This window comes from Clostridium sp. KLE 1755, assembly GCF_000466465.2.
GTDB classification, from domain to species: Bacteria; Bacillota; Clostridia; order Lachnospirales; family Lachnospiraceae; genus Eisenbergiella; species Eisenbergiella porci.
This window is the reverse complement of sequence record NZ_KE992782.1, coordinates 1-57671: the sequence shown is the minus strand read 5'-3', so window position 1 is coordinate 57671 and position 57671 is coordinate 1. Positions and strand designations below refer to the sequence as shown.

Below are 57671 nucleotides of genomic sequence, written 5' to 3'. Positions count from 1 at the left end.
ATCAGTAGCGTAAGAAGGTTTGCGGCTGGTTGTATTTTACAGGCACTATAGGTTTTCATCGCAATCTTTCGATCACTTTTTTACTATTTATGTGTATAATCTATCACTTTAGTCGAATAATGTCAATTCACACAGAATATCCAAAATAATCCATGCAGAATATCTTGTAACAGTTCAGCCTTTGGCAAAACTGCTACCAAAACTCCCCTAAAGGTAAACCACAAATTATGAGAATTGATAATACAATTACTACTAAAAAATCGCTTGCTCCAATTATCGCTCATTCTTTAACCTCCATAAATTGCTGATTTAACAGCCTAATATTGGGCAAAGCTGGCTTATGTCGTTTATCGAAAAAGTCTGACCGTACTCATTCCCGGACTTCTTTCTGTCAACCAATGCGGTCTTAATTCCAAGTTGAGATGGAGCGATAATATCCTCTTCACAGGAATCACCGACATAGAGCACTTCCTACGGAGAATAGCCGCACTCGTTCAGGATTGTTAGATAGAATTTCGGATTTGGTTTATATACCATTAAGCCCTCCGAAGTGTAGATTTTTCCGAAAACAAGCCCGTTATAATCAAAATTTTGAAGAAGTGGTTCTGTGTCAGTATTTGAGGCAATGATAACCTCATATTCTTTTGATAATCTGTTAATCGCTTCGGGCACCTCTGGATAAACAGTGCGGTTATAAAGGCTCTCCAACATAATTTTGACATCTTCCTTATAATCCCCTGCTATTCCATAAACTGAATACAACTCTGCCAAGTCTTTCATAAAAATTTCTATCTCGGTCAAAAAGAGAGTTTGGCGCATCCTTTTTTTGTGCAGTTGCTTCCATTCAGCATAGAATGCTTCAGGTTCAATTTCAGAATGTTTTCTCGATAGAATGCTTTTCACAGCATTAATCGATCCCATTCCCGTAGAAATCAGCGTTCCATAAACATCAAATAAAACAGCCTTCATTTTCATGTCCTCATCTATTTTCATCAAATCCCGATAGATTTAACCCACACTAATTTATGGTCATTTTCTTTCGCTATTTTCCAGACCGCCGCCAATAAGGAAACAGCCCAATAAGATTAACGTTTTGATTATACCACTCATACCTTCTATTTCACATCATAAAATATAGGGCATATCAATCGCCACACCCCACAATATCCATAACCGCCGTATGTGCAAGATCTAATACCGTCCCTTTATCGTCCTTAAATAATCCGCTGAATAGGGCTTGTCTTTCTCGTCCCGGTACGCCATCAATTCATTCTGCCACGCAATCACTGTGCCGGAGACAGACAGCTATATCGGGCTTATGCACACGCTTTTCGCTTTATAAGATATGAACGGGCTGAAAATCGGAGAGATTGACGGGAAATCTGCCTGCGACTTGACAAGTCCGACTATTCCACTTATACGTCCATATTCGATATGTTCCACGCATGGCAGGATCAAGCCGCCAAACTGGAACAGGGCGAGATTACCAAAGAGGAAAACGACCAGTGGCGGTACAAGTACCCGGAACTGGACACATCAGGGCATTGGGCGAAAGTTCCCTCACAGGCGGTCAGTGATATGCTTATGGAAAAATTACAGAAAGTCGAGAAAGAAGAAAAGGAAAAATAGAAAAAGAAGAAAGCATAAAAAAGACCTTGCCGATATTCAGTTTCCATATCTGAAAATCAGCAAGGTCTTCTTATACCATTTGATGAAATTATTCAGTGCGTGATGTCGTGAATGTTGCCAAATCGTTGCCAACTCTTAAACAAATTTACTTGAAATCCGCATAAACACCAGGCTTTTATAACCCATTTCATCATTCGAATTCAATCGTCGCCGGCGGCTTCCCCGTACAATCATAAAGCACCCGGTTCACATTCTTCACCTCATTCACAATCCTGCTGCTCACCCTCCCAATCAGCTCCCAGGGAAGCTCGGCGAATTCCGCGGTCATGAAATCGGTAGTGGTCACGGCGCGCAGAGCGACTGCATAATCATAAGTGCGCTCATCCCCCATAACCCCAACGGAGCGCATATTGGTAAGCGCTGCGAAGTACTGGTCCGGCTTATTGGGAATATCAGCCTTTGCAATCTCTTCCCGGTAAATCGCATCCGCATCCTGCAGCATCCGAACCTTATCCTCCGTCACCTCTCCGATAATCCGGATAGCAAGTCCCGGGCCGGGGAAGGGCTGACGGCTGATCAGCTTTTCAGGAATGCCAAGCTCACGGCCGGCCGCACGCACCTCATCCTTAAAGAGCAGACGGAGCGGCTCCACGATTTCCTTGAAATCCACATAATCCGGCAGGCCGCCCACATTATGGTGGCTCTTGATCACGGCGGATTTGCCCAGGCCGCTTTCAATCACATCCGGATAAATGGTTCCCTGTACCAGGAAATCCACAGCGCCGATTTTCTGCGCCTCTTCTTCAAACACGCGGATGAATTCCTCGCCGATTATCTTTCTTTTATCTTCCGGCTCCACAGCGCCGGCAAGCTTTTCATAAAAACGCTTCTGCGCGTTCACACGGATAAAATTCAAATCATAAGGGCCATTGGGTCCGAATACCTCTTCCACCTCGTCCCCTTCATTTTTGCGAAGCAGGCCGTGATCCACAAAAACACAGGTAAGCTGTTTCCCCACAGCTTTTGACAGCAACACGGCAGCCACGGAGGAATCCACGCCGCCGGAAAGTGCGCACAGCACCTTGCCGTTTCCGATCCTTTCACGCAGCGCCTGAATGCTTGTCTCCACAAAGGAGTCCATCTTCCAGTCTCCCGCGCAGCCACAGATATCAAACAGGAAATTCGCCAGCATTTTCTTTCCTTCCTGGGTATGCATTACCTCAGGATGGAACTGCACACAATACAGGCCTTTTTCCACGTTCTCAGCTGCTGCCACAGGGCAGACCGGCGTGAAGGCCTTTATTTCAAATCCGGGGGCTGGCTGGGATATATAATCTGTATGGCTCATCCAGCAGACGGAAGTCCCGGAAACGTTGGTGAACATTTTTCCAGTGGTGTCAAAATGTACCTCCGTCTTGCCATATTCCCGCACAGGCGCTGTGGAAACCTTGCCGCCAAGCAGGTGGTTCATCAGCTGCGCGCCGTAGCAGATGCCCAGCACCGGAATTCCCAGTTCAAAAATACCTTTATCACAGGAAGGAGAATCGTCGCCATATACACTGTTGGGGCCGCCCGTAAAAATAATGCCTTTGGGATTCATTTTCCGGATTTCCTCAAGACTCATCGTATGGGGGTGAACCTCGCAGTACACATTGCATTCCCTGACTCTTCTGGCAATCAGCTGATTGTACTGCCCGCCGAAGTCCAGGACAATAACCATTTCTCTTTCCATTTTTTCCTCCATTCTGCCGCAGGGCGGCACGACCGCATATTACGGGTAAAATCACAGGCAACTTTTTTCAGTAAATATTGTATCCATTAAAAATACATTTCATTATAAAATAATCCCTGCCTGTTTGTCAAAACCTTTTCTTTCCGAATTTGTCCGTATTTTTCCGGTTTTATTGCTGATTTTCCACAATCCGGCCATGGAAGAGTCTGCTTTGGGCCCCTGTATCCTGCTGCATCTGGCATTTTCCACCTAGCATTTCTCACCTGGCATTTCCACCTGTAGTATTCCTACTGCTCCCGCTGCCTGTGCATCGCCATTTCCCATTTATGTCCTCTGTACCTGCATGTGTAGCAGATCGCACGGAAAATCCAGTCCACCACCATAGCCGCCCAGACGCCCAGAAGTCCCAGATTGAACTCATAAGTAAACAGGTAGGAGGCGCCTACGCGGAACACCCACATAGAGAGGATAGCGACTGCCATGGTCCAGATGACATCCCCAGCAGAACGCAATGTATTTGGCAGAGTAAAGGACGGCACCCAGAAAAGAATTACCATAATATTATGGAAGCGCACCACCTCTATGGCCATCTTTGCAGCTTCAGGCCCCAGGTTGTACATTTTAATCAGCAGCGGCATTCCGAAAAACATCAGAACTGAAATCACAGCAGTGATGCCGATGGCTATCTTCATCAGTTTTTTCGTATAATATCTTGCCTGTTTGTATTCGCCCGCACCCACGCACACGGCGGAAACCGAAACCAGCGCAAGGTTGATTGCGCCGCCTGCAAGGATATTCCAGGAGGCCAGTGTATTTGACACGGCATTTGCCGCGATGGCTGAGGTCCCCATTGTGGCCACAACGCTCAGCACCAGAATTTTGCCCAGCTGAAACATGCTGTTTTCCATACCGTTGGGTATTGCAATGTAGAGTATCTTCTTAATTAAATCCCCGTTAAAACGGAATCTGACCTGTCCGCAGAAATTGATCTCCCGCTTCGGATTAAACATCATGCAGAAAATTACGATAGCCCCCACGAAACGGGACACCGTGGTGGGAATCGCAGCTCCCGCAACACCCCATTTCAGTCCGAAAATACATATCGCATTGCCGGTGATGTTGATCGCGTTGATAAGCAGGGAAATCCACATGGTAACCTTGGCGTTATTCATGGAGCGGAATATTGCCGCGCAGGAATTATAAATCGCCAGCCCGGAAAAAGAAAGCGCCGTAATAATAAGGTAGGTTTTGGCAGACTGCATAACCTCCGGCTCGATTTTGCCGAACATCAGGCGCAGCAGCTTGTCATGAAAACCGATAAAAATAATGGATATGGCCAGCGCCAGCGTGGTGGCGAACATGATGATCTGCCAGGCCGCCTTGCTCGCCTCTTCCGGATGCTTCTGCCCCAGAAAATGTCCGGCCACCACCGCGCCGCCTGTAGCAAGCGCTGAAAAAACATTAATCAGCAGGATGTTCACCGTATCCACCAGGGATACCCCTGATACGGCCGCCTCCCCGACAACGGATATCATGATGGTGTCCGCCATGCCGACAGCTATTGCCAGCGTCTGTTCGATGACCAGGGGGATGATCAGTTTTTTCAGGTCCTTGTTTGAATATAACATTTGAGTTTTCCTGCCCTTATATTTTTCTTTTGTACTCTGCATAATTTTTAGCTTTTCAGTTTCTTTACAATCAGCTTATCTTTACACAGTAATTACTTATTTATTTTATTCCGTTTTGTGACTGATGTAAATACTTTTCTCTGGTCGCAAGACCGCCCCTGATGTGGCGCTCCGACTTATTTACATCTAATACTTTCCTGGCTTCCTTGGCTAATACAGGATTAATCTGAGACAGGCGTTCCGTAACATCCTTATGTACGGTTGACTTGCTGATGCCGAACTGTTTTGCAGTCTGTCGTACAGTGGCATTGTAGTCAATAATATAGTTGGCAATATCGATTGCTCGCTCCTCGATATAATCTTTCACGGAATTCCCCCGGAAAACTTGTTTTTACAATGTATGCGGGGATAGAAACCTGTATGTCAACTTTTCCGGGGATAAAATCAAAACTGTTTTCCGTTCACTGTCTGTCCCATTCTTCGAATGCACCTTCCCACGTTTTCTTCCCGAAGGGCCGCACAGTATCTCCTGTGCGTTCTGCGTATTCCGAAGCATATTTCAGGAAAAAATATAAATGTTCTCTTCTTGAACGAAGCTCCTTTATGCTGATTTTGCTCCAAACCGGAACCCTTTCAAACTGCTTCGTCCCACCCCCGCCAGACTCTCTTCACTCTAAAAACCCCCTGCATCCGCCGCCGGATAAATTCCGGCGTCCCGCAGATGCAGAGGGTTTTCTTTTTATTATGTCATCCTAAACTGCCTCTATTTTCCATTACCCTTCATAAATAACGAAAACCTGCAGTTAATGGAGCAGTCTTGCAATAGCCCCTTCCACGATGCCCCACAGCGAGAAGTCCTGGCCGCCGTAAACGAGCATCCAGTTGTTGATGGTATTTCCGAAGAAATAGGAACCGAAGCCTACCAGGAATACCATAATAATGCCGCTGAGAGCCGCGCCTACAATACAGCCCCTGATACCGCCGGTGGCGTTGCCGATGATGGACGCGCAGCCGATTTCAAAGAAGCAGGTAAAGGTCAGCGGAATGATAACCGTAGGGAACATTCCTGCGGTGAGGATGATTGTAATTGTTGATGTAATCATGGCTACGATGAAGCCGATAATCAGCGCATTGGGTGCACAGTTGAAAATAACAGGGCAGTCCAGCGCCGGGATAGCTCCCGGAACCACCTTTTCTGCAATTCCCTTGAAGGCGGGAACGATTTCCGCAATCAGCATACGGACGCCGAGAAGCATGATGGTAACGCCCACGCCGAAGTAAATCGCCTTTGTGAAAATAAAGGTGAATATACCGGTCTTTCCGCCTGCATAGCCCCAGACTTCACCGGGAACCAGGCCGTTTGCTTTCAAAATAAAGAACATTGCAATGTATGTAATACAGATAACGATAGATCCTGTAATGGATACCTCACGCAGGAAGCCAAGACTCTTGGGGAACTTGATATCCTCCGTGGATTTCTCCTTGTTGCCGATGACCTTGCCCAGATAACCGGAAATCAGGGAAAGCACGGTGGTGGGGTGTCCGATGGTGAAGCTGTCGTCCCCGGTCACTTCCTTAACCAGCGGACGCATCAGGTTCGGGGATATTACCATATAAGCTGCCGTAAAAATGGTGGCCAGACCGATCAGCTTGCCGCCTGTCAGCCCTGCGTCAACACCCGCAGCAATAAATACATAGGGGAACCAATACAGCATATGTCCTGTCAGGAATACGGATTTCCATTTTGTAAAGCGGGCAAACAACAGGTTAAATGCGAATGCAATCAGCATTACGATACCGATCTGTGTGCCGTACACGGACATATCAATGTCTGGCTTGCCGTTGGCTGCAGGCATCATGGTATTAAAAGCCGCCGCCAGGCCGTCAATGGAATTGCCTGTGATAATCCCGGTGCCCTGGGACAGAACGAAGAAGCCGATTGCGGTCATCATCGTGCCGCGGACCACCTCGCTGAACTGCTTCTTTTGCAGCAAAAGACCAATCATAGCGATTAATGCCAGGAAAATAGCACCCTGACCGAAGATCTCATTAATGATAAAATTCAATACAACCATAAATCCCTCTCCCTCCTATGAAACACTATTTTTCCAAACTTTCAAAGTATTCCAGCGTTTTCTGCGTTACTTCCTTCTTATTTACGAAGCTGCCGATCGTCACTACCGGAACCTTACTGCGTTCCTGGACACGTCCGGCAAGCTCCTCCGATGTAAAAATCACGTCGCAGGGCGTTGAAGTGCATGTGCCGACATCTCCGCAGAATACCTCCGCATCCAGCTTATTTTCCTTCAGGATTTCTTCAATTTTCATTTTCAGGAAAAGGGAAGAACCGCATCCGAAGCCGCACACTGTCTGAATTCTTACTGTGCCCATCCATTTTACCTCCTTCTCTTTAATCTCTGCCTGATTCAGGCAGGCATTTCCTTTCCGGCCATTATCCGGACCACCTCTTCCACACTGTCCGCTTTGGCAATCATATCGATCCGCTCCTCCGCAAGCAGTGTTTCAGCGACCCTGGACAGAGTGTCCAGATGTGAGGTACTGTCCGTACATCCCAGGCACAGGAGCACGGACACCGGGTCATTGGGTGAGCCAAACTCAACCGGAGTATCCAGTGTAATCAACGCCATGTCGCTTTTTACCACATCTTCACACGGTGCTGCATGGGCCAGCGCAAAGCCGGGCATTATCACGATATAAGGCCCCAGCTCCTTTACAGACTGAATCATCTTTTCCACATAAGCGGGCCTGATGCTTCCTTCCTCCACCAGAACCGCCCCTGCCTTACGCACAGCCTCCTCCCAGTCAGCCGCTTTTTCTTTGATTCGTATATGACTCTCATTGAGTATTTTATCCAAAGACACGACCTCCTTTTATCATTTTTTGTGCATTTAGCATAACATTTCTCAGGGTCAATGCCTAGTTCATTTTCTTTCACATTCTTTGGAAACAACCTTGCCTTTCCTCTCCCCTTCCCCGCCCTTATAATGAAATTATATTGGAATTTTATGTTTGGATACCTGAAATTTATATACTCCCTGGCCCGGCCGAAAGGCGGAGCCGTAAAACAGACAGCGCGGCAGACTGTGAGAAGAGGCAGGGGAATACATAAATTTCAGGTGTACAGGCATACAATACGGAAAGGGGGATAATGCATGAACAGGCAGACAAGCAAGCTGCTTACCATACTTCTTAATTCGCCCGGCCAGTATTTTCATTATGAAGAGCTGGCGGCGCGTTTTCATGTCAGTACCCGCTCGATCCGTAATTATGTCCAATCCATCCTAGAATTTCTGGAGGATCAGAACCTGCAGCCCGTTCTGTCGGTTTCCGAAGGGGGAATTGCATTTACCGGAGGAGCCGAGGAAAGCAGCCTCCTGCTGCAGGCCGCTGTGGATAATGATTTTTACCTGTACCGGCTCTCTCCGGAGGAACGCAGCCATATCATCCTGCTGACTTTGCTTATCAGTGATGATTTCTGCAATATTTTTGAGCTGTCGGAAAAATTCAATGTCAGCCGCACCACCATCTTAAAAGATATGGAGCAGGTGAAGGTTTTTCTGTCCCGCTACAACATCAGCTTCGATCCGGCCATGAACAGAGGTTATCTGCTCCGGCCCACGGAACGGCAGCGCAGGGACATGATCATGCGGATAATCCAGTCGGCCATGGGCGCGGTTTTTTCCCTGCACAGGGAAGTGAATATATATGAACGCTTCCTATATGATGAGTGGGATCTGGAAAACTATTTTCCGTTCCTCAAACAGCTCCTTCTGGATGTGGAGCAGCAGTATGAGCTGGATGTATCCGATGCGTGTTTCGAAGAGCTGCTGCTCATGCTCTCCATCATTACCGTCCGTCTGGAAAGAGGCGCCTGCATCAGGGAAAGCACGCTGGAGGAAAAAACCTTTCAGAATCTTCTTGTTTACGAGCTTGCCGGGAATATCCTGGAGGTGCTGGGCCGTCGTTATCACCTGGCCGTGAGCGAGGCTGAGATCCAGTATCTGGCCTCCAAGCTGTATTATTGCCGTTTTTACAGCCGGGCGCCCATAGAAAACGCCCAGGACGTAAAGCTGCACATGGCGCTGACCAGCTTCCTTATGAAAATAAGCGGTGAAATGGATATCCCGCTGTATGAGGACAATAAAATCGTCAACCAGCTGGAAAGCCATCTGCGCGATATTGACAAGGCGCATGCCGAGGGCGTTCCCCTGGAAAATGATTATACGGAGCAGATGATTTCGGAATATCCGGAATATTTTCAGCTGATCTGCCATCATCTTCCCACGCTGGAGGCCACCACCGGTTATACCTACACCAGGGACGACATCGCGGTAATCCTCATCTACCTTGTAGTAGCCGTGGAACGGCATTTTAAAAATGACATCCTGCCCAAGGTGATCGTGGTATGCCACACGGGCATCGGCACAGCCAATTTTCTTGCAGAGCGGCTGAGCACCAATTTCAATATCAGAATCATGGCGGTTACCTCCAACCACAAGCTGCCGGATATCATGAAAAACTACGATTTTGATCTGATAATATCCACCATCACGCTGTCGGAGCCGGAGGAGCTGTGGGTCAAGGTTTCCCCCATGCTGGAGGACGAGGACATCCTGCGGCTGCAGAAGCTTTTCATGGATATTAAAAAGGATAAAAAAAGAATGAACGTACAGCCCCGGCCCCGTGAAAGCATGCCCGGCATCCGTTCCGTGCTCCGGGAGGAAAACATCCTGCTGGATACGCCCTGCGGCGACTGGAAGTCGGTAATACAGAGAGCCGCCGGCCCGCTCCTGATGAGCGGCAGCATCGATACCAGTTATATCGATGCCATGATACAGTCCTTTGAAACCAACGGTTCCTATTTTGTTTACTGCCCCGGCGTGGCGCTGGCTCATGCAGGCCCCGGGGACGGCGTGCATTTCTTCGGCCTGTCCCTGATCCGGCTGAAAAAACCGGTTCCCTTTGGCCACCGCCTGCACGATCCGGTCAGCTGGTGCATCTGCCTTGCCATCCAGGAAAAGGACGAAAGAATCCAGTACGTCCTGCGGCTGATGGATCTGCTGAGCAATCCCCGCATCCTCCGGGAAATGGACGGCATCCGGGACAGAAAGGAGCTGCTTGCATATCTTCTTGAAAAAGAAAGGGAGGAATCATATGAACAGTAAAAGCTTTGACTATCTTACACATGTGGAAGAGATTCTGGAACGGGTAAAAAATACCCAGTGGGAATCCATGGATGCCTGCGCAGGGAAGATGGCGGAGGCCATTGCCGGCGGCCATTCCGTCTTTGCCTTCGGCGCATCCCACGCCGGCATCCTGGCCCAGGAGCTGTTCTACCGTACCGGCGGGCTGGCGGTCCTCAACGCAATCCTGCCTTCGGAATTCATGCTTAACACCCGGCCCGTTACCCAGACAAGCACCATGGAAAAGTTGGACGGCTACCCAACTGCCATCCTGAAGCATACCCCCATTCATGAAGGCGATGTGCTTCTGCTCCATTCCGTTTCCGGACGGAACACGGCCGCCATCGAAATGGCAATAGAGGCCCGGAAAATGGGGGTAACCACCATTGCAATCACCAATATGGAATATACAAGCCAGGTGAGCAGCCGCCATAAAAGCGGTAAAAAGCTGTACGAGGTCTGCGACATTGTTATTGACAACTGCGGTGATTTTGAAGACTCCAGCATGCTGCTGCCCGGCATGAACCAGAAAATCGGCCCCACCTCCAGCGCGGTAGGCTGCACCATCGTCAATATGATCGTGATCCGCACCGTGGAGCACCTGCAGGAAATGGGCATTGAGCCGCCGATTTTCCACAGCGCCAACGTGGACGGCGGAGAAGAATTCAATAATGTTCTGTTTGAAAAGTATAAGGATCAGATTCATTATATGTAACCGTAACGGGCGCACAAAAATCCGGCGGAGGTTCTTCACCTTCCGCCGGATTTTTATGGCCACATGCCCGATTACTCCGCCTCTGTTTCTCCGGGCCCGTTCTTTCCAACCCTGTTTTCTCTCCCTATAATCCGCCGCATCGTCCGGATAAGGTCTTCCATCTGAAAAGGCTTCGCCAGATGGGCGTTCATCCCGCTTTCCAGGGATTTCTTCACATCCTCCTCAAAGGCATTGGCGCTCATCGCCACAATGGGAACCGTCCTGGCATCCGTTCTTCCGGATGCCCTTATCAGCTTCGCCGCCTCCAGACCGTCCATTACAGGCATTCGGATATCCATGAGGATCAAATCATAATATCCCTCGCTGCTCTCACAGAAACGATCTACGCCCTCCTGTCCGTTCAACGCTGTCTCTACCTGACATTTCTGCATTTCCAGGATCGTCCTTGCGATTTCCAGATTCAGCTCATTATCCTCCACAAGAAGGATTCTGGCTCCCTCTAACCCTGCCAGCGCCCCCTCGGTAAGCTTATCGTCTTCCTCCGCTGGCCTCCTGCCGACTGTCTGAAGCAGGGTAAAGGAAAAGTCGCTTCCTTTGTTTTCCTCGCTTTCCAATGCTATGTGGCCGCCCATCATCCGCACCAGACGGTCGCTGATGGCAAGCCCCAGCCCGGTTCCTCCATATTTCCGGGAGGTATCGTCGCTGGCCTGCTCAAAGGAACGGAAAATCCGCTGTCTGTTTTCACTGCTCACGCCAATTCCGTCATCCCTCACGGAAAAAGTGGTTTTTACCATTCCTTCCCCTGCCGGCTTCTGCACGGCCTTCAGCCTGATATGCCCTCCCCGGGGCGTAAATTTCACCGCATTTCCCAGAAGGTTAATCAGCACCTGGTTCAGGTGCAGGCTGTCGCCCGTCACCCATTCCTCTGAAATCACAAATTCCCGGGTAAATTCAATATTTTTTTCCATGGTCTGCGGTTCGATCAGATTATATACGCCCTCCAGCAGCTGCTTCATGCTGAAAATACCATTTTCCAGCTTCATCTTTCCGCTTTCTATCTTGGACATATCCAAAATGTCATTAATCAGGCTGAGCAGATACTGGGAAGAGCTGTCAATCTTGTGCAGGCAGTCCTCCACTTTCTGCGAATCCTGCTTTTCCTGTATGGCAATCCCTGTCATGCCGATAATCGCATTCATGGGAGTACGGATTTCATGAGACATCCGGGAAAGGAAATCGCTCTTCGCCCGACTTGCCAGATCATACCGCTCACGGTTGATATTGCTCTCGATGATTTTGGCTATTTCCAGAAGCTCTCCCCTTTCCGCCTCGCGCAGGTTCAGCTGTTCCGCATCCGCCGCATAGGTGATACAGCCCGTATATTTACCGCTGTCATACAACGGTACTGTCAGGCAGCTTGTGCGGGGAGGGATTACAAAGAAATCATTCTCCTTCTTACGTTCCGCGCTTCCTGCAAAAATACGGAAGCCACCGTTCAGGCTTGCGGCATACTCCTCATATTCCTCCTCTGTAAAATACTTTGCCCCGCCGCCTATCCTGTATTCCGGCCTGCTGTGCCACTGATAGGCCATATGTACCGTATAGAACTGCGCGTCCGCCTCAGATATCAAAATATCAGAAAGACCGTAATGGGTTCCCAGCTTCACCAGCAGGACGGACAGAATTCCTCTCACATCGCTGCTTTTGTCAAAAAAGTTAAAGACAAGAGGAACCATGGGAATCCCCCTCTGATAGGAAACACTGACTATTTCATCAATCTCAGGCTTCCTGCAGAGACTTTCAAGCTGTTCCCCGGACAGATCCTCATAGAATACCGATACACCGCTGCGGCTGTTTTTCGCATAGGCCAGCGCCCAGGCGGCCCTGTCCATAAGTGCTGACAGCTCTTCCTTTTTCCTGCGTACCGCCCCGCCGGAGGATATCTGGAGACAGAATCCCGCATCCGGATAAATACCGGCAATCCTCTCCCGCAAAGCCTGCAGGAAATCAGCCGCTTCAGCCTTTCTTGCGCCCTCCATCCAGATGAGTATCTCGTCGCCGCCCTCACGGACCGCCATCATCCTGATTCTGCCGTCTTCCGTAAATGTTTCCTTTATTTTTAATATGGAGCTTCCAATCTGTTCCAGGATGGCATCCCCGAATACAATGCCGTATCTTTCATCAAGCTCACGGAATCTGTCCATATCAAGCAGAAGCAGACAGCCTGCGGTATTCTCCTCCCACTGGGCCGAAATCATCTTTTCGCCTACGCTGCGGCGGTAGAGTCCGGTAACCGGATCTCTCCTGACCGTATCCAGCTCCATCAGCTCCTGTATCTTCTTTTCATGGATATTTTTTATGCTGCCGATGATTTTGGAACGTTCTCCATTGGCGTCACAGATAACCTTTCCGGTCATTTCCATCCAGGAATAATCCGTCGCCTCTTCACTCATCCTAGCTTCAAATACCAGATCGATCTCATTTTCGCTTTCCCGCAGCGCCTCCCTTACCATTTCCCGGTCGTCCTCATGAAGGCAGCATGTTTTCAGCTGTTCCAACGCATCCGAATCATAATGGCATTCCGTTACACCCTCCATTCCTTCTTTGTCGCCTACATTGTATACATTCATACAATCGCCGCGCACATCATAGGAATACAGGATATCCGTACTGCTCTGCAGCGCGATCCGGTAACGTTCCTTTTCCTCCATCAGGCTGTATTCCGCTTCCTGCTGCCTTACCATCAGCTCCTGAACCACATCAAACAGCTCATCAACCTCCGCAATATCGCTCATCTGGTAGCCGGTAAGCCGTTTCCCGCCGCTGTTTCTGATACACTTCACCAGTCCTCTGATAGGCTTTGTAAGATGGGAAACCATTATATAGATACTGACCATGCCGAACACAAGACCCACCAGTATCGCAATCAAAAGATTCCATACAATCTTATTCCCAATTCCGAACAGCTCCCGCTCTCCCTCCACGCCTGCCACCACCCAGACCTCGTCTGAAAACGGCGTATTGGTGTTGTAAAGATGAAGCCTGCTGACACCCGCATAGGCCTCCTTTCCACGTACGGAAAGACGGTACAGGGAATTATATCTGGTTGTTTCCGTCTCAAGCCTTTCCATTGTCAAAACCGCCGCCCCGGTCACCACCATAGGATCCAGGCTTCCGTCCTCCGCCAGCCCGGCCAGCATATAGCTGCCCTGGTTCTGGCTGTTCAGCTCTCTTACGGGAAGCATTTCCGCCAGATAATTCTCAGAAATTTCCACCCCCATCACACCGTAAACCGTTCCCTGGTACACCAAAGGAATCGAATAGGCAATCATATGATAGCTGTCGCTTTTCGTATTTCCCTCCAGGGTAAAGGGCCTGCTCCAGTAGGCCAGATTCCTGTAATCCGTATCAGGGTACAGCTTTGCCGCTTCATAAGGCTTGAAGAAAAAATCGTCACAGCTCAATTCCCCGCTTTTACCCAGATGGAAGCTGGTGGTCCAAAGCGTATCCAGGGGAATACCCTTTGCATGGGAAAAGCTGCTTGCCCCTCTTTCCAGCAGGACATCCGCATAATCAGCCGGATTTCCCGTAGGATCGGAATCCCTGAAATAAATGCCGTCGCAGGTACTTTCCTGCGTACCCACGCTGTCGTTTGCCAGAATGAGAAAGGATCCGGTAACCGTATTTTTTCTCATCATATAAAGCATGGTGTCCAGCATATTTTCCAGGAAATCCTTCTGGGCCTCTTCATTATTCAGGAAATCATGCACCGTTATTCTTCTTGTCGTAAGCTGCTGCTCCAGCGCATTCTTCGCCTTAGCTTCCTCCTCCTTCATCTCCGACCAACGCTGTACCATATCGTTTTCCAGAAGGATTTTCCGGTTTTCCACTGTCTGGTTCAGAATACCCACAGAATATTCTTTTAAAAGAAAGGGTGTGCCGCTGAAAAAGAAAGTTCCATAGGATATCATGGCCTGAACCATCATAACCAGTATCAGCGGTACCACAAACAAGCTGAAAATCGTTCTTTTTTTCATTCTCATTTACTTTCTACTGCTTCCTGCAGCTTACTCTGCAAACCTGCAAACCATTCTTCAAAAGCCTCATCAGAGATAAACTCCGATACTGCCTCGTCAGGATCAGCCCCCGCTGCCAGCTTCTCCTCCACAACAGCCCGGTCAGCAACGGCTTTGTCGGAAAGGTTATATTCCAGAACCTTTCTCGCCGCTGTGCCGCCCTGGAAGGCCTTGTTGGTATACATGGTGCTGCTCTTAACCGTATCAAAAGCAGCCACAAGCGTATCATATGTCTTCTCCGGTACCTCAAGTCCGCGTTCTTCAATAATTTTATCCAGCTCAGCCTTATCATTGGCCGCTTTTTTTACCGGAAGATAGCCGGAGGAACAGCCGAATTCAATGTTGTTCTCCGCCTGGGTAAACCACTTCAGGAATTCAGTACAGGCATATTCCTTCTTCTCATCCGTTTTGGTCACTACCATGCCCGCGCCCTGCTGCACCGCATAATTCTCACCGCCTTCGAATACGGGCGCCGGAAGGATTATGTATTCTATGGGGTAGGTTTCATCCTCCAGCTCCACCGCATCCGGGAAATACATGGCGGAGGTAGTGGAACCCGTATAGGAAATCAGCTCGCCTATTTTCACATCATCGGAACGGAACCTGCCGTAAGCGCTGAAGTATCCCTTCACATAGGGTATGTACCAGGTATCCCAGATACGCTTCATCACAGCTTTATCCACCTGAAGCGTCACCTGCTGGTTTTCCACCTTGAAAATCTCAGTCCCCAGCTGCATGGAACCGATAATAAACAGATTCGCCATCGCGTCCCTGCCGTAAAAAGCCTTGCCGTCATTGGGTATGTCCGGTGTCAGGCTGTCCGTCCAGTCATAATATTTCCCTGCCGTTTCCGCCAGCCCTTCCATGGTCGAAAGGGAGGACAGCTCCACGCCGGCGGCCTGTGAGAATTTATCCCAGTCCGTTTTATCCAGCATGAAGATTTCGCTGGATTTGGCCGTAGGAAAAATAAACAGCTGGCCGGCTTCCCCAATCCTGCCCTCTTCCACATAGGAGTCCACGTATTCACTCAGCTCCTCCTTACTAATATAGGGAGAAATATCGGCCAGATAGCCCATCTGCTGGATTTCATAGGCTGTATCCGCGTAACAGGAGAACATATCCGGCGCTTCCTCACTGCCCACTTCCTTCTTCAGCGCGGACATCACCACCTCTTCCAGCTGGTTCACGTCGCCCTTGCTGGCGCTTTTCACAAAAATGCCCTTTTCCAGTCCTACCGTATCGTTGAATTCCTTCACCAGCGCATCAAAAGCGGTCTGCTGCGCGCCGTTATAATAATGCCATGCCGTAACCGTAACCGGGTTATCCGGATCCAGCTTTCCATTCGCCTTCCCGCATCCGGCCAGCAGGGCCATCCCTGCCGCCGCCAGACAAAGCATTACCGGCAGCATCCTCTTTATTCCTCCTGCATGCCGCAGGCCTGCCTTTGAAACAATATTAGCCGGTAATTTGAATGGAGCTTTCAGACTTTCCCTTCCGAATATATTCATAGCGCCTTTTCCTCCCCATAAAATGTAATAAATACCTGTATCGTTTTATTATACATGATTCCTGTATACTTTGCACCCTTTCCCCGCTATTTTTCCGGATGAAAAAATGCTATACTATAACCGTCCGGACAACTGAATGGTTACGCTATACCATAGCCGTCCCGGCAGCAGCCTTGCGCACTGCCCGGATGCTTAAGGCTATTGATTACACGCCTGTCAGGCAGAAAGGTCGAAAATAATGAGTAAAAAGAAGGATAACGGCGTTCCGGGTCTGTGCAGAACCCGGTGGAGCCGCAGCATAAATCCTGCCGATACATGGAAGGAATATCCCCGTCCCGCTATAGTACGGGCATCTTATATTAATCTGAACGGGATGTGGGATTACTGTTTTACCCCTTCCCCCAACATTCCCGCCCGGTTTGAGGGACAGCTTCCCGTTCCCTTTTCCCCGGAAGCTCCGCTGTCCGGTGTGGGACGGAGGCTTTCACCGGATGAATTCCTGTGGTACCGCCGCAGCTTTACCCTCCGCAAACAACAGAAGGATCAAATGGTACTGCTCCATTTCGGCGCTGTGGATCAGGAATGCGCCGTATTTGTTAATGGGAAACCAGCGGGGGAGCACACGGGCGGATACCTTCCCTTCACACTGGATATAACGGATATTGCCGAAGAAGCCTCCAACGAGCTTCTGGTGCGCGTGCGGGATTACAGTGATACCTCCTGTTACAGCAGAGGAAAGCAGAAGCTTAATAAGGGAGGTATGTTTTATACTGCCCAGAGCGGCATCTGGCAGACCGTATGGCTTGAGCTTGTCCCCGATCCCTATATTTCGGCGGTCCATTTTACGCCGGATTATGACGGTTCCTGCTGCCGCGTAAGGATTACTGCCGGCGGCCGCAGAAAGGGAGGGCCAATCCGCTGTACGGTCCGGCCGGAAACGGAGGAGGACAGACAATACCGGGACGATCCGGCGCGTCCCGCAGCCGGCAAACAGTCCTCCGGCGCAGTGTGCGTCCATACCTTTTCCCCGGACCGGGAGGCAGTCCTGCCCCTGCCTGGTTTCCATGCCTGGACCCCGGAGGATCCCTTCCTTTACCATGCAACCCTGGAAATGGAGGACGACAGGGTGGAATGTTATTTTGCCATGCGCAAATGCGATATCCAGACCGGCAGCGACGGCCTGCGCCGTATTTTCCTGAATAACAGCCCCTATATGCAGACCGGCGTCCTGGATCAGGGCTACTGGCCTGACGGCCTGTACACCGCCCCCTGCGACGAAGCATTTATTTATGACATCAGGGCCATGAAGGATCTTGGCTTCAATATGCTCCGAAAGCATATCAAAATAGAGCCTCAGCGCTGGTACTATCACTGCGACAGGCTGGGAATGCTGGTATGGCAGGATATGGTATGCGGCGGCAGCTCCTATCGCCACTGGTTCGTCACATACCTGGCCACCCTTTTCAATGCCATGCACATTACCATAAAGGACGGAAGGCACAGCCGCTTCCTTCTTTCGCGCAGGGATGCGAAGGGGAGAAAGCAATTCCTACGTGAAACAAAGGAAACGATAGAAGCCCTCCGGGTCCATCCCTCCATAGTATGCTGGGTTCCCTTCAATGAGGGGTGGGGGCAGTTCGACGCCCTGAAGATCGCGGATTTTGTCCGCAGCCTGGATTCCACAAGGCTGATAGACCATGCCAGCGGCTGGTTTGACCAGAAGGGCGGCGACCTGTGCAGCCTGCACTATTATTTCTTTACCCTGAAATTCCGCCCGGAGCCTGTCCGCGCCCTGGCTCTTACCGAATTCGGCGGCTATTCCTGGCAGGTCCCGGGACACAGCTACAGCGAAAAGCTCTACGGCTACGGTAAATATGACAGCCGCCAGACCCTTACGGAAGGCTATCGCCGCCTTCTGTCCTCCACCATCCTCCCCGCGGTAAAGCAAGGCATTTCCGCTACCATCTATACCCAGCTGTCCGACGTGGAGGAAGAGGTAAACGGCCTGTATACCTATGACCGTGAAATCCTAAAGCCGGACGGCGAAACGGTCCGCAAACTGAATCAGGAGCTGAAGGATGCCGTAAACCGGCACTGATCAGCTCCTGCGGATATCTTTATTCCTGCACCCGGCAGGCTGTTTATTTTCCGGAAGGCTCGCTTTCCTTCCACATTTTCCGAAAAACAGGGATGTACATGATAAGGCTGAACAGCATGAAGGCGCCGCATGCAGATATCAGAAGATTTGCGGCTGTCAGGCTGATTCCAGGGAACAGCAGAAGAATAAACAGCAGAACGTAAAGGACCGCGGTGCACACCTTGCCGAACCACATGGCGCCATCCAGCTTCTTCCCTCTGGGGAGAAGCAGCAGCCCCATGATTCCCATAAAACCCTCTTTGAGGATAAAAAGCGCCAGAACCGCCCGCATCAGCGGGTAACGGACGGCAAAGCAGAGCACCAGCGCTCCCTGCGTCAGCTTGTCCGCCAGTGGGTCTATAAACTTCCCAAGCTCCGTAATCATATTGAATTTCCTGGCAACCTTGCCGTCAAACATATCGGTCAGCCCGGAAATTCCCACCAACACCGCCGCCATATAATAATCCGACACACCATCCGCATGGATATATATCCAGGAAAATACCGGAATCAGAAGTATCCTGAAATATCCCATCAGATTGGGTATGGAAAAAATTTCTTTTGCTGTCATCTTTTGTTTATTCATTGTTGTATGATGTCCTTTCCCGGCGCGCCGCCGCAGCGCCGGAATGCTTCCCCTTCCGAAAGGGACCGTCCCTGTGAAGCTTCTTTTGCCGTAACTGCACCAATACGGCTTCTTCCACCGTAACCGCCCGTTTCCCTCATGGATACTGCCAGGTTCCCTTCCATTATAACTTCCGTCCCCTGTCTGCGCAATCCTCCGGCAAAATAAATCCATAACAGGTAAAATAAAGCCGCACAGTAAAATAAATCCGTACTGTCAATAAATCCGTACTTGACAGATATTCCGGCCCGTGCTATTCTTAACAAAATTTTACATTCCTCAAAGGCTGAGAAAAGAAACAGTACGCATTTCGGATGGTCCAGAGAGAAGACGGCTGGTGTGAGTCTTTCCTGAAAAAATGCCGAACCCCTCTTTGAGCCGCAGGCCGAACCGTTTTCCTGCCGTATTTATCCGGCAGCTGAAGACGTGAGTAAGCCCCGCCGGGTTCTCCCGTAACAGAGAAAGGTATTGGGCTATGCCCTGTACCGTGAGCGCGGATTTTTTCCGAATTTAGGTGGTACCACGGACCCTGAAGGTTCGCCCTAAGCCATTCCCTTATCATGCGGCGGGACGGCTCGGGGCTTTTTTTATTCCCTGTCCCCTCCTGCCGCCACCAGGGCATTATATAAACACGCCCTAAGGACAGGAGGTTATTTTATGAAGCTTGCAAATCTAATCGGCGACCGGTTCCGGGAAACGCCCTCCGACTGTGTTGTGGAAAGCCACGCCCTCATGCTGCGCGGCGGCTATATGAAATACGTGGCGAACGGCATCTATTCATCCCTGCCGCCCCTGTGCCGCATCACCCGGAAAATCGAACAGATCATCAGGGAGGAAATGGATGCCGCAGGCGGCCAGGAGGTGCAGTTTCCCGTAGTGCTGCCCGCCTCCTACTGGCAGGAATCGGGGCGTTACGACTCCGTAGGCAGCGAGCTGCTGCGTTTTACGGACAGGAACGGTTCCCCCATGGTGCTTGGCATGACCCATGAGGAGGCCGCCGTTGCGCTGGTAAGGGAATATGGGGCCACCTACAGCCGATATCCCTTCCTTTTTTACCAGATCCAGACCAAATTCCGGGATGAAGCGCGGCCCAGGGCCGGACTGATCCGCGTCCGGGAATTCACTATGAAGGATGCCTACTCCTTCCACACCTCCCAGGAGGACCTGGAAGCCTGCTACCGGCGCTGCCACAGCGCCTATGAACGCATTTTTGCCAGAGCGGGCATACCGGAGGTGATCTCCGTGGCATCGGACTCCGGCATGATGGGCGGAAATCTGTCCCATGAATTCATGCTCCTTACTTCCGCCGGAGAGGATTCCATCGTCCTGTGCCCTTCCTGCGGCTACCGCGCCAATATGGAAGCGGCGGAATGCATCACAGAAGCGCCGTCGGAGGGAATCTGTGCATCTGAAGGCCGGACGGACGGGCATACGGAATGTGCCGCCTCCTCCCTGCCGCTCCCGGCATTGACTGAGGTTTCCACCCCCGGCGTCCATACCATTGATGAGCTCTGCGCTTTTCTGGGAATCACAGCCGCCCAATGCTGCAAGGCTGTTGTCTACCAGCGGAACCGGGATGATTCCTACGTCGTCCTTTTTATCCGCGGTGATTTGGACGTAAATGAAACCAAACTCACCAACCGGCTGGGAGAAGAGGTCCATCCCGGGGAAATCACGGAAGGCTCCGGCCTGCAGGCAGGCTTTATCGGTCCCGCCGCCCTGTATGCCGGATTGCGGAAAAGCAGCGGTGAAAATACGGAGCTCACCATTCTGTTTGACCGTTCCCTGAAAGGCGCAACCGGCCTGGTCTGCGGCGCCAACCGCGCTGACTTTCATTATACCGGCCTGTGCATGGAACGGGACTGCCCGGATGCGTCGTATGAAGATTTTGCAAAGACGCAGGAGGGCGGCATCTGTCCGGTATGCGGCAGGCACTCCCTGACCATATCCCGCGGCATTGAGGTGGGGAATATCTTCCAGCTGGGAACCAAATACAGCAAGGCCATGCACATGCAGTACGTGGATGCCGACGGCGCCGCCCACTATCCCCTGATGGGCTGCTACGGCATCGGCATCGGACGCCTGGCGGCTTCCGTCTGCGAAGCGCATCACGATGAATACGGCCCCATATGGCCCATCACCATCGCTCCCTGGCAGGTTCATCTGTGCTGTATGCGCAGTGACAATGCCGAAGTACATGCCATGGCTGACGCCCTGTATGATGAGCTGCAGCGTGCAGGCGTGGAGGTTCTCTATGATGACAGGAACGTAAGCGCCGGCGTCATGTTCTCCGATGCGGATCTGCTTGGCATCCCCATCCGTCTGATTGCCAGCCCAAGAAACAGGAAGGAAGGCTGCGTGGAAATGACTCTTCGCGGAAACAAGGCCGACACCTGCAAAATCCCCGCCAATGAAATTGTCCTGCGGGTCAGGGAAAAAATATCCGCCCTCACTGCCGCGCTGCAGCCTGAGTAACTGTCTGCACAACAATCTTATTAAAACCTAAAATAAGACCCGCCATGCAGCCTCCTGTAGCTGCATGGCGGGCCGGGGAAACAGAAGGGGGCATTACCTTTCTGTAACCTTCATCACATAATCCGCCCCGCCAAAGCCGGGCGTACTGTCCAGGCTTACCTCACACCGGACACCGTTCATAAGAACCACCGCCGGCACATCCTTGACCTCATATACAAGATCAATATTTTCTTTGACACAGTAAGCCTCAAACTGTCTCAGGAAATCCTCCTTCGAGGATGGTTTTTCCTTTAAATCTATCCGGAGCGTATAACCGCTTCTTCCCTGATTCATCTTTTTTGCCATCCTCGAAAGATAATAATAATTTCCTCCGCAAAGCACAAGCAGGATTCCAAAATCCAGCCCGATTATCTGCCTGACCCATTCCGGCAGAATTCGTCCGACTATTACCATCAGAAAAAGTGCGATAAAAGCCGTCCATAATGCCGACATACCGCCTATCACCTGTTTCCGCAGGCCTAACCACAAAAGAAACACACCGGCCAGAATATCCACTGCCAGCATGGGAACCATCCACGGCAGCACCGCCGGCCCCAGCGTCCGGTACCGCAGGCTCACATAAAGCACTGCGCCGGCCCAGAGGAGCCCCCCAATGAGGCCCCCTCTTTTTAATATTTCCAACCGTACTTCCCCATTTATCTTATTATTCCCGGTCATTTTCCACACCTCATTTCGCTTCCTCCAGTATCCTGTCCCGTACCTCTTTCAGATACTTTCTGGATATATATACAGACTCTCCGTTTTCCAGCCCGGCCTCCATCAGCCCATTGAGGATAGGCCTGTACAGCCTCACCTTATCCAGATTCAGTATGACGGATCTGGATATCCGTATAAAGGAAGCCGGAAGCAGTTTTTCCAGCACATAAAGCCTTTCTCTTGTTTCATACACCTCATCCGCCGTATGGATGGACTGTATTTCACGGACGGATTCCACATAAAAAACTGTATCGCTGTCAATCCGGTGAAGCTCCTCCTCCTTTTTGCAGAGAATGGATACCTTCTTCCAGCTGTCCGTCTCAATGTACGTCCGCAGCTTTTCCGTGGAACCGTCCTCCTTTGCCAGCCGCAGAAGCGCTTCTTCCTTCTGCCCTGCCCCGATGCGTTCAATCCTGACTTTCACGGCCGCTCACTCCCTTCTTACATCTGCTTTTCTTTTCTGATATAAGAATACCTCAAATCCCCTCTCAAAATCCATACCTTTACGGTAAGTGGCATTTCCGGACCGGTATCCGGCAGCAAGGCATCCTGTTTCCCGCACGGTATTCCGTTTCCTTCCAAAAAAAGCTCCGGGATATTCCAAACCGAATACCCCGGAGCCCGGCAGCCTGCCGCCGCAGACAGTTAATATGCCAATATTTCACAGCCATCCTCCGTAACGGCCACAGTAACCTCCCACTGCGCCGACGGCTTTCCATCCTCCGTATAAATAGTCCAGCCATTTTCATCATCCAGGTAAATGTCCGGCTTTCCCAGATTTACCATGGGCTCAATGGTGAAAACCATCCCCGGCACCATAAGCATCTCCGTCCCCTTCGGAGCCACATAGCTGACAAAAGGATCCTCATGGAACTCAAGTCCTACGCCGTGGCCGCCCATGTCGATCACGATGCTGCAGCCGTTTTCCCTGGCATGGGCGTTGACCGCATCCGACATATCCCCCAGGAATGTCCACGGCTTCACAGCCGCGATCCCCTTCTCCATACATTCCTTCGCCACACGGACCAGGCGGCTCTTTTCCTCATCCACCCTGCCGATCCGGAACATACGTGAGGAATCACTGTAATATCCCTTACAAATAGTGGAGACATCCACATTCACAATATCCCCACTTTTTAAAACCACAGCCTCGCTGGGAATACCGTGGCAGACCTCATGATTCACAGAGGTACATACGCTTTTAGGATATCCTTCATAGCCCAAAGGCGCCGGGATGCCGCCCAGCTGCCTTGTTTTGCTCTCCACCAGACGGTCAATTTCCTCCGTGGTCATGCCTTCCCTGATATTCTCCGCCACATAATCAAGCACTGCAATGTTCACAAGCCCGCTCTCCCGGATGCCCGCAAGCTGCTCCGGATTCTTTATCATGCATCGCTCGGGAACCATATGTCCCTGCAGCTCAAAATGCTTTATCTTTTCATCAAACGCCTCGTGGCACTGTTTGTATTTCCGTCCGCTGCCGCACCAGCAGGGCTCATTTCTTCCTATCTTTTCCATTATCTGCCTCACATTCCGCCGTTAAACCATAACTGCCGGCTTCCCCGGTGATTTACACGGCTGGCCTTTCCGGCCTGCAACTTCCTTTGCTACGTATACCTATTATAATGTTACTGTTCACTCCGTGACCAGTAACTGCATAAATCCATTAAAAATCGCCTGCGGCGATGGGATTTATGCACTCTTGAATCACTTTCTTACGTACTGTGCAGTAAATGCACAGTACTGAGTGAACAGTAACATTATAATCCCTGTCAGGCCAAACGTCAAAGCAGATATCCTGCCTGCCGGATTTCCGGTTCCATATTGACACTTCTCCTTAATTCCGTTATTCTTTTTAGTATTGAAGGTCCGCAATCCCCCAGCGTGTATTTGAAAATTGCTCCAGGCGGAGGAACCGGGCCAGTGAAAAGCGAGGTATCCCCATGCATAATATAACCAAAACCGCCCTGGAAGCATCCCTGAAAAAGCTTCTTTTAAAGAAGCCGCTGGACAAAATCACCATCCGCGACCTGACCGAGGACTGCGGAATCAGCCGGATGACCTTTTATTATCATTTTAAGGATATTTATGATCTGGTGGAATGGATCTGCTACGAAGACGCCGCCCAGGCGCTTCAGGGGAAGAAAACCTATGATACCTGGCAGGAGGGTCTTCTGCAGGTTTTTGAAGCGGTCATGGAAAATAAGCCCTTTATTATGAACGTATACCATTCCCTCAGCCGCGAACAGATTGAAAGCTATCTGTTCCGCCTGACGCATGACCTGATCATGGGCGTGGTCAATGAAAAATCACAGGGTATGCAGCTCTCCGATACAGATAAAAATTTCATCGCGGATTTCTATAAATACAGTTTTGTGGGAATCATGCTGGATTGGATCAAACAGGGAATGAAGGAAAATTACCATGAAATCGTCAACTACCTCTGTACCGCCATCCGCGGCTGCATCTCCGTATCCATAAATAATTTCTGCAGCCCGGATATCCGGACCTCCGGTTTTTCTTCACCGGATCCGGTAATCCCGCCCACGGATAAGCCCCGTGCCTAAACGAAAGCAACCGCATTATAGCCGTTAAAATACTGAACTGCTACGAACCGTTACCTATATTTTATCAAAACAGGCGCAGTGATAAAAAATTTATCAGATTTGATCGTTTGATAAGTTTTTTATCACCGCGCCGTTTTTGTAAATAGTAATTTCACTTTGTTCCGGCTATTATAATCACATAAACAAACAACACGAACATAAAAGAAAGGTGGAAATAAAAATGTCAAACAAATCAAAGGCAATCGGGGCTGCCTCCGTACTGGCAGCGGGCGTAGGGGCTGCGGCCTATTTAACAGCAAAGAAAAAACAGGGGGATAAGGCGGTTGACTCCAAAAAAGCTTCCTCCAACAACGGCTACCGCAACACAGAGCTTGGAAAGTATGAAAAGAACAGCAAGGGAATTTACTACAGCAACGGCAACTATGAAGCCTTTGCAAGACCGGAAAAGCCGGAGGGCGTGGATGAGAAAAATGCATACCTGGTCGGCAGCGGCCTTGCTTCCCTGGCGGCGGCCTGCTTCCTTGTACGCGATGGACAGATGCCCGGCTCCCACATTCACATTCTGGAGGCCCAGGATATTGCCGGCGGCTCCTGCGACGGTATCTTCGATCCGTCCCGCGGCTATGTTATGCGCGGCGGCAGGGAAATGGAAAACCATTTCGAATGTCTCTGGGATCTGTTCCACAGCATTCCTTCCCTGGAAAAGCCCGGCGCTTCCGTGCTGGATGAGTTCTACTGGCTGAACAAGCATGACCCCAACTACTCTCTCTGCCGTGCCACAAAGGAACGCGGCAAGGATGCCCACACAGACGGCAGGTTTAATCTGAGCCAGAAGGGCTGCATGGAGATCATGAAGCTTTTCATGACGAAGGATGAGGATCTTTATGACAAGACCATCGAGGACGTATTTGACGACGAAGTGTTCAATTCCAACTTCTGGCTGTACTGGAGAACCATGTTCGCTTTTGAAAACTGGCACAGCGCGCTGGAAATGAAGCTGTACTTCCAGAGATTCATCCATCACATTTCCGGGCTGCCCGACTTCAGCGCCCTGAAATTTACCAAATACAATCAGTATGAATCCCTGATTCTGCCCATGCAGAAATATCTGGAGGAAGCAGGCGTTGATTTCCAGTTCAATACAGAAGTCACCAATGTGGTATTTGATTTTAAAGACGGCAAAAAGATCGCTTCCCTTCTTGAGTGCAGGGTAAACGGCGTGGAAAAGGGAATCGTCCTTTCCGAAAACGACCTGGTATTCGTCACCAACGGAAGCTGTACGGAGGGCACCATTTACGGCGACCAGAACCATGCCCCCAACGGTGACGCCGAGGTCCGCACCAGCGGCTGCTGGAACCTCTGGAAAAATATCGCAAAGCAGGATCCTTCCTTCGGCCACCCGGAGAAATTCTGCTCCGATATCTCCAAAACCAATTGGGAATCCGCCACCGTCACCACGCTGGATGACAAAATCATCCCCTATATCACCAATATCTGCAAGCGCGATCCCAGAACCGGCAATGTGGTTACCGGCGGCATCGTAAGCTGTCAGGATTCCTCCTGGCTGTTAAGCTGGACCATCAACCGTCAGGGCCAGTTCAAGGATCAGGATAAGGATAAGGTCTGCGTATGGGTATACGGCCTGTTCACCGACAGGCCCGGCGACTATGTGAAAAAGCCCATGAGGGAATGCACCGGTAAGGAAATCACGGAGGAATGGCTGTATCACCTGGGTGTTCCCACAGAGCAGATTCCTGATCTGGCTGAAAACAGCGCGGTTTGCGTTCCTACCATGATGCCCTATATCACCGCATTTTTCATGCCCAGGGCAAAGGGCGACCGCCCGGATGTTATTCCTGACGGCTGCGTGAACTTCGCATTCCTTGGCCAGTTTGCAGAGACTCCCAGGGACACCATCTTCACTACCGAGTATTCTGTCAGAACAGCCATGGAAGCCGTATACGGCCTGCTCGGCGTAGACAGAGGCGTACCGGAAGTATGGGGCAGCGTATATGATATCCGCGAGCTTCTCGACAGCTCCGTCAAGCTTATGGACGGCAAATCCCCGCTGGAAATCGAACTTCCCGGGCCGCTCAACGCACTGAAGAAACCCATTCTCCACGTTATCAGGGGGACGGTAATCGAAAAAGTGCTGCGTGACCACAACGTAATTAAAGAAGGAATGATGTAAAGGGAATGGCTCCGCACTCATGGACAGTGCGGAGCCATTTTTATATTCCATATTTTTTACTGCCCTGCTTATTCCCCTGATTCCCCGGCCTCAATCCTGGCCGCCAAATCCTCCAGATACATCCACCGCTCCATTTTCTGTTCCAGCAGGCTTTCCAGCTCCTCCTTTTCCTGGGTCAGGCTGTTGAGTCGGACAAAATCCGTGGCAGCGGCAACGATATCCTTTTCCAGCTGTTCCGCTTTTTCCTCCATTGACGCAATTTCCGCCTCTATGGTTTCATAATCACGCTGTTCCTGGAAGGTGAATTTCAGCTTTTTCGCCTTCATGTGATCCGGCTTCCCTTTTTTGCCGGAGGCCGCCGTATCCTGGCCGGAGGAAGCGTCTCCCCCCGACTGCCCGCGGCCGGAGGTCCCGGCCTGCGCTTCCGCCTGAAGCTGCGCCTCCACTGAGATACGCAGGGCATAATCCGTATATCCGCCCTCATACTGCTTCAGCCTGCCATCCTCCTCAAATGCAAAAATCCGCTGCACAATCCGATCCAGAAAATACCTGTCATGGGATACGGTTATCACGATCCCGTCAAAGCTGTCCAGATAATCCTCCAGAATCGCCAGTGTTGTAACGTCCAAATCATTGGTAGGCTCATCCAGTATGAGCACATTCGGCGCTTCCATCAGCACCCGCAGCAGATTCAGCCTTCTTTTTTCCCCGCCCGAAAGCTTCTCAATCAGGCCATACTGCTCCTCTCCGGAAAACAGGAACCGTTCCAGCATCTGGGAGGCGGTAATGCTCCCCTCCTTCGTCTGCACATATTCCGCAGTATCCCGGATATAATCAATCACCCTTTTTTTCGGATCCATATATGCCGTCTTCAGATCAATACGAGCGCTTTCAATATCCTCCGGAAGCTGCGTCCCTCCGGCAATGCCCGCAATTTCCTGGGCATAATAGCCGATTTTTATGGTCTGCCCTATCACCACCTGCCCGGCATCGGGAAGCACCTGCCCGATAAGAATTTTCATCAATGTTGTTTTTCCGCAGCCGTTGGGGCCGATAAAGCCCACCCGTTCGTTTTTCAGGAAAATATAAGAAAAATCCTCTATCAGCTTCTTCGTCCCATAGGCCTTGCTGATATGGGAAAGCTCCAGGGTCGTACGCCCCATCCGTGAGGAAACCGATCCCATATCCACACGGCCGTCCGCAGCCGGGCCGTCCATGCCCTTAAGCTCCTCATAACGCTGGATACGCGCCTTCTGCTTGGTGGAACGCGCCCTCGCCCCGCGCTGCATCCACGCCAGCTCATTGCGTAGAATGGACTGGCGCTTCCTTTCGCTGGCAGCCTGCATTTCCTCCCGCTCCGCCTTCAGGGACAGATAACCTTCATAATTGGACTGATAGGAATAAATGCTGCCCTTATCGATTTCAATAATACGGGTTGCCACACTGTCCAGAAAATATCTGTCATGGGTTACCATAACCACCGCGCCCTTCCACTTTAGCAGAAAATCCTCAAGCCAGTCCGCCATATTATTATCGAGATGGTTCGTCGGCTCATCCAGAATCAGGATATCCGCCGGCGTCAGCAGCGCGGCCACAAGCGCCAGGCGTTTTTTCTGTCCGCCCGACAACTCCCCGCATTTCTGGGAAAAATCCGTCACGCCCAGACGGGTAAGCATGGTCTTGGCCTGGCTTTCCATTTCCCAGTCCTCCTCCTGCGCACCTCCCGCCGTCTGCCCGCCGCTCTTTTTGTTCCCTCTCAGGACGCTTTCCAGTATGGTATCCTCCGGCCGGAATTCGGGCTGCTGGGAAAGGAAGCGCACCACCACATGGTTGGCTTTTGTCACGCTCCCCTCATCCGGCTCCTCCAGTCCCGCCATGATTTTCAGCAGCGTTGACTTTCCCGTGCCGTTAATGCCGATGACGCCCACCTTTTCCCCCTCCTGCAGATAAAAGGAAGCATTGTCAAACAGCTTCCTTTCCCCATAGGATTTTGTTATATTTTCAACAGTCAGAATATTCATAGATACCTGTCCTTTCTACGTTAACCAGCCAAATAATTACTCTTAGATATCATAACCCGTATTATCCTTCTTTGCAAATATAAAGTCGCCATAATATCCGTACCCGTAACACCCTCAATACCCGCAGTACGAAGTCACCGTAACTGCCCGGCAGCTCCGTCCGGCAAAGCTTATACTGCATGCCGATTCCTTCTATGTTTCCAAAAAGCAGCTGTCCTGTTCCTTCACCGCTACTCTTAAAATTTATTTAATTATTCTTCCCCGGCCTATCTTTCACTCCCTGTTTTTGTTATATTGATATTACAGGATGAACGCGGCCGACAGGCCGCAGGAAGTGAGGTTATTATGAAAAAAACTTATTTATCCGTCGCTGCCGCCGCACTGCTCACGCTTGGCGCCTGCACCCTGGTGGCATGTGAAACCCGGACAACAGCCCCAACCGCCCCTGCCGCCGGCATTCCCGCCGAAGGTCCGCTTTCCGCAGACAGCGCTTCGGAGAGCACAATTACCGTAAACAGCAGTGAAAAAGTGACCGTGGTCCCGGACATCGCGGAAATCGTATATTCGGTTCAGACAGAGGCCGCCGATGCCGCCGGCTGCCAGCAGAAGAATACGGAGGATGTGGACAAGGTGGTCGCCCTCCTTACTGAACTTGGCGTAAAGGAAGGCTCCATCCAGACCACAGGCTACTATATGAATCCCCGCTATAACTGGAGCGGTGATGAGCGCACGCTTATCGGCTATGAAGCGGTAACCACGCTCACCGTATCCGATCTCCCCCTGGATCAGGTGGGCGGCATACTGGCACAATCCGTCAGCGCGGGCATCAACAATATCCAGTCCATCTCCTACCTTTCCAGTAAATATGACGAAAGCTATCAGGAGGCTTTGAGCCTGGCTATCGCCGCCGCCCGGACAAAGGCAGAAGGTATGGCGCAGGCCGCCGGCTGCCAGCTGGGAGAAATCTCGGCCCTCAATGAACAGAGCACCTACAGCGAAGCCCGCTATACAGATAACGCTCTCGCGGAAAAAACAAGCATGAGAGCCGCATCCATGGATACCGCAAACGTAACCATCATGCCCGGCGAACTGGAGGTAGAGGCTTCCGTCATTGTGGAATACGGCCTGCTGCCCGGCAGCGGCGCACAATAAACGGATAGAAGGAAAACAGCCATGAAAATTATGATAATTGACGGGCAGGGAGGCCGTATGGGCAGCCTCCTTACCGAGAAAACAAAGAATGCTGCCATTCCCGGCGCCCAAATTTATGCAATCGGAACAAACAGCATCGCTACGGCCGCCATGCTCAAGGCCGGGGCCGATTACGGCGCCACCGGGGAAAATCCGGTGCTGGTCAACAGCCGGGATGCCGATTATATCATCGGCCCGCTGGGCATTATGGCCGCCGACTCCCTGCTGGGCGAGGTCACTCCCGCCATGGCGGTCGCCGTAGGCCAGAGCAGCGCCATGAAAATCCTTCTGCCGGTAAATAAATGCAATCACCATGTAGTCGGCGTATCCTCCGAATATTCCATGTCGGAGCTGGCCGAGCAGGCGGTGCGTTACCTCCTGGACTGCATCGCAGGCAAGGCCTGAGGGCAAACGTCTGATATATCCCCTGCTATACCCAACTGATAAAAAAGGTCTCTGAGGAATTCCAGCGGCCCGCAAAAAACATCCGCCCCGGAGGATATTTCTTCCGGGGCGGCATTTTTAACTTAATTAACAATCCTTCTTACAGACAATATCGGCTTATAGGTTGCGTTGCCGTATTTAATGCCGGTTTTGACACTGCTGGCATGGACGATTCTTCCATTGCCAAGATAGATGGCCACATGGCCCGCATAACAGATCAAATCTCCCGGCTGCGCTTCCTCATAGGAAACCTCACGGCCCGCGCTTCTCTGGGACGATGAATTCCTGGGGATGCTGTAGCCATAAACCCTGTATACGGACTGGGTGAATCCGGAACAATCCGCCCCGTTTGTCAGGCTTGTCCCGCCCGGCACGTAAGGGTTACCCACGAACTGGCAGGCGTACTGGGCAATATCGCTCCCGCTCCCGCCGCCAATCTTTGGAGGTACGGTTTTGGCTCCGCCCGATGAAGCAGTGGCGGTTCCGTTGGAAGAATTCTGTGCGCTCTGGGAATTCTGCTTCTTTTTCTGCGCCTCTTCCTCCCGCTTTCTCGCTTCCTCCTCCGCCTTCCTGGCGGCTTCCTGGGAAGCCAGCTTCTGTATTTCCGCATTCTGCTGCTTTATCTTCGCCTTGTAGGCCGCCGCTTCCTGCTTCGCCTTTGCAAGCTGCACCTCATAATCTGCGGCAAGCTCCTTCTGTTCGTCCAGGGACACCTGCAGGGAATCTTTTTCCTGCTCCAATTCATATTCAGAGGCTTCCAGCTCTGATTTCTGTTCCTCCAGGCTTTCCTTCAGCTGCGCCACCTCCTGAACGGTAGCGGCATAATTATCCAGCATCTTTCTGTCGTATGTATAAATTTCCTGTACATATTCGGCCTTGTTCAGCATATCCGCCCAGCTCTTGGCTTCCATCAGCAGCTCCAGATAACTGGTCTCACCCTTTTCGTACAAATACTGGATACGTTTCTTCATGGCATGATACTGCGCTTCCTCTTTGGCCTTGGCCTCATCATAATCCTTCTGTGCCTGTTCTATCTGCACCTGTGTATCCGCGATTTCATCCTCCAGAAGGCTGACACTGGCCATAATTTCCGCAATCTGGCCGGTCAGCTCACTGATCTGTGCATCCACGTCATCCTTTTCCCCGGAAAGATCATTGATCTGATCATTCACGGAATCCAGCTGGCTCTGGGTGCCTTTTTTCTGGTTTTCTTTTTCCTGCCTCTGCTTCTGAAGGTCGCTGATACTGGTAGCATATGCTGTCTGCGTCATGGATATTGCCAATATGAATATCAAAAGTAGACTGAAAAATTTCTTCCGCATATCCTGCCCTTCTTACGTATCGCATCTGCGGCCGCATTCCGGCTTCCGCCCTCTATGCAGCCGTTTTTTCCGTATCGCTTATAACTCGCAGTTCTTCACTGTTCTGGGGAATGGAATGACATCTCTGATGTTGCCCATTCCGGTAAGATACATCACACATCTTTCAAAGCCAAGCCCGAAGCCCGCATGGCGCGCGGAACCGTAACGCCTCAGATCAAGGTAGAATTCATAATCCTCCTTGTTAAGCCCCAGCTCCTCCATACGCTGTTCCAGCAGCTCCAGCTTGTCTTCCCTCTGGCTGCCTCCGATGATTTCCCCAATGCCGGGAACCAGGCAGTCCATGGCGGCAACCGTCTTGCCGTCCTCGTTCAGCTTCATATAAAATGCCTTGATTTCCTTCGGATAGTCGGTAACGAAAACAGGGCGTTTGAATTCCTTTTCTGTCAGATAACGCTCATGTTCGGTCTGCAGGTCGCTTCCCCAGTGTACCTTATATTCAAATTCATCATTATGCTTCTCCAGGATTTCAATGGCCTCCGTATAGGTCACATGGCCGAATTCAGAGGTGAGGACATGCTCCAGACGCTCAATCAGCCCCTTATCCACAAACTGGTTGAAGAACGCCATCTCCTCAGGCGCATTGTCCAGCACATAACGGATTACATACTTCAGCATGCTTTCGGCAAGCATCATATCATCCGTCAGATCCGCAAAGCACATTTCCGGCTCAATCATCCAGAACTCAGCCGCATGGCGGGTGGTGTTGGAATTTTCCGCGCGGAAGGTCGGCCCGAAGGTATATACGTTTCTGAACGCAAAAGCATAGGTTTCCGCATCCAGCTGCCCGCTTACCGTAAGGTTGGTAGGCTTGCAGAAAAAGTCCTGGCTGTAATCCACCTTGCCTTCTTCCGTTTTGGGCACGTTTTCCAAATCCAGCGTGGTCACCTGGAACATTTCTCCCGCACCCTCACAGTCGCTTCCTGTAATCAGGGGCGTATGCACATAAACAAATTCCCTTTCCTGGAAAAATTTATGGATGGCATACGCCGCCAGGGAACGAACGCGGAAAACCGCCTGGAAGGTATTCGTTCTAGGACGCAGATGGGATATCGTGCGCAGGTATTCAAAGCTGTGGCGCTTCTTCTGAAGCGGATAATCCGCCGGGGAAGCTCCTTCCACAAGAACCTCCTCAGCCTGCATTTCGATAGGCTGCTTTGCCCCGGGTGTCTCTACAATTGTACCCGTCGCCACCACCGCAGCTCCCACGCCGATTCTGGCTGCTTCCGCAAACCCCGGCATTTCACTGCTGTATACGATCTGAAGCGGCTCAAAAAAGGTTCCGTCATTGACTACAAGGAATCCAAAGTTCTTGGAATCCCTGTTGCTTCTCACCCATCCGCCAACGGTGACCTTCCTGCCCTGATACTTTTCTTTTTCTCTGAATAAATCCTTGATGTTTGTCAGTTCCATTTTTTTACCCCTCGTTTTCGTGTTCTTAATAAGCGGTAAGCGCGCTTTGGCTTTATTACTTTTACAGATAACTCCTCAGTACCTTAACAGTTACCTTTACTTCTTATCCGCCGCCTGTGTCCCGGCAGCGCTTTCTGTTTCCTCTGCGGCGCCGGTTTCTGTCCCGGCTGTCTCTGTTCCTTCTGTCTCAGTTTCAGCTGTCTGCGTGGCAGTTTCCGTTGTTCCCTCAGTATTCAGCTCCTGGACAGGCTCCGTATCGGTAACCACCGCATTGTCAAACAGGAAGGACAGCACCTTCTCTGTCATCATGTATTCCTTATAGCCCTTCAAATCAATGGCACTCTTATATTCTTCCACATCATCGTAGCCATAATCAGCCGCATTCTTCTGAAGCTCCGCTTCCACCTCTTCATCCGTCACATTCAGGTCCTCCGCATCCGCAATTGCCTTCATCGCAATAATTTCGCGGGCGGCCTGTGCCGCAGATTCCTGAACCTGTTCCTCGGAGGAGCCTGTCGCAGCCATAAAGCTTTCCAGATCATAGCCGTACATCGCGGCATAGGAGCTCATATTCGCTTTAATTCTGTCATAATAACGGGTAACCATATCTGCCGGGGGCTCTTTGAACTCGGAATTCTCCACTACCTTAGCCAGAATATCGATCTGGGCATTGGAATCGTGGGTATTCTGCTCATCCTCCATCAGCATATCAAATACATACTGCTTGTACTCATCAACCGTGGAAAGATCCAGTTCCAGTCCTTTTACATATTCATCCGTCAGCTCCGGAAGGGATTCCGTATGGATGCTGTTAACGGTTACGGTAAACACCGCTTCCTTTCCGGCCACCTCCGCATTGGGATAGCTTTCAGGGAAGGTAACCGTAACATCCCTTGTCTCACCGATTTCGGCGCCGATAAGGCCGTCTTCAAAGCCATCAATAAAGCTGCCGGAACCGATTTCCAGATCATAACCCTTATCCGTACCGCCTTCAAAGGCCACGCCGTCGATCTTTCCTTCATAATCAATATTGGCAAAATCGCCTGTCTGCACGGCCCTGTCCGTAACCTCTGTCGTTACCATATTGCTCTGCAGCGCATAATCAATATAGCTCTGTACATAATCATCTGTTACCGTAGGAGTCGTTTCCGTAACTTCAATCCCTTTATATTCGCCAAGGGTAACATAGTCGGCCACATTGATGCCATCCACATAGGCATCCTCGCCATATTCCACAGCTGCAGCTGCAGTTTCGGATCCAGTCTCCGCCGGTGCTGCGCTCTCAGTACCAGCCTGGGTGCTCTCCCCATTCTCCGCTGTTTTCCCGCATCCTGCAAGTACGGATGCCGACAGCGCCAGTACTGTCATAGTAGTTATAAATTTTTTCATGCTTTGTCTCCTCTTATATTAAACAATAGCGCGACCTGCGCCGGTTATCATTGTATCATATTTTAATCTCACATAAAACCCTTTATTACAGGAATTCACACATAATTAAGAATATTTCCAACAGTAACCAAAGGTATAAAACTGCACTTCTTGGGCCACAATCCCTTGCTTAATCCGGGAAAGTCTGCTACAATATTTTTGCATCTAACTTAAGGAGGTTTCCACGTGAGTACAGTAACAATAGTATTATTGGTGATATTGGCAGTTCTAATCGTCGGCGTTGTTGTTTTGTATTTTCTCGGCAAGAAAGCCCAGAAGAAGCAGGCCGAACAGCAGGAGCAGATCGAAGCTTACAAGCAGACCGTCTCCATGCTGATTATTGACAAGAAAAGGATGAAGCTGAAGGACGCAGGACTTCCCGCAGCCGTCATAGAACAGACTCCAAAGCTGCTGCGTGGTTCCAAGCTTCCCATCGTAAAAGCGAAGGTTGGCCCTCAGGTTATGACGCTTGTCTGTGAAGAAAGCATTTTTGAATCCGTTCCTGTAAAGAAAGAGGTAAAGGCCACTGTCAGCGGCATCTACATCACCGCAGTAAAGGGCCTGCATGGCACCACACTCGTTAAGCCCACCAAGAAAAAGAGCTGGTTCAAGCGCAAAGTGGAGAAGCTGCAGGAGAAGGCCGGAGCGAAGCCTCTGAAATAAGCCTGATAATTTGATATGGACCGTCTGTGATGACTGAAATAAATCCCCCGGGAAGCATGTGTGGAATGCATCCCGGGGGATTTTTATTTCCTATATATATCTGTTCTCAGATCCGGTCCCCGATGTAAACATTACCCGTGCCGACGTTCTTTCCGGTTATATCCGGTGCTGCATCTAACCCAATATAAGCAAAAGGATTATTTCAGAGTAAATACCCATTCCCCGCTGCCGATTTCTTTTATCTCTTTATTTCCTTTGACAACAGCCTCCATGCCATGAGGGATACTCAGCCAATATTGATATCCCTCCTCTGCCTTTTCCCACCTCACTTTTATTTCTCCGAATAGAGTGTTATAAGAAAAAGAAACACAAGAAATCCTGTCTGTAACTTCCGGATATATCATTATTTTTCGGAAGCCAGGTGCCAAACTCTTTACCCCTGCAATCCTCCGGTAAATGAAGTCTGCAATACAGCCAAAGGCATAATGATTGAAGCTGTGTGTGGAGATACTTCCATCTTCACGAATCCCTTCCCAGTTTTCCCAGATTGTCGTAGCTCCCATTTTCACCTCATATAACCATGAAGGGCAGGTATCCTGATAAAGGACTTTGCAGGCTGTATCATGGAACCCCGCATCCCAGAGCACATCAAGTAAAAAGGGCGTTGAAAGGAAACCGGTTGCCAGATGATAATCTGCAGCTTTTACCAAAGCTTCCAAACGTCTTTCGAAAATTCTTTTTGTGTCGTCCTGAACCATTCCAAATGCTATCGCCATAACATACAGCCCCTGTAATTCATTCAACAGACGCTTATCCTTTGTTATATAAACTGAATGAAAAGCAAGCCTGATTTTCTCTGTCAGATCTTTATAATATGCTGCCCTGTCCTCCTTTCCCAATATCTCACTTATCTGATACATGCATTTTGCTTCTCTGAAATAAAATAACGCCGCTGTGATTTCTTTGCTGGCAGCAACTCCATCCTCGTCTGAAAATCCCGGCATCAGCCAGTCCCCCCAATGGTATCCTGTATTCCAGAGATATTTCATAAACGGCCGTTTTTTATAATCCATATAATATTGTTCAGGCATGGAATCTTCTGCACATGCAGTCACATAAGCCATCCATTTTTCCATGGCTTCGTAATTTTCTTCCAGAATATTTATATTCCCATATCCTTCATACAAATCCCTGGCTACAAATATAATGGCATCTCCCCAGCCGGCAGAGGTCCATCCCGGATTAGGTTCACTTCTTCTATAAGCATCTGTATACGGAACGACGATAGGTATCTGGCCTCTTTTCAATTGTTCCAGCCTGCACTGTTTCAGCCACCTTCTGAAAAAGCCCTGCACCTCCTGCTGCCATATCGCCGTGCTGCAGAATATTTGTGCATCTCCGGTAAAACCCCCTCTTTCCCTTTGCGGGCAGTCTGTAGGAATGGATATCATATTTCCGCATTGGCTCCAGTAAGCATTCTGAATCAGTCTGTTTATATTACCGTCACTGCATTCAAAACAGCTGGTATCCTTTAACCCTGTTTCCAAGACAACGCTCTTACACTGACCCGGGTTCAACTCTCCTTTCAAACCGCTTATTTTAATATAACGGTATCCCTGGAAGGAGAACTGCGGTTCATATACATAATGATCCGTTGTTACATATATATAATCTGTCTGATCATGGAACGGGAATCTCTGTGTAATTTCAAGCAAATCCCCGGAATCCGGATTGAGAATCTCACTATGTTCTATCTTTATCAGCTGGCCGGCTTCGTTTTCCAGGGTTATTTTTTCCCGTCCTGCAAGCACCTGTCCGAAATCTGCAATAAAGCTTCCTTCACTAAATTTTGTTACTGTCCTTGCTTCCAGGACTGTTTTTACTTTAATTCCTTCATATTCCTGGGGTGTAAGAATATGTTTCGGATATGCTTTTTTAACGGTTCCATAGGGAACAAGTGACTGCCGCATATCCAGATACTCTCCCATGAACAGATCCGCATATAAAAATGGTCCCGAATAAGCCTCAAAGGTATCATCGCTGCAAAGCTTTTGCATTTTCCCATCTGCATATCCGACCTCTGCCTGCATTATCAACGCAGGCCTTTCCCCATATAAATAATTCATCCCGGGAATTCCCTGTGCGTGACCCGCGTACCATCCGTCCGCAAGAATAATATCAAAGCTGTTTTTTCCGTTTTTCAGATATGGTGTTATATCATACGTCTGATAATAAACCAGTTTATCATAAGCTGTAAAATCAGGTGCCAGCGCATAATCCCCTATCTTCGTATCATTCACTGTCAGCTGATAGAACCCAAGCGCCGTAATATAGACACGTCCGCACTCCCATCCCTCAGACAGATTCCATTCTCTGTGAAAGTACACAGGCCGCCTTAAACCCTGATCCATTTCCGGTTTTTTTATATTTTTCTTCCAAAAGCCCCGGCTTACCTCTAACGCATCCTTATAAAACTCTTCATTCGCTTCTATCCACTGTGCCTCCCAGGATTCTTGTCCCGCCATGGCAGTTTCAAAAAAAGAATAGTCACTCCAATCCAGCCACTCCGCCTTTTCCCCATGACTGATTTGCACCCGGACTCTCCAGTAATATTTTGTTTTTTCTTGAAATACGTTCTTAAGCTCCCACTGGGTTTCACCGGAATATGACTTTCCTTCATATGTCAGGTGTTCAAAATTCTCCTGTTCAGAAATCTGAACCCAGCGCTGAATTTGTTTTATGTTCTTTCCTTCTCCTGCTATTATCCATCGGAGGATACATCCCTTTACAGAGACTCCCAGAGGAGTTCTCATACCATTACAAAGCATTCCCTGTATATTCAGTTTACTTTTTTTAACCCCATCATTACTCATAGCCAATCCTCTTAATAAAAAGGAGAGATATCCTCCTTTATCCGGACGATACCTCTCCCCAGTCCCTCTCTTAGTTATTTCTGCTGAGCCAGCCACTCATCAAGCTGCTTCTGATTTTCAGTAATAATTTTGTCTATTCCGGCACTTTCCAATGCCTTGAGGAATTCCGGATAAACCGTATCAAGATCTACCGTGCCGTATTCCAGCTGTGTCAGATACTTTGCAATAACGCTCTTTACTGTAGATTGCTCCGTACTGACGGGTGTTGCATCAAATTTATATCCGAAGGCCTTAGAAGTATGGTCCAGAGATTCCTGAAGATAGGCTTCTCTTTTCTGTGTGTCCTCCGGCTGCAGAGGGGATTCCATATAATATTGGCTCTGATCACCCCAAACGCCGTATACATTTATGTAATCCCTGTCTTCCTTAAGATCGATTACCACTCCATTATCCTGAACAGTATAGTCAATCCCTTCCTCGCCATGTGTTAAAACATTCTGAATTTCTGCATCCATAAATAAAATATTTAAAAATTCAACTGCCTTTTCAGGATACTTTGCATTTTTAGGGACGAAAAACAGCACTCCGGTATATACATTAGTTGTCATATAGGTAGGACACATATTCAGCTGTACTACACCAAGGCCGGAATCTCTTTCCGCTGCTTCCCGGGTGCCGGGAGTACTCATATTAATATAGCTGGCTGTTTTACCGGAATTGAAAAGAGTATCGGAGCTTTCGGACGAGGTTGCTGCATCTTTTGAAATATATCCTGCCTGATACCATTTTCTCATCCATGTGAGGTATTCATAATAACTGTCTGTGGCATATAAATTTTCTACAGTTGTACTGTTTAAGGGGTCTGTCAGTACACCGCAGGATTCTCCTGAAACACCCAGATTATCATAATTCTTTACGTAAAAATAATTTGATTTTGTTCTGTTTCCCGACACTCCAAGCGCTGTATACTCCGGGAATTTCTCCGATATCTGTTTAAAGATATTATCCAGGTCTTCGTATCCTATGTATCCATCCACATCAATTCCAGTTACATCCAGTTCATCAAATACATCCTTCCGGATATAAATAGCACCTCCATTGCCGGGTGCCGAAGGAATCGTAGGAATTCCATACTGATGTCCTTTATACTGGCCTGCACTTAAGAAGTTCTTTTCCTTGTCTTTTGCCAGCATATCCTGGCCGTGGCTTTGAATTAAGTCATCCAGCTCCATAAAAGCGCCTGAATTAATCATTGCCAGATAATCCTGGAACACCGTGATCATGATATCCGTATCATTTCCATTGGCAAACCACATATTATACTTCGTCGCCTGATCTGCAAATGCTACAGGCACCAGCTCTACCTTACAGTTTATCTTTTCCATGGTCAGGTTGCTTAATGCAGTTTCTATTCTGTCAAGCCCTTCCGGCTCCGTGCCGGATGTCAAGTAGGTCATTTTAATAGTAACTGCTTCAGAAGTATCCTCTGCATTTTTACTGCCGCTGTCCACATTGTCCGTATTTTCCGCAGCTACAGAAGTATTCTGGTTCTGAGAATCTGTTCCTGATGCTGCCCCACAGCCTGCAAGCATAAACGCTGCCATTGCCGTAGCAATAAAACGTGTCATTTTTCTTTTCATAGTTCCTCCTTCAGGGATTGTCCCCCTCTTTACTGCTTTTTTATTTGTACCCCATTGCTATATATAATTATGTTCCCAAAGAACGTATACCATATAGTGCACATGGTATTGCCGGCTTACCGTTCCTTATAGGAAAATAATCAATATCATATTTCTTCTTTTTCCTGTTCTGTTCTGTAAAAACAAATCTGTGCCTTTCCAACCAGCCCTGAGGGCAGGGGTGATTTTATCATTTCCTTTTCTCTCCGGTTGGATAATCTTTTTCTTCTTTCCTTATTCAATATTTCCGTAAAATACGGCCATTCCTCTATTACCGTCCCCTGATATTCCCCCACCTCCCGGTCAGGATCCAAACATCTGTTAATCAATTGATTGCTTACATGAACCCTTATTTCATTTTTCCCCAAATGAAGATACTCTTTTATACTCATTTGATAAGGCCTTTGTATCCATTGCCCCGCAGACGTATCATTCACAAATACCTCTGCAGCACAGCCTGCCTTATCCACTTGAAAGACAATTTCATCAGAAGCCATATCTGGCTCCGTCAGATAAACCGATTTCCGATAAATTACTTCTCCTGAATAATATTTTAATTCCTCAATCTGTTCAAAGCCCTTCAGTTCTTCAACATCTTTAAAATAATCCTTCTCCGGAACCTCAAGCCGCCATCCTTCCTTTAAGTCAATTACACCATTTTCCTTCCAGATCCGCTTATCCGTTTCGGGTTTCGGAAGGCTTTGATCAAATACAAGAAGATATGCCTGACCCTGGTTAAAATGCAGTTCAATTTCCGTGCCGCTTTCCTTTCTTGTATAAGCTAATGGAAGAATCTCTTTTCCTTCCATAGGATCCAAAATACAAAAAGCTCTGTTTTCCTGATATATTGTCAGTTTTGTATTATATTCTTCAAGGGACATATTTGCTGTAAAATAAATATCTGCATTCTTGTCTTTCCTGTGAACATATCCTATGGATTCCTTACCTGTCCCTACTTTAAGATCCGGACATACCCTCTGCTTCAATATATTGAGTAGCGCATCTTTTTTATCTTCCGCAAATATCAAATTACCCTGCCGGCGCATCTCTTCAAACAGCGTGGATACTATTTTATCTTTTTCATCCTTCTGAAGCAGGCCGCATCCCTGGGATGGGAGCCGCCCTGCACATATCACCAGGTTCCCATGCATTGCAAAGCTTTGGATACTTTCCGCAGTTTTTACAGGCATTCTGTCCGTCTCCATAAGAATCAGGGTCTCATACGAGTACTCCTCCCACCGGCCCAAAACATCGTCATTCACATAATCGAACCAGTATCCCTCCCTTGCAATGCCGTCGATAACAGAGGTTTCCAGGCGTTCCTCCAGCTTCATGCACATATGTATATCGCCCAGCGGATTTTCCGCCCAGATGTCATGCTGCGGAAGATAAATACATATTCTGGAAACAGGTTCTCCCCGCTGAAGGAAATCGCAGACTCTGTTAATATAGCGTCCTATATTTTTATAATATTTCCACCAGGTATTGGTGTGGCATATATGTGATGAAGCATAAAAAGCCATCGGTTCGCCGTCTTTTTGCGAATAGGTATAACCATGGTTTACTATCTGGTTCATCCCGTCCACAAATATACTGTCGGCGGCAATCTTAATTTGCTCCGGTGTTTCCGTAAACCGCGGGAAACGAAGCCAGGTAAAAGATTCATTAGATATAATATGTCTGTGATATACATGACCAGCCGAGCTTGCCAGTCTTCTGTGTACCGTATTGACACTGTATTTATCCCATTCTGAAAAGGTTTCCCCTTCCGGTATATCAGCTGCGCCGTAAGCCTGCAGAATATCTCCCCAGGTACCGTGCGCCTGGATTCTTGAAGTTGACCCCATTTCATGGCACCACTCTGTCATAACACTGAAAAAATTCTCAATTGTCAGCTCGGACATGGTTTTATGGAAGTCATATCGTATTTCTTCCGTCATTCCCTTCACTTTTCCCCACAGTGCATATATATAAGGCTTAAGAGAATATCCCCTCCTCTTTTCAAACTCGTCATAAATTTTTCCGGTCCAATTATGTCCGAAAAGCTCAAGCGAGTCACAGAAAAAGGATTGAACCATTCCCCTGCCAAGCCTTTCCACCAACGGAGTCCCTGCCTGTGCAAAGAAAAATCTGGATGCTTCTGCATCATTATGATCAATTACATACCCCTGTGCTCCCCTGGAAGGCATTAACACATGTTCCCGGAATTGTCCTGCCAGAAAAATAACTATCTTATAGTTTCCCTCCGGTACCTCCAGATTTTTCAACTGTGTCCCCCAGGGCCAGCTGAACAATAGTTTTTCTTCCAGCAACGATGAAATATCCTGAATGGTTTCCGGAAGCATCTCACTATCTTCCATCCGTCCCATAATTCCTCCCACGATTTCACCCGCCATCCGGTTTGTAAAATCGTAGCTGAAAACTGAAGGGCCTCTGACATCAATCGCATAAGGGTATACGACCGGCGCACTTTTTACAAAAGGTACGAACGGGCCGCCAAAAGGCCATGAGGATCCTAATGTAAGATCCATTGTCATTCCCCGTTTATGTACCTCTTCACCCGTAAACTTCAGTATATCAAAAAATTCCGGGGAGAAATATTCCAGATTTTCCCTGCTTCCTGCTTCCAGGGCATACAGTATCTGGATCTCCACGCCGCCTATTCCGGCCTCCTGCATCTGATCCAATTGATAAGAAATATTATCTTTGTCCACCCGGCAGCCATACCACCACCATCTGGTTTTTCCCCTTGCTGCTGCAGCCGGCTGTCGCAGCTGCTCCAGATACGTCCTTTCCATTTTTCCCCCCGTCTGTACGATAAAGCCTGCACAGGCAGTCCGCAAAAGTAAAGCGGACTTAAATATCCTGGAAGAACTTTTCGCCTTAAAAAAAATATTTATGTGTTAACCTTTAACCGCGCCTATTGTGATTCCTTTAACAAAATACTTCTGGAAAAACGGATAAATACATAACATGGGAAGTATCCCTACTACTGCAATCGCCATACGCGCCGTCAATGCAGGAATATCCGATTTATTTATGGACAGGCCGGATCCGGCAATTGAGGTAAGCGCCGTTATATTATTGTTTATGGCATTCAATACATTTTGGATGCTGTAAAGCGAAGTATCATCCAGGTAATACAGCCCATTCGTCCAGTTATTCCAATATCCAAGCGCTGTCATCAACCCGATTGTCGCCATAATCGGTTTTGATAATGGAAGTACAATCAAGCGGAAAATCTGCATTTCTCCCGCCCCATCCAGCTTAGCACTCTCCAACAGAGATTCCGGTATGCTGGTAAAAAAATAGTTTCTCATAAGCATAACATTAAAAGCATTTACAAGAAGTGAAGGAATTATCAACGCCCAAATCGTATTGGCAATGTGCAGATATTTGGTATAGATTAAATAAGTAGGAACTAAACCTCCATGAAAAAGCATTGTAAATACCACAAAGAAATCGAAAAATCTTTTTCCCGGAATATCCTTTGTCAGCCCGTACCCAAGCAAAGCCGTAATAACCAGCCCCGCGCCGGTACCGATAACGGTTGTAAATATCGTTATGGCATATGCCCTGAAAATCATATTCCGCTGACGCATAATATAGACATATGCATCCATGCTGAATACTTTAGGAATAAAATTAAAGCCGTAATTCAGCGCTGCTTTCTCTTCTGTCAGTGACGCGGAAATCAACAAAACAAATGGAAGAACAGCAAATATGCTTAACAAAATCATTACTATATGTGCAATTATACGAATTCTAACCTCACTTTTTCCTACCATAACCATTCTCTCCCAATTAAAATAATGCACTTTCTTTACTGTATTTACGCACAATTGCATTAGCTATTACTACAAGGACAAATCCTACTATTGATTGATAGAAACCGGCAGCAGCAGAAAGCGCTATATTACCCTGCTGCATCAAAGCATTATATACATATGTATCAATCGTCTGGGTCACATCAAACAAAGCCCCTGAGTTTCTGGGAACCTGGTAAAACAGGCCAAAATCTGAATAAAAAATCCCGCCTATATTCATGATGATCAAGGTAATGATTGTAGGCTTTAAAAGCGGAAGCGTAATATTGGTAATCTGTTTCCACTTCCTTGCACCGTCTATTTTCGCAGCCTCATAATATTCCTTATTGATTCCCACAATACTTGCCAGGTAAATTACCATGGAAAATCCTACGCTCTTCCATAAATTTACGATTATAAGAATAAACGGCCAGTACTTTTTTTCCTGATACCACACTATCGGTTCTATACCCAGCGCTTTGAAAATCACCTGATTAATCAGTCCCGTCTCCGAACTGAGCATCGCATAAATAAGGTAGCTGCCAATCACCCAGGATATCATATAAGGTAATAATATAAGTGTCTGATATACCTTTACTGAAAACTTGGATGTTATCTCGTTCAGAAGTATGGCCACGGCAATTGCGGCTATTGTTCCCAGGATAATAAATGCCAGGTTATACAGAATGGTATTGCGGGTCATAATCCATGCCTCGGAGGAAGCAAACAAATACCTGAAGTTGTCAAACCCCACCCAGTCGCTTCTCAAAATTCCCTTATTCCAGTCAATTTTTTTAAAAGCGATAACCAGACCAAACATCGGAGCATAATTGTTAATCAGCAGATAGATTATGCCCGGCAGCATCATTACATAAATCGGGATCGCATTTTTCCAGTTCATATGCCTTTTCTTTTTCATAAGCACCCATCCGTTCCAATTTTAATTTAAAAAATAAAGCTGTCATTTTGGCCTTACCTCAATGACAACTTTATTATAAAAATTTTTGAAGAATAAAAAAAGAAAATATCCGAACACAAATAGCACTAATCCGCACTCTCTTTTTCCTTCAATGCCTGCCCATATTCCCGGGGCGTCATACCATACTTTTTTTTAAATATTTTGGTAAAATAACTGTAATTGTCGTATCCGCATTCATAGGCCACTCTTGCAATGGAAAGACGCCCTTCCTTCAAAAGCTCCCTGGCAAGGAACATCCTTTCCTCCAGTATGAAATCCCCGATTCCAATCCCCTCTTCCTTCTTAAATAATCTGGACAGATAATCTGCAGAAAGGAAGAATTTTTTTGCAAGGAATTCGATCCTCAGTTCTTCCTGAAGATTTGCCGTAATATACGACTTCACCTGTTTGACAATCTCCTCCCTGGAAGCCGGGCCTTCCTGTACCTCGCCTTCCCTGATAATCTGTTTCATCCATTCCCTTCCGAATGCCTGATATTTGTCATTCTCCCAGTTACGGTTTATCTCTTTTGCTATATGAAGCAGTTTTTCCTCCAGTTCTTCATAAACCATCGGCTTTACAATATAATCCTTGCAGTCAAGCGCTATTGCCCTTCTTGCATAATCAAATTCTTCATGACACGTCATAATAATACGCACTGTTTTCGGATACTGCATCCTAATCCATTCCAATAGATCCAAACCGGAGCCGTCAGGCATTTCAATATCACACAAAACAATATCAATCGTATCCTGGTAAAACAGCTTCTTGCTCTCTTCAATGGATGTCGCCTGATAAACAGTCTGAAAACACAGATTTTCCCACCGGACTCCTGCCATAATTCCATTGATTATTTCTATTTCATCATCTATTATCAACAGATTCATCTTTCATTTCCTTTCCATCCTCTCCCGCAAAATGACAGGGAAACTCCATCCATACCTGAGTCCCTTCACCTTTTTGTGAAGTAATATGAAAATGTGCGTCCTGTCCGTAAAAGCTACGCAGCCTTTTCACACAATTCCATATTCCCACATGCCTTCCGCGGCTGTCACAGATAATCTGTCCCTGAGATATCTGTTCCAGCAGTTCTTCATCAATACCCCTTCCGCTGTCACATATCGAAATCCGCAGAGTGGAATCATTTTTTTTAATAATTACAAGAATTTCTATCTCTTCTCCGGGCACCAATGCATATTTTGTACTGTTTTCCACAAAATTCTGTATAATCAGAGGCGGAATCATTTCCTCCATCAGCTCTTCATCCACATCAAACATAATATAAAAGGCATTTGGATACCGTATTTTCTGTACCTTACTATATACCTTAATAAAATCAATCTCCGACTGTATCGTTACAAATTCCGAAGTATTCCGCAGCGCATATCGGAAGTATTTCGACAAGTTTAAAGAAAATTCCCGAATTTCTGCTATTTTATTATTCATTGTGAGGCTATAGATAGTATTCAGCGAATTTAATAACAAATGCGGATTTATCTGCAGCTTTAAATTAATCAGCTGTTCTTTTTCTTTTTCCAGCTTTAATTCATATGCTTCAATTTTCAAATCCTTACTGTAATTAAGCACGCTGTTAAAAGCCTGTTCAATTTCACTGAATTCCTGTGTTTTTGAAAAGTGCTGAATCCGGTATTCTGTATTTCCCTTAAGGATTTCCTGCATAGCACAGGAAATCCCTTTCATAGGTATCAAAAAGAGCTTTCTCAAAAGAAGCATAAAAATTGGAAGCAGCACCAGCATTAAAATAGAGCAGTACAGAATAAATCTGTCCCTTATGGAAATTCTGCCCGACATACTGTTTTTGGGCAGATAAAGCTCTAATCTGACATCCACATGGGTAAATCCAGCTTCAAGCTTCGTATATTGTGAAAAATCATTATCCTTATATCCCTTATCCGATAAATTGATGCGCTTTCCATTTCCCGGCAGATAAACCGCCAGAATATCCTGCGTCTCCACATTATTGCTGAATTGTTCCCATAATTCGTTCAGCTGAAGAATATATCCAATCTCAACAAACTGATTGCTGTAAGATTTCAACAGATACTGTGTCTTTCCATGCTCAATAATATCAGGCCTGGCGAAATTATCTTTCCGCATCAGTTGTTCCTCCAGATATTCCTGCGCATCCAATGGAATTTTATCAAGCTGTTTCACGATATAAATATCTTCATTATGCGGAATCCTCACATAAAAACCCGCTGCTAATGGAAAATACTTCAGCAGATTATCCAGTTCGTCCCTGAGCCAGATCCTTGCCTGCTGATACCTGGAATCCTTTTCGTTAAGACGAAGCGCAGAATAAGTATTATCCGCATAAAGGATAAGCTGAATATAATTTTCAATCGCTTCAAGGCTCGTATCATACTGCTTTACCAGCATTTTCATGCTGTTCTGTTTGACATTAACCACCTGCTCCTGTGCTTCCTTCATATTGACTCTGCTTGCAGCCAGGGACAATGCAAGGGCGGGCAGGCTAATCAGGAAAAACAGCAGAACAATCTGAAATTTTAATGTATACCGTCTCATTTCCCCTCATTTCCGGGACAGCATTTTGCTGTTGCAGTAATTTTACCCCAATCCCAATAAAACATCCGGTCAGTATAATTATATATATTTCCGCAGAAATCCCTCCACCGCATCCAACGCTTCATCGCAGTTGAATCCCATAAACCCGTGATTGGCGCCGGCCAGCTTGATGAATTCCACATTTTTCCCCAGTTCCTTCATTCTTTCGTACAGTCTGCAGCTCTGGTTAAAGGGCACCAGCATGTCGCTTCCGCCGTGCATGATAAGCAGGGGCGGCGTATCCTTTTCCCGGGAAAGATAATTCATGGGAACCGTGGCATCGGCCAGCTCCGGGTTTTCCAGGACATTTTTGCGGCCGATGACAAAGCCCTCCGGGCTGTCTGCCTGTGTGTGATCCATGGAGCTGGGGTAATAATTCATTTTTGCGATGTCCGTGGGACCGTACCAGTCCACAATGCATTTTACGGCCGCAGACTGTTCACGGTAGGCATCCATGTCCGGTTCCCCGTCTCCTGTAAAGCCTGCCATCAACGCGGTATGGCCGCCGCTGGAATCTCCCCACAGAGCGGTCCTGTCCGCATCCACGCGATATTTACCTGCATTGATTTTCATGTAACGGATAGCGGCCTTTGTATCCTGAACCTGCGCCGGAAAGGGGGCGATATCACTGGGCCGGTATTCCACAATGGCTACGGCAAAGCCCCGCTGCGCCATCCGGATCAGATTTGGAAGATGATCAAAAACGTCCTGTTTATGCCAGGCGGATCCCTGCACAAACATAATCAGCGGCCATTTCCTATCCGGCTCCTGCCCTGATTTAGGCACCATGATCTGGAGATGCAGGTTAATGCCTCCCCTGTTGGCATACACCACATTCGGAAGAAATTCCACCCCAAAACCATAGGTGTCCTTCCAGTCCACTGTTTTAACTCCCTCCGGCAGCTCCTCCGATTCCGGGAACTGCTCCGGCGGCACCTGAAGCGGCGGTATTAATTTCAATCCTTCCAAGTCACTCATATTGTAATCCTCCTGTCTGTTTCCTGCCTGTCCGTAACAATACGGGGTTTTTGCATTCTTCTGTTATTGTATCACAGATCCCTCCGGCTGTTTCCTCCTTTTCCCGTCCCCATAAAAAATCAGCCCTCCCCATTGACCAAAAACAGGGCCTCCGGACCCGGGATTGCAGTATGCACTCCCGGCCCGGCAGCCCTGACGACATTTTTACGATAAGTCTCCTGTTTCAGGCTTTTCTTACTTTATCAGGCAATTTCAGAGTAAAAAATATAATCTCCTGCCTCCACCTCCATCGTCTTTCCGGCAATTACTATCTCGGCGGGTGACGGTGTGGTTATTTCATAGCGGATTCTGCCTTCCTCCTGCTTCCAGAGGGAACGGACGGTTCCTTTCCTTGTTTCAATGGAAGCTTCCAGCCAGTCCAGCCTGCTGTCGGGCTGGGGGGCTATTTTTACCCTGGCAAAGCCCGGCGCATCCTCCACCGTCTGAATTCCTGCCGCTGCCTCGTATACCCAGTCGGCTACCGCGCCGTATGCGTAGTGATTGAAAGAGTTCATATCCGTGCTCCAGAAGTCCCCGTTTTCCATGATGCCGTCCCAATGCTCCCAGACGGTAGTGGCCCCTTTTGTAACAGGATAGAGCCAGGAAGGATATTCCGTGCGCAAAAGCAAGGTATAGGCAAGCTCCGTATGTCCGTAGCTGCTCAGTACGTGAAGCAGATAGGGGGTTCCCACAAAACCGGTCTGCAGCTTGCTTCCGCAGGCTTTTATCATCTCCGCCAACGCATCTGCGGTTTTCTGAGGATCCTCGGCAAGCCCGAAATGCACGGCAAGGACATGCTCTGTCTGCGTCCGGTAATCTGTGAAGGTTTTGCGGAAGGTATCCACGATCCCCTGATACAGCCTCTCATACTCACTTACATCCTCTCCCAGCACCCTGCCGGCCTTTACCACAAGGGAGGTGGAATAGGCATAGAAGGCAGAGGCTATAAAATCCGCCCTGCTGGATCCCTTATAGCTTCCCACAGGCGCGTCCAGGCCGAGCCAGTCCTCATAATGCTCCCCGCCGGTCCAAAGGTACGGATCCTTTGTGCTATTGGTAATGAAGCCGATATATTTTTTCATACAGTCAAACTGCTGTCTGAGGATTTCCTTATCCCCATAGGTCATATATATCTGCCAGGGGCAGATGGCAGCGGCGTCATCCCAGGCAGCGCTGCCGCTTCCCACATAAAGGGTGGGGACCACATGGCCTATTGAGCCGTCCGGACGCTGATCCGCAGCCATGTCCGCCAGCCACTTGGTAAAGAACCGGTCCACATCAAAATTATAGCTTGCCGTCTTGACAAAAGCCTGCGCGTCTCCCGTCCATCCCATGCGTTCGTCACGCTGCGGGCAGTCCGTGGGCACATCCAGGAAATTGCCCTTCTGTCCCCAGATAATATTGCTGAACAGCTGGTTCAGAAGCGGATTGGAGGAACGGAGACGGCCGGTGCGCTTCATGTCCGAATGAACCGCCACCGCATAGAACTGATCTGCACAGGGAGTCCCCGGGAACTGATCCAGCCTGATATAACGGAATCCGAAAAATGTCATTTTAGGCTTATAGGTCTGCACCCCGTCGCAGCAGGTATAATAAATCTTGGATTTGGCGGAGCGGTAGTTGGCATTATAGAAGTTACCGTCCTTATCCAGCACCTCCCCGTGGGAAATTTCCACCTTTTCCCCGGCCTTTGCGTCTACCGTAAACTGTATGTAGCCTGTTACCTCCTGGCCGAAATCCACCACGACCTCTCCATTCGGCGCGGTAAAGCAGCGCGCTGCCTTCACATATTCGTGCTCTGTTATTTTTTCGCCTTGCTGGGGGATCAGATTGTCGGTTGTTCGCTCAAGAAGCACCACAGGCTGATAATCTGAAACTTCAAAGCTGGCGTCATAGACCTCACCATCGTAGATTTCGCTGAACCGGATCCTGCTTTCGGCGGCCTGCCATGTCTCATCCGTGGGAATCACAGCGGTTGTTGTATCCGTAAAGGTAATTTTGATTTCCGCAATCAGGCCTGCGGGAATTGCCGCCCGCCGCGCTTTCCCCTCTTCCGTAATCCAGCCGGGAACAGGGCTTCTGTACCAGCCCTTTCCTACCGTGATTTCCAGGCGGTTCCTGTCTTCCACCAGTTCCGTGATATCATAGCACTGGTACTGATGCCTCGTTTCATAAGAGGTCCAGCCGGGAGCGAGCACATAGTCCCCAACGCGCTTTCCGTTCAGCTGTGCTTCATAGACCCCCAGTGCAGTTACCTGAAGCTGCACCGATTTGATTTCCTTCCCCGGAAAATCTCCTTTGTTAAATTCCCTGACAAACACAGGGCAGACATCCCCCATACTCTGCGCAGGTCCAATCCATTTTCCCTTCCATTCCATAAGTAATCCTCTCCTTTTCTTTTTACAGGCTGACCCTGTTTCTCTTGTTTCTGTATTGCTGCGGCGTACATCCAAAGCTTTCCTTGAAATTTCTGTAAAAGCAGCTGATATCGGAATAGCCTATCGCCTCTGCCACCTCTTCCATATTGCAGGTGGAATTCTCTATCATATTGGCCGCCTGCTTCATCCGGAATTCCTTTAACAGAAAACGGAAGGTTTTTCCCGTTTCCCTGCGGATATAACGGCTCAGGTAGCCTTCGCTTTTCCCAAAATGCTTTGCCACCGAGGTGAGCGTAACCGTAGTATAGTTTTCGCGGATGTACCGGATCATCACCGGAAGGACCGCCTCACTGGCGCTGATGCTGCCCACATCCTCCATCTTCTGCTGATGCGCCTTCAGCGTCCAGCCAAACAGCAGCATTACGTAACCCTTCATCATAAGATTGCCTCCGGCAGGCGCGCTTTTCCGGCAGAAAAGCCCCTCCCCGCACATGTCCAGGACTATGCTGCGCAGCCGTTCATCCTTTCCGCAGCGCACCACCAGCGCCCGGTTGCTTCCCTTGCTGTAGAGCATCTGCCAGAAAAAGTCGGATATACTGTCATTTTCCAGAAGCAGGCTGTAAAAGGAATCCCCGAAGGTGCTCCTTTTCAGGATAATATTCACGGTAACCGCGTCCTCCTCACCGGTAAAAACTGCCTGGTTCATCTCCGGCGGGATAATGACAAAATCCCCCTCGTTCAGCACGGTTTCCCTGTCCTGGGTTTTATCCTGCACAAAAAAGCGGCAGCCTCCGCGAAGGGCGTACACAATTTTGATAAATTTCAGATTATGGTAAAAGGGCGGCGCATACCGGTCATGTAAAATAACCGCCGCTTCGATGCTCTCATTTTCAAAGCAATCCTGTTCGGTAAGGAGATTCCCCATAAAAACAGGTGGCTCTTCTCCAAGCGCATAGCCGCTGTGGTCCGTTGCCCGGAACCGCTCCTTGAATTCCTCCCAGTTCCAAACCACATTCCGGAAGGCTTCCGGATTGGCAAGGTAGATTTCTCTGCAGCTTTTTTCGTAATCCCGGAGGGGAATCAGCTTTTCTTCTATTTCCTCATGATTCATGGACATGTTTTCCTTTTCAGTGGTATATGGAGACGGAATATTCCCTTAATACCGGGCTTTTTCTCATCATAAACGTTTTGTCATAAAAAGTCACTATCCTTTCCGGCTGTCTTTTTATGACCTTTCCTTCCATGCAAAAAAAGCCACTGCAGAAACCTGTTTGGCGCTTCTGCAATGGCATCTTTTTATGTTCCCGTCCGTTCACTTCAGGAGAGCAGGTTGATTCCTTCCCCGTCCTTCGGCCGGATATGCATTTCTATCCTGCAGTCAGCCAGGTACTCATAATTGACCTCCAGCGCATAGTCCACATTGACGCTGATTTCCTTTTCTTCCTCCGTAAACGTAACCCTGCTGGTGTCCAGGCCGATGAGGATGCTTCCATAGGGAGTGAGATAGCTGGTCATGTTTTTCTTGTTTTCTTCAAAAACCATATATACATTGACCGTTCCCCGTTTGGTCAGGTTCATCTCATGTTCTTTAAACTTGATGATATTTCTAGTCGGCTCGTCACAGCCCTCCATAAGCTCATCATATATGATATAGTGCGTATCATTTTTTTTATAATACTGGCCCCACTGGATTGTTTCAATTTCTTCACTGTCCATTTCCTGGTCGAACTGAAGCCCTCTGATGGAAACCATTACTTCCTTTGTCATATTTATTCCAGACCTCCCGTCTGTTGTCAGTATTCTTCTATGTTAATGGTTTTAGCCGACAGGATGCCGTACTTGATGATGGAATTGGCAAATGTTTTGAACTTATCCGCACCATCGCTCACATAAAATTTATACTTATTGTCTCCCAGCGCCGGTGCCTGGGGGTTAAGCAGGTCATGCTCCGCCAGCAGCCTTTTCAGCTCAATGGCGGTTTCATAGGCCGGATTGACCAGTGTTACCTTATCTCCCATAATCCTGCCTACTGTGGAACGGATCAGGGGATAATGAGTGCAGCCCAGGATCAGTGTATCTATGCCGATATCTATCAGTTCCGTCAAATATCTGGAGGCGATTTCATCCGTTACCGGATCCTGCCACAGCCCTTCCTCCACAAGGGGGCAGAACAGCGGGCAGGCCTTTCCGATGACACGTGCATCCGGATTGATATTATGTATGTACTCCGTGTAAATCTGGCTGCCTATTGTTCCCTCTGTGCCGATAACGCCGATTTTGCCATTTTGCGTTACCTCGGCCGCAACCCTGGCTCCCGGCTTTACCACGCCGATGATTGGCATCTGTATTTCCTTCTCCAGACTGTCAAGCGCATAGGCGCTCGCCGTATTGCAGGCCACCACTATAGCCTTCACATCCTGGGTTTCCAGGAAACGTACTATCTGTCTGGAATATCTGGTAATGGTATCCTTTGATTTACTGCCATAAGGCAGCCTTGCTGTATCGCCGAAATATACTATTTTTTCATTGGGTATCTGGCGCATAATCTCCCGTGCCACCGTAAGGCCGCCCACACCGGAATCAAATACCCCGATGGGCGCATGCTGCAGCTGTTTTATATTCTGTGCCATTCCTTCCTCGATTCCGCCGTTCATCACGGCTTTTTACGATGATGGAGTTCACCTGACGGCCTTTGCCGCGCTCATTTTTCCGTTCACCGCAGCCGCGGACGTTTCCTTCTGCGCTTGCGTCTGTTTGACGGCCTCATCCGCTTTTTCCGGCATGAGCTTTTCCATAAAGCTGAATCGGATCGTTACCTCGCCCTCTCCCGCTTCCAGAATTTCATAATAATCCGCCACGTTTCCATCGGCTTCCACAGGCGTTCCATCCTCTATTTTCTGATAGGCATCCGTGGCAAAGGTGAATTCCGGATAAAAAACACTCCAAAAGCTGAATGCTATCAGCCCTGCCGCCGCAATGTCCCTGATAATTTCTTTATATTTCATGCTGTCACTTTCCTCCGGTCCGTTATATTGGAAAGTATTGACAGCATCACGGCATCCTATACCCTGGAGGATCCTTTATATTGCTGGATCTGGTTCATGATGGACTGCTCCTGGTTATAAATATGCATTTTAATAGCCCGCGCACCCGCATCCTTATCCCGGCTGCTGATGCATCTGTAAATCTCTTCGTGTTCCTCAATAAGCCTTACATGCTGGCTCACATCCTTGATGTATTCCAGGCGGTAGCGGTACATCTGCTGGGAAAGGTTTCCCACCATCTGGGCCAGCTTTTCATTCCGGCTCCCCTGTACAATAATATCGTGAAGCGCAACGTCGGCTTCCGCTATCTTTACTGCGTCCTGGGTCCTGGTGACCTGTGCAAACCGGTCGCAGGCCTCTCTGAGCGCACGGATTTCTTCTTCCGAAATCCTTTCACAGGCAAGCTCCATTGCCAGCGCGTCCAGCGCCTGGCGCACCTCCAGTACATCCCGCAGGCCCTTGGCGGTTATCTGCGCCACCTCGGCGCCGCGTCTGGGTATCATGGTAACCAGGCCCTCAAGCTCCAGCTTGCGGATAGCTTCCCTGATAGGCGTACGGCTTACGCCCAGCTTATTGGCCAGATGGATTTCCATCAGCCTTTCTCCGGGCTTCATTTCTCCCTTCAGAATGCTTTCTCTGAGGGTATTAAATACAACGTCCCTTAACGGCAGGTAATCGTTTGTGTTTTCTTCTATCTTCATCACTGCTCCTGTCTGCGCATGGCGCGCATGCATCATTTGGCCAGGCACGTTTTGTCGGTAAAGGATGTCAGATACACCTGCTTTGCCAGCCCGGACCTTTTCAGGGCCTCATAAGCCGCAGATGCCTCCGCCTTCCTGTCATACAGTGCAAAAACCGTGGGGCCGCTTCCGCTCATCAGGGCGCCCAGCGCTCCCCTGTCCCTGAGGAACTGTTTGATCTGCGCAATCACCGGGTATTCCTTCTCCGTCACGGTTTCCAGCACATTTTCCAGCCGGTCCGCCACGCCGCGGATGCTTCCGGCGCGGATGCTGTCAATTATCCCGTCAATATCCGGATGCTTTTCCAGCTTATCCGCCTGCAGATGCTCATATACAAACTTCGTAGACACATAAATGGGCGGCTTGGCTATAATACAGAAGCAGTCAGGAGCCGGCGGCAGAGCCGTCAGTATCTCCCCGATACCTTCCGAAAGCGCGGTTCCTCCCTGGATACAGTAAGGAACATCTGCGCCGATTTGCACCGCCAGGCTCTGCATTCTCTCAAGGGTCATCCCCAGCCCGAACAGCTCATTCATCCCCACAAAAACCGCGGCGGCATCCGTGCTTCCGCCGGCCATGCCGGCCGCCACGGGTATTTTCTTCTTCAGATGCACGTTCAGCCCTTCCCGGATCCCATATTCCTTCCTGATTAGCTCCGCTGTCTTCACCACCAGGTTATGCCCGTCTGTGGGAAGCGCGCGCATATTCGTGGTCAGAAGGACAGAAGTCTCCTTCTGCCTGCGGAAGCTGAGTTCATCATACAGGCCCACGGTCTGCATGATCATACGTACCTCATGATAGCCGTCTTCCCTGCGTCTTATGACATCCAGGCCGAGATTGATCTTGGCCATCGCTTTTAATGTAATTGATTCCATAATTTTCTTCTCCGTCCGGATTGTATACACTGATTGTACTTAAGTATATACAATTAGGGCTGGTTCGTCAATGTTTATCTTTTGCCGGCCTGAGCCTGCAAAGCCGCATAAATACTGGGAATAAAGTACATTTGACAGTTCGTCTTAGTTTATGATATTTTATCTCGGTTTATTCCGGTTTGATAAAGGAGTCCAAAGGAGAAACCGTCAATGGTTATATAAAAAAAGCCATTGATGAACGAATGGAACGTGACAACAGAGCATCCCAGGAATAGTTCTTCACTACTCACCCATACTATGGATATTCACAAACCGAATATCCTTCTATCATGAAAGGAAATGACTTTATGCCGTTACCAAGGGAACGGATTTATACTATTGATGATATTTACGCTCTGCCGGATGGAGAACGCGCTGAACTGATTGACGGTCAGATTTATTACATGGCCCCTCCCAGCCGGAGACATCAGGATATCATTGGAGAACTCTTTGCAACCATTCGGGATTATATTCACGGCAACAATGGTGCCTATCGGGCTTATATCTCCCCATTTGCCGTATTCCTGAATGAGAACGACAGAAACTATGTTGAACCGGATATCAGTGTTATTTGTGACCAAAATAAACTGAATGACAAGGGCTGTGTTGGTGCTCCCGACTGGATAATAGAAATCGTTTCTCCCAGCAGCAGGCCAATGGATTATAACAAAAAGCTATTCAAATATCGCACCGCCGGTGTTCGGGAATATTGGATTGTTGACCATGATAAAGACCGTATCACTGTTTACCATTTTGAAGCGGACGATATGAACGAATATTCCTTCACGGATAATGTGCCTGTAGGAATTTATCCTGACTTTTCCATCAATCTGTCAAAACTGAATATCTGACCTCACACCTGCTGCCGCCAGATTATTTCTGAATGGCAGCAGTTTTTTGCACACCCTAATCTTACTATTTATTTCATAGAAATAACATTAAATATATGCTATGATAATATCGCACGGTAAAAAAGTTCTTTACATAAAAATCTCCATTCCGCCGCCTTTTAGTTGGCGGCACAAATGCCTTTTCAGACAGCTTGTGAAAGTGCGCCATTTTTTTCTGCCATCTACTTTCTTTCACACTAAACCTCCCTGGCAGAATGATGTTGAAAACATTCCTTTATTTGAACAACGAAAAGAATATCTTTATGAATACCAACAACATACATGACTTTATGCCGTTACCTGGGGAACGGTTTTATAACATTGATGCTTTTTACGCTATGCCGGAGGGAGAACGGGCAGAACTCATTAACGGCCAGCCTTACCGGACGGCTGCCCAGTATTACAAAGGATAACATATATGATGAATATAATAATTGAAAAAGCCGGGGAAAGCGATATTGATGCGCTTTCCCAGTTTTATGATGAAGTAAATGATTACCTTGCATCCCATATCAACTATCCCGAATGGAAACGTGGGATTTATCCGGCCAGGGATACGGCTGAAAACGCCGTACTGGAGGGCACTGCCTATGCCGCCAGGGAAAACGGCCGTATTATCGGTTCTTTCATCCTGCGCCAGGTGCCGGAAAATGGTTATGAAAAGGCGGACTGGCATTTTCCTTCCGATTATGACAATATTATCGTTGTCTATACGCTGGCGGTGCACCCGGATTATTCCGGAAAGGGCGTGGGAAGGCAGCTGGTGGATTTCGTCATCGATTATGGGCGGGAAAATGGCATGAAGGCCGTGCGCCTGGATGTTTATGAAAAAAATGAGCCGGCAATCCGTCTGTACCAGAAATGCGGTTTCCAGTATATTGATACTGTGGATTTGGGGTATGGGAAGTACGGGCTGGACAGGTTTGCACTGTTTCAGAAGCTTTTATGAAAAATAAGCACTGTCCTGGGCACACCAATCGAGTAGGAGAAAATTTCTCTGATTA

The 57671-nt window shown here is 48.7% G+C and carries 45 protein-coding genes and 1 other annotated feature; of the genes, 11 read left to right on the top strand and 34 right to left on the bottom strand.

Translation table 11 applies throughout. The annotated features are described in order from the left end of the window. Positions 1 to 471: 471 nt before the first annotated feature. The 8 genes from HMPREF1548_RS27995 to HMPREF1548_RS27960 form a co-directional block, all read right to left on the bottom strand. Positions 472 to 969 carry an HAD family hydrolase gene (locus tag HMPREF1548_RS27995; protein ID WP_035324369.1) on the bottom strand — a complete coding sequence of 166 codons (498 nt, stop codon included), beginning with the start codon at positions 967 to 969 and terminating at the stop codon, positions 472 to 474. 850 nt (positions 970 to 1819) lie between these two features. After that, positions 1820 to 3361 (bottom strand): glutamine-hydrolyzing GMP synthase, encoded by a 1542-nt coding sequence (gene guaA, locus HMPREF1548_RS27985; protein ID WP_025487533.1) that lies wholly within the window; start codon positions 3359 to 3361, stop codon positions 1820 to 1822. Positions 3362 to 3447: 86 nt separating this feature from the next. Beyond that, on the bottom strand, positions 3448 to 3624 hold the full coding sequence (locus HMPREF1548_RS29745; RefSeq protein WP_157065745.1) for a hypothetical protein: 177 nt from the start codon (positions 3622 to 3624) through the stop codon (positions 3448 to 3450). A gap of 24 nt (positions 3625 to 3648) precedes the next feature. Continuing rightward, complete coding sequence (locus HMPREF1548_RS27980) at positions 3649 to 4989, bottom strand: MATE family efflux transporter (RefSeq protein ID WP_081745165.1); 1341 nt, start codon at positions 4987 to 4989, stop codon at positions 3649 to 3651. 100 nt (positions 4990 to 5089) lie between these two features. Next, positions 5090 to 5356, bottom strand: a complete 267-nt coding sequence (spoIIID, locus tag HMPREF1548_RS27975; RefSeq protein WP_021640255.1) for a sporulation transcriptional regulator SpoIIID — start codon at positions 5354 to 5356, stop codon at positions 5090 to 5092. A 436-nt stretch (positions 5357 to 5792) separates the two neighbouring features. Then, positions 5793 to 7064, bottom strand: coding sequence for a PTS ascorbate transporter subunit IIC (ulaA, locus tag HMPREF1548_RS27970; RefSeq protein ID WP_021640252.1), 1272 nt, complete (start codon positions 7062 to 7064; stop codon positions 5793 to 5795). Positions 7065 to 7089: 25 nt separating this feature from the next. Continuing rightward, complete coding sequence (locus HMPREF1548_RS27965) at positions 7090 to 7380, bottom strand: PTS sugar transporter subunit IIB (protein ID WP_021640251.1); 291 nt, start codon at positions 7378 to 7380, stop codon at positions 7090 to 7092. 35 nt (positions 7381 to 7415) lie between these two features. After that, positions 7416 to 7865: a PTS sugar transporter subunit IIA gene (locus HMPREF1548_RS27960; RefSeq protein ID WP_035324368.1), complete on the bottom strand. Its 450-nt coding sequence runs from the start codon at positions 7863 to 7865 to the stop codon at positions 7416 to 7418. A gap of 297 nt (positions 7866 to 8162) precedes the next feature. Here HMPREF1548_RS27960 and HMPREF1548_RS27950 point away from each other — a divergent pair, with 297 nt between their 5' ends. Continuing rightward, a complete protein-coding gene (locus tag HMPREF1548_RS27950; RefSeq protein ID WP_021640248.1) occupies positions 8163 to 10175 on the top strand; it encodes a BglG family transcription antiterminator in 2013 nt (670 codons plus the stop codon). Continuing rightward, complete coding sequence (locus tag HMPREF1548_RS27945; RefSeq protein ID WP_021640247.1) at positions 10165 to 10908, top strand: sugar isomerase domain-containing protein; 744 nt, start codon at positions 10165 to 10167, stop codon at positions 10906 to 10908. The genes HMPREF1548_RS27950 and HMPREF1548_RS27945 overlap by 11 nt, the downstream gene beginning before the upstream one ends. 71 nt (positions 10909 to 10979) lie before the next feature. Here HMPREF1548_RS27945 and HMPREF1548_RS27940 read toward each other — a convergent pair whose 3' ends face one another. Next, positions 10980 to 14951 carry an ATP-binding protein gene (locus tag HMPREF1548_RS27940; RefSeq protein WP_021640246.1) on the bottom strand — a complete coding sequence of 1324 codons (3972 nt, stop codon included), beginning with the start codon at positions 14949 to 14951 and terminating at the stop codon, positions 10980 to 10982. Then, positions 14948 to 16393 (bottom strand): extracellular solute-binding protein, encoded by a 1446-nt coding sequence (locus HMPREF1548_RS27935; RefSeq protein WP_051358505.1) that lies wholly within the window; start codon positions 16391 to 16393, stop codon positions 14948 to 14950. Before HMPREF1548_RS27935 ends, HMPREF1548_RS27940 begins: the two co-directional genes overlap by 4 nt. A 337-nt stretch (positions 16394 to 16730) precedes the next feature. On the opposite strand from HMPREF1548_RS27935, the gene HMPREF1548_RS27930 reads away from it, so the two are divergent. Further along, positions 16731 to 18590, top strand: a complete 1860-nt coding sequence (locus HMPREF1548_RS27930; protein ID WP_083493074.1) for a glycoside hydrolase family 2 protein — start codon at positions 16731 to 16733, stop codon at positions 18588 to 18590. Between the two features lie 43 nt (positions 18591 to 18633). Here the strand turns inward: HMPREF1548_RS27930 and HMPREF1548_RS27925 are convergent, their stop codons facing one another. Continuing rightward, on the bottom strand, positions 18634 to 19215 hold the full coding sequence (locus tag HMPREF1548_RS27925) for a CDP-alcohol phosphatidyltransferase family protein (protein ID WP_021640241.1): 582 nt from the start codon (positions 19213 to 19215) through the stop codon (positions 18634 to 18636). Beyond that, a complete protein-coding gene (locus tag HMPREF1548_RS27920; RefSeq protein WP_021640240.1) occupies positions 19212 to 19520 on the bottom strand; it encodes a hypothetical protein in 309 nt (102 codons plus the stop codon). Before HMPREF1548_RS27920 ends, HMPREF1548_RS27925 begins: the two co-directional genes overlap by 4 nt. A 13-nt stretch (positions 19521 to 19533) precedes the next feature. After that, positions 19534 to 19802: a binding site (T-box leader), on the top strand. 109 nt (positions 19803 to 19911) lie between these two features. On the opposite strand from HMPREF1548_RS27920, the gene HMPREF1548_RS27915 reads away from it, so the two are divergent. After that, on the top strand, positions 19912 to 21729 hold the full coding sequence (locus tag HMPREF1548_RS27915; protein WP_021640239.1) for a proline--tRNA ligase: 1818 nt from the start codon (positions 19912 to 19914) through the stop codon (positions 21727 to 21729). A 93-nt stretch (positions 21730 to 21822) separates the two neighbouring features. Here HMPREF1548_RS27915 and HMPREF1548_RS27910 read toward each other — a convergent pair whose 3' ends face one another. From HMPREF1548_RS27910 to HMPREF1548_RS27900, 3 genes are all read right to left on the bottom strand, one after another. Then, positions 21823 to 22446 carry a DUF4318 domain-containing protein gene (locus HMPREF1548_RS27910; protein ID WP_021640237.1) on the bottom strand — a complete coding sequence of 208 codons (624 nt, stop codon included), beginning with the start codon at positions 22444 to 22446 and terminating at the stop codon, positions 21823 to 21825. A gap of 10 nt (positions 22447 to 22456) precedes the next feature. Further along, complete coding sequence (locus HMPREF1548_RS27905) at positions 22457 to 22909, bottom strand: LytTR family DNA-binding domain-containing protein (RefSeq protein ID WP_021640236.1); 453 nt, start codon at positions 22907 to 22909, stop codon at positions 22457 to 22459. A gap of 221 nt (positions 22910 to 23130) precedes the next feature. Further along, positions 23131 to 24003, bottom strand: coding sequence for a methionyl aminopeptidase (locus HMPREF1548_RS27900; protein ID WP_021640234.1), 873 nt, complete (start codon positions 24001 to 24003; stop codon positions 23131 to 23133). 425 nt (positions 24004 to 24428) lie between these two features. Between HMPREF1548_RS27900 and HMPREF1548_RS27895 the strand changes: the two genes are divergently transcribed. After that, entirely contained in the window at positions 24429 to 25052 is a 624-nt protein-coding gene (locus HMPREF1548_RS27895; RefSeq protein ID WP_021640232.1) for a TetR/AcrR family transcriptional regulator, read from the top strand. A 220-nt stretch (positions 25053 to 25272) separates the two neighbouring features. Further along, positions 25273 to 27243, top strand: coding sequence for an oleate hydratase (locus HMPREF1548_RS27890; protein WP_021640230.1), 1971 nt, complete (start codon positions 25273 to 25275; stop codon positions 27241 to 27243). A 68-nt stretch (positions 27244 to 27311) separates the two neighbouring features. Here HMPREF1548_RS27890 and HMPREF1548_RS27885 read toward each other — a convergent pair whose 3' ends face one another. After that, on the bottom strand, positions 27312 to 29264 hold the full coding sequence (locus HMPREF1548_RS27885) for an ABC-F family ATP-binding cassette domain-containing protein (protein ID WP_021640229.1): 1953 nt from the start codon (positions 29262 to 29264) through the stop codon (positions 27312 to 27314). Between the two features lie 345 nt (positions 29265 to 29609). Here HMPREF1548_RS27885 and HMPREF1548_RS27880 point away from each other — a divergent pair, with 345 nt between their 5' ends. Together HMPREF1548_RS27880 and HMPREF1548_RS27875 are read left to right on the top strand one after the other, a co-directional pair. Further along, positions 29610 to 30416, top strand: coding sequence for an SIMPL domain-containing protein (locus HMPREF1548_RS27880; RefSeq protein WP_035324366.1), 807 nt, complete (start codon positions 29610 to 29612; stop codon positions 30414 to 30416). 21 nt (positions 30417 to 30437) lie between these two features. Further along, entirely contained in the window at positions 30438 to 30860 is a 423-nt protein-coding gene (locus tag HMPREF1548_RS27875) for a DUF3842 family protein (protein ID WP_021640226.1), read from the top strand. A 122-nt stretch (positions 30861 to 30982) separates the two neighbouring features. Here HMPREF1548_RS27875 and HMPREF1548_RS27870 read toward each other — a convergent pair whose 3' ends face one another. The 3 genes from HMPREF1548_RS27870 to tig form a co-directional block, all read right to left on the bottom strand. Further along, on the bottom strand, positions 30983 to 32221 hold the full coding sequence (locus HMPREF1548_RS27870; protein ID WP_021640225.1) for a C40 family peptidase: 1239 nt from the start codon (positions 32219 to 32221) through the stop codon (positions 30983 to 30985). A gap of 78 nt (positions 32222 to 32299) precedes the next feature. After that, positions 32300 to 33691 carry an asparagine--tRNA ligase gene (asnS, locus tag HMPREF1548_RS27865; RefSeq protein ID WP_021640224.1) on the bottom strand — a complete coding sequence of 464 codons (1392 nt, stop codon included), beginning with the start codon at positions 33689 to 33691 and terminating at the stop codon, positions 32300 to 32302. Positions 33692 to 33787: 96 nt separating this feature from the next. Further along, the gene (gene tig / locus HMPREF1548_RS27860; RefSeq protein WP_021640223.1) at positions 33788 to 35080 is read right to left on the bottom strand and encodes a trigger factor; all 1293 of its coding nucleotides are present in this window, start codon (positions 35078 to 35080) and stop codon (positions 33788 to 33790) included. Positions 35081 to 35305: 225 nt separating this feature from the next. Here tig and HMPREF1548_RS27855 point away from each other — a divergent pair, with 225 nt between their 5' ends. Then, the gene (locus HMPREF1548_RS27855) at positions 35306 to 35782 is read left to right on the top strand and encodes a hypothetical protein (RefSeq protein WP_035324364.1); all 477 of its coding nucleotides are present in this window, start codon (positions 35306 to 35308) and stop codon (positions 35780 to 35782) included. Between the two features lie 197 nt (positions 35783 to 35979). On the opposite strand, the gene HMPREF1548_RS27850 is transcribed toward HMPREF1548_RS27855, so the two are convergent. The 15 genes from HMPREF1548_RS27850 to ispE form a co-directional block, all read right to left on the bottom strand. Next, positions 35980 to 38655 carry a family 78 glycoside hydrolase catalytic domain gene (locus tag HMPREF1548_RS27850; RefSeq protein WP_021640219.1) on the bottom strand — a complete coding sequence of 892 codons (2676 nt, stop codon included), beginning with the start codon at positions 38653 to 38655 and terminating at the stop codon, positions 35980 to 35982. Between the two features lie 74 nt (positions 38656 to 38729). Then, positions 38730 to 40295 (bottom strand): extracellular solute-binding protein, encoded by a 1566-nt coding sequence (locus HMPREF1548_RS27845; protein WP_021640218.1) that lies wholly within the window; start codon positions 40293 to 40295, stop codon positions 38730 to 38732. Between the two features lie 146 nt (positions 40296 to 40441). Next, positions 40442 to 43132, bottom strand: coding sequence for a glycosyl hydrolase (locus HMPREF1548_RS27840; RefSeq protein ID WP_021640217.1), 2691 nt, complete (start codon positions 43130 to 43132; stop codon positions 40442 to 40444). Between the two features lie 105 nt (positions 43133 to 43237). Continuing rightward, entirely contained in the window at positions 43238 to 44122 is an 885-nt protein-coding gene (locus HMPREF1548_RS27835; RefSeq protein WP_025487557.1) for a carbohydrate ABC transporter permease, read from the bottom strand. A 16-nt stretch (positions 44123 to 44138) separates the two neighbouring features. Then, positions 44139 to 45059, bottom strand: a complete 921-nt coding sequence (locus HMPREF1548_RS27830; protein WP_021640215.1) for an ABC transporter permease — start codon at positions 45057 to 45059, stop codon at positions 44139 to 44141. Between the two features lie 125 nt (positions 45060 to 45184). Next, positions 45185 to 45985, bottom strand: a complete 801-nt coding sequence (locus tag HMPREF1548_RS27825; RefSeq protein WP_021640214.1) for a response regulator transcription factor — start codon at positions 45983 to 45985, stop codon at positions 45185 to 45187. Next, on the bottom strand, positions 45963 to 47645 hold the full coding sequence (locus tag HMPREF1548_RS27820; protein ID WP_021640213.1) for a sensor histidine kinase: 1683 nt from the start codon (positions 47643 to 47645) through the stop codon (positions 45963 to 45965). The genes HMPREF1548_RS27825 and HMPREF1548_RS27820 overlap by 23 nt, the downstream gene beginning before the upstream one ends. 78 nt (positions 47646 to 47723) lie before the next feature. Next, positions 47724 to 48662, bottom strand: a complete 939-nt coding sequence (locus HMPREF1548_RS27815; RefSeq protein WP_021640212.1) for an alpha/beta hydrolase — start codon at positions 48660 to 48662, stop codon at positions 47724 to 47726. Positions 48663 to 48904: 242 nt separating this feature from the next. Next, positions 48905 to 51079 (bottom strand): alpha-L-rhamnosidase, encoded by a 2175-nt coding sequence (locus HMPREF1548_RS27810; RefSeq protein ID WP_021640210.1) that lies wholly within the window; start codon positions 51077 to 51079, stop codon positions 48905 to 48907. Between the two features lie 22 nt (positions 51080 to 51101). Beyond that, positions 51102 to 52190, bottom strand: a complete 1089-nt coding sequence (locus HMPREF1548_RS27805; protein WP_035324361.1) for an AraC family transcriptional regulator — start codon at positions 52188 to 52190, stop codon at positions 51102 to 51104. 206 nt (positions 52191 to 52396) lie between these two features. Next, on the bottom strand, positions 52397 to 52846 hold the full coding sequence (locus HMPREF1548_RS27795; RefSeq protein WP_021640207.1) for a YwiB family protein: 450 nt from the start codon (positions 52844 to 52846) through the stop codon (positions 52397 to 52399). Positions 52847 to 52872: 26 nt separating this feature from the next. Further along, a complete protein-coding gene (gene murI, locus HMPREF1548_RS27790; RefSeq protein WP_035324384.1) occupies positions 52873 to 53709 on the bottom strand; it encodes a glutamate racemase in 837 nt (278 codons plus the stop codon). Between the two features lie 48 nt (positions 53710 to 53757). Next, entirely contained in the window at positions 53758 to 54084 is a 327-nt protein-coding gene (locus HMPREF1548_RS27785; RefSeq protein WP_021640205.1) for a hypothetical protein, read from the bottom strand. A 56-nt stretch (positions 54085 to 54140) separates the two neighbouring features. After that, complete coding sequence (locus tag HMPREF1548_RS27780) at positions 54141 to 54824, bottom strand: GntR family transcriptional regulator (RefSeq protein WP_035324357.1); 684 nt, start codon at positions 54822 to 54824, stop codon at positions 54141 to 54143. 32 nt (positions 54825 to 54856) lie between these two features. Next, positions 54857 to 55738, bottom strand: coding sequence for a 4-(cytidine 5'-diphospho)-2-C-methyl-D-erythritol kinase (ispE, locus tag HMPREF1548_RS27775; protein WP_035324355.1), 882 nt, complete (start codon positions 55736 to 55738; stop codon positions 54857 to 54859). Positions 55739 to 56085: 347 nt separating this feature from the next. Here ispE and HMPREF1548_RS27770 point away from each other — a divergent pair, with 347 nt between their 5' ends. Next, a complete protein-coding gene (locus HMPREF1548_RS27770; RefSeq protein WP_035324353.1) occupies positions 56086 to 56628 on the top strand; it encodes a Uma2 family endonuclease in 543 nt (180 codons plus the stop codon). 457 nt (positions 56629 to 57085) lie between these two features. Then, positions 57086 to 57616, top strand: a complete 531-nt coding sequence (locus HMPREF1548_RS27760; RefSeq protein WP_021640199.1) for a GNAT family N-acetyltransferase — start codon at positions 57086 to 57088, stop codon at positions 57614 to 57616. The last annotated feature ends 55 nt before the right edge of the window (positions 57617 to 57671 follow it).

What these genes read in the sequence shown, in the direction of transcription:
- HMPREF1548_RS27995 (WP_035324369.1), bottom strand. Translation starts at nt 969, where the DNA reads ATGAAGGCTGTTTTATTTGATGTTTATGGAACGCTGATTTCTACGGGA.
- guaA (WP_025487533.1), bottom strand. Translation starts at nt 3,361, where the DNA reads ATGGAAAGAGAAATGGTTATTGTCCTGGACTTCGGCGGGCAGTACAAT.
- HMPREF1548_RS27980 (WP_081745165.1), bottom strand. Translation starts at nt 4,989, where the DNA reads ATGTTATATTCAAACAAGGACCTGAAAAAACTGATCATCCCCCTGGTC.
- ulaA (WP_021640252.1), bottom strand. Translation starts at nt 7,064, where the DNA reads ATGGTTGTATTGAATTTTATCATTAATGAGATCTTCGGTCAGGGTGCT.
- HMPREF1548_RS27965 (WP_021640251.1), bottom strand. Translation starts at nt 7,380, where the DNA reads ATGGGCACAGTAAGAATTCAGACAGTGTGCGGCTTCGGATGCGGTTCT.
- HMPREF1548_RS27950 (WP_021640248.1), top strand. Translation starts at nt 8,163, where the DNA reads ATGAACAGGCAGACAAGCAAGCTGCTTACCATACTTCTTAATTCGCCC.
- HMPREF1548_RS27945 (WP_021640247.1), top strand. Translation starts at nt 10,165, where the DNA reads ATGAACAGTAAAAGCTTTGACTATCTTACACATGTGGAAGAGATTCTG.
- HMPREF1548_RS27940 (WP_021640246.1), bottom strand. Translation starts at nt 14,951, where the DNA reads ATGAGAATGAAAAAAAGAACGATTTTCAGCTTGTTTGTGGTACCGCTG.
- HMPREF1548_RS27935 (WP_051358505.1), bottom strand. Translation starts at nt 16,393, where the DNA reads ATGCTGCCGGTAATGCTTTGTCTGGCGGCGGCAGGGATGGCCCTGCTG.
- HMPREF1548_RS27930 (WP_083493074.1), top strand. Translation starts at nt 16,731, where the DNA reads ATGAGTAAAAAGAAGGATAACGGCGTTCCGGGTCTGTGCAGAACCCGG.
- HMPREF1548_RS27925 (WP_021640241.1), bottom strand. Translation starts at nt 19,215, where the DNA reads ATGAATAAACAAAAGATGACAGCAAAAGAAATTTTTTCCATACCCAAT.
- HMPREF1548_RS27915 (WP_021640239.1), top strand. Translation starts at nt 19,912, where the DNA reads ATGAAGCTTGCAAATCTAATCGGCGACCGGTTCCGGGAAACGCCCTCC.
- HMPREF1548_RS27910 (WP_021640237.1), bottom strand. Translation starts at nt 22,446, where the DNA reads ATGACCGGGAATAATAAGATAAATGGGGAAGTACGGTTGGAAATATTA.
- HMPREF1548_RS27900 (WP_021640234.1), bottom strand. Translation starts at nt 24,003, where the DNA reads ATGGAAAAGATAGGAAGAAATGAGCCCTGCTGGTGCGGCAGCGGACGG.
- HMPREF1548_RS27895 (WP_021640232.1), top strand. Translation starts at nt 24,429, where the DNA reads ATGCATAATATAACCAAAACCGCCCTGGAAGCATCCCTGAAAAAGCTT.
- HMPREF1548_RS27890 (WP_021640230.1), top strand. Translation starts at nt 25,273, where the DNA reads ATGTCAAACAAATCAAAGGCAATCGGGGCTGCCTCCGTACTGGCAGCG.
- HMPREF1548_RS27885 (WP_021640229.1), bottom strand. Translation starts at nt 29,264, where the DNA reads ATGAATATTCTGACTGTTGAAAATATAACAAAATCCTATGGGGAAAGG.
- HMPREF1548_RS27880 (WP_035324366.1), top strand. Translation starts at nt 29,610, where the DNA reads ATGAAAAAAACTTATTTATCCGTCGCTGCCGCCGCACTGCTCACGCTT.
- HMPREF1548_RS27875 (WP_021640226.1), top strand. Translation starts at nt 30,438, where the DNA reads ATGAAAATTATGATAATTGACGGGCAGGGAGGCCGTATGGGCAGCCTC.
- HMPREF1548_RS27870 (WP_021640225.1), bottom strand. Translation starts at nt 32,221, where the DNA reads ATGCGGAAGAAATTTTTCAGTCTACTTTTGATATTCATATTGGCAATA.
- asnS (WP_021640224.1), bottom strand. Translation starts at nt 33,691, where the DNA reads ATGGAACTGACAAACATCAAGGATTTATTCAGAGAAAAAGAAAAGTAT.
- tig (WP_021640223.1), bottom strand. Translation starts at nt 35,080, where the DNA reads ATGAAAAAATTTATAACTACTATGACAGTACTGGCGCTGTCGGCATCC.
- HMPREF1548_RS27850 (WP_021640219.1), bottom strand. Translation starts at nt 38,655, where the DNA reads ATGAGTAATGATGGGGTTAAAAAAAGTAAACTGAATATACAGGGAATG.
- HMPREF1548_RS27845 (WP_021640218.1), bottom strand. Translation starts at nt 40,295, where the DNA reads ATGAAAAGAAAAATGACACGTTTTATTGCTACGGCAATGGCAGCGTTT.
- HMPREF1548_RS27840 (WP_021640217.1), bottom strand. Translation starts at nt 43,132, where the DNA reads ATGGAAAGGACGTATCTGGAGCAGCTGCGACAGCCGGCTGCAGCAGCA.
- HMPREF1548_RS27835 (WP_025487557.1), bottom strand. Translation starts at nt 44,122, where the DNA reads ATGGTAGGAAAAAGTGAGGTTAGAATTCGTATAATTGCACATATAGTA.
- HMPREF1548_RS27830 (WP_021640215.1), bottom strand. Translation starts at nt 45,059, where the DNA reads ATGAAAAAGAAAAGGCATATGAACTGGAAAAATGCGATCCCGATTTAT.
- HMPREF1548_RS27825 (WP_021640214.1), bottom strand. Translation starts at nt 45,985, where the DNA reads ATGAATCTGTTGATAATAGATGATGAAATAGAAATAATCAATGGAATT.
- HMPREF1548_RS27820 (WP_021640213.1), bottom strand. Translation starts at nt 47,645, where the DNA reads ATGAGACGGTATACATTAAAATTTCAGATTGTTCTGCTGTTTTTCCTG.
- HMPREF1548_RS27815 (WP_021640212.1), bottom strand. Translation starts at nt 48,662, where the DNA reads ATGAGTGACTTGGAAGGATTGAAATTAATACCGCCGCTTCAGGTGCCG.
- HMPREF1548_RS27810 (WP_021640210.1), bottom strand. Translation starts at nt 51,079, where the DNA reads ATGGAATGGAAGGGAAAATGGATTGGACCTGCGCAGAGTATGGGGGAT.
- HMPREF1548_RS27805 (WP_035324361.1), bottom strand. Translation starts at nt 52,190, where the DNA reads ATGAATCATGAGGAAATAGAAGAAAAGCTGATTCCCCTCCGGGATTAC.
- HMPREF1548_RS27795 (WP_021640207.1), bottom strand. Translation starts at nt 52,846, where the DNA reads ATGACAAAGGAAGTAATGGTTTCCATCAGAGGGCTTCAGTTCGACCAG.
- murI (WP_035324384.1), bottom strand. Translation starts at nt 53,709, where the DNA reads ATGGCACAGAATATAAAACAGCTGCAGCATGCGCCCATCGGGGTATTT.
- HMPREF1548_RS27785 (WP_021640205.1), bottom strand. Translation starts at nt 54,084, where the DNA reads ATGAAATATAAAGAAATTATCAGGGACATTGCGGCGGCAGGGCTGATA.
- HMPREF1548_RS27780 (WP_035324357.1), bottom strand. Translation starts at nt 54,824, where the DNA reads ATGAAGATAGAAGAAAACACAAACGATTACCTGCCGTTAAGGGACGTT.
- ispE (WP_035324355.1), bottom strand. Translation starts at nt 55,738, where the DNA reads ATGGAATCAATTACATTAAAAGCGATGGCCAAGATCAATCTCGGCCTG.
- HMPREF1548_RS27770 (WP_035324353.1), top strand. Translation starts at nt 56,086, where the DNA reads ATGCCGTTACCAAGGGAACGGATTTATACTATTGATGATATTTACGCT.
- HMPREF1548_RS27760 (WP_021640199.1), top strand. Translation starts at nt 57,086, where the DNA reads ATGATGAATATAATAATTGAAAAAGCCGGGGAAAGCGATATTGATGCG.